Source organism: Pseudomonas sp. H3_D04 (assembly GCF_054669175.1).
Genome location: NZ_CP162801.1, coordinates 1,943,311 through 2,000,133, shown reverse-complemented (window position 1 = coordinate 2,000,133; position 56,823 = coordinate 1,943,311). Strand labels below are relative to the sequence as shown.

General features: G+C 60.4%; 53 protein-coding genes and 2 pseudogenes (2 of these 55 cut by a window edge). 35 read left to right on the top strand and 20 right to left on the bottom strand.

Going from position 1 to position 56,823, the window contains the following annotated elements:
- The 7 genes from AB4N91_RS09430 to AB4N91_RS09400 form a co-directional block, all read left to right on the top strand.
- Positions 1-608, top strand: the 3' portion of a protein-coding gene (locus AB4N91_RS09430; protein ID WP_102594373.1) for an NAD(P)-dependent oxidoreductase. 298 nt of this gene lie to the left of the window's left edge; 608 of the gene's 906 nt are visible here — the last part of the coding sequence; its start codon lies beyond the left edge, outside the window; its stop codon occupies positions 606-608.
- 252 nt (positions 609-860) lie between these two features.
- On the top strand, positions 861-1,220 hold the full coding sequence (locus tag AB4N91_RS09425) for a Zn-ribbon domain-containing OB-fold protein (RefSeq protein WP_010455240.1): 360 nt from the start codon (positions 861-863) through the stop codon (positions 1,218-1,220).
- Positions 1,217-2,362, top strand: coding sequence for a thiolase family protein (locus AB4N91_RS09420; RefSeq protein ID WP_154501144.1), 1,146 nt, complete (start codon positions 1,217-1,219; stop codon positions 2,360-2,362). The genes AB4N91_RS09425 and AB4N91_RS09420 overlap by 4 nt, the downstream gene beginning before the upstream one ends.
- Positions 2,363-2,366: 4 nt before the next feature.
- Positions 2,367-3,131 (top strand): SDR family NAD(P)-dependent oxidoreductase, encoded by a 765-nt coding sequence (locus tag AB4N91_RS09415; protein ID WP_010455243.1) that lies wholly within the window; start codon positions 2,367-2,369, stop codon positions 3,129-3,131.
- A gap of 10 nt (positions 3,132-3,141) precedes the next feature.
- Positions 3,142-3,948: an enoyl-CoA hydratase/isomerase family protein gene (locus AB4N91_RS09410; protein ID WP_145308373.1), complete on the top strand. Its 807-nt coding sequence runs from the start codon at positions 3,142-3,144 to the stop codon at positions 3,946-3,948.
- Positions 3,949-3,967: 19 nt separating this feature from the next.
- Positions 3,968-5,179, top strand: coding sequence for a CaiB/BaiF CoA transferase family protein (locus tag AB4N91_RS09405; protein WP_169858263.1), 1,212 nt, complete (start codon positions 3,968-3,970; stop codon positions 5,177-5,179).
- A gap of 441 nt (positions 5,180-5,620) precedes the next feature.
- Complete coding sequence (locus tag AB4N91_RS09400) at positions 5,621-5,980, top strand: DUF6124 family protein (RefSeq protein ID WP_460112353.1); 360 nt, start codon at positions 5,621-5,623, stop codon at positions 5,978-5,980.
- Between the two features lie 200 nt (positions 5,981-6,180).
- Here AB4N91_RS09400 and AB4N91_RS09395 read toward each other — a convergent pair whose 3' ends face one another.
- Complete coding sequence (locus tag AB4N91_RS09395; protein WP_460112352.1) at positions 6,181-9,684, bottom strand: hypothetical protein; 3,504 nt, start codon at positions 9,682-9,684, stop codon at positions 6,181-6,183.
- A 265-nt stretch (positions 9,685-9,949) separates the two neighbouring features.
- Between AB4N91_RS09395 and AB4N91_RS09390 the strand changes: the two genes are divergently transcribed.
- The gene (locus tag AB4N91_RS09390) at positions 9,950-10,870 is read left to right on the top strand and encodes a LysR substrate-binding domain-containing protein (RefSeq protein WP_010455251.1); all 921 of its coding nucleotides are present in this window, start codon (positions 9,950-9,952) and stop codon (positions 10,868-10,870) included.
- Here AB4N91_RS09390 and AB4N91_RS09385 read toward each other — a convergent pair.
- The 4 genes from AB4N91_RS09385 to AB4N91_RS09370 form a co-directional block, all read right to left on the bottom strand.
- Positions 10,791-11,384, bottom strand: coding sequence for a DinB family protein (locus AB4N91_RS09385; RefSeq protein WP_154501145.1), 594 nt, complete (start codon positions 11,382-11,384; stop codon positions 10,791-10,793). The genes AB4N91_RS09390 and AB4N91_RS09385 overlap by 80 nt on opposite strands.
- Positions 11,385-11,486: 102 nt before the next feature.
- On the bottom strand, positions 11,487-12,602 hold the full coding sequence (locus AB4N91_RS09380; protein ID WP_460112351.1) for an NAD(P)/FAD-dependent oxidoreductase: 1,116 nt from the start codon (positions 12,600-12,602) through the stop codon (positions 11,487-11,489).
- Positions 12,603-12,618: 16 nt separating this feature from the next.
- Positions 12,619-13,932, bottom strand: coding sequence for an MFS transporter (locus tag AB4N91_RS09375; RefSeq protein WP_460112349.1), 1,314 nt, complete (start codon positions 13,930-13,932; stop codon positions 12,619-12,621).
- A 270-nt stretch (positions 13,933-14,202) separates the two neighbouring features.
- Positions 14,203-14,991 (bottom strand): SDR family oxidoreductase, encoded by a 789-nt coding sequence (locus tag AB4N91_RS09370; protein WP_154913500.1) that lies wholly within the window; start codon positions 14,989-14,991, stop codon positions 14,203-14,205.
- Positions 14,992-15,145: 154 nt separating this feature from the next.
- Between AB4N91_RS09370 and AB4N91_RS09365 the strand changes: the two are divergent.
- The 4 genes and pseudogenes from AB4N91_RS09365 to AB4N91_RS09350 all read left to right on the top strand — a co-directional run.
- Positions 15,146-15,613: pseudogene (locus tag AB4N91_RS09365) on the top strand (iron-containing alcohol dehydrogenase); the annotation flags it as partial.
- A gap of 109 nt (positions 15,614-15,722) precedes the next feature.
- A complete protein-coding gene (locus tag AB4N91_RS09360) occupies positions 15,723-16,313 on the top strand; it encodes an iron-containing alcohol dehydrogenase (RefSeq protein WP_460112348.1) in 591 nt (196 codons plus the stop codon).
- A gap of 13 nt (positions 16,314-16,326) precedes the next feature.
- Positions 16,327-16,641 (top strand): NIPSNAP family protein, encoded by a 315-nt coding sequence (locus AB4N91_RS09355; protein WP_077749436.1) that lies wholly within the window; start codon positions 16,327-16,329, stop codon positions 16,639-16,641.
- A gap of 142 nt (positions 16,642-16,783) precedes the next feature.
- On the top strand, positions 16,784-17,767 hold the full coding sequence (locus tag AB4N91_RS09350) for a cyclase family protein (RefSeq protein WP_460112346.1): 984 nt from the start codon (positions 16,784-16,786) through the stop codon (positions 17,765-17,767).
- On the opposite strand, the gene AB4N91_RS09345 is transcribed toward AB4N91_RS09350, so the two are convergent.
- The 3 genes from AB4N91_RS09345 to AB4N91_RS09335 form a co-directional block, all read right to left on the bottom strand.
- Complete coding sequence (locus AB4N91_RS09345) at positions 17,760-18,689, bottom strand: LysR family transcriptional regulator (RefSeq protein ID WP_458368613.1); 930 nt, start codon at positions 18,687-18,689, stop codon at positions 17,760-17,762. The two genes, AB4N91_RS09350 and AB4N91_RS09345, sit on opposite strands and share 8 nt — an antisense overlap.
- A gap of 72 nt (positions 18,690-18,761) precedes the next feature.
- Positions 18,762-20,345: an aldehyde dehydrogenase (NADP(+)) gene (locus AB4N91_RS09340; protein ID WP_460112345.1), complete on the bottom strand. Its 1,584-nt coding sequence runs from the start codon at positions 20,343-20,345 to the stop codon at positions 18,762-18,764.
- 165 nt (positions 20,346-20,510) lie between these two features.
- On the bottom strand, positions 20,511-21,449 hold the full coding sequence (locus tag AB4N91_RS09335; protein ID WP_102595064.1) for a cyclase family protein: 939 nt from the start codon (positions 21,447-21,449) through the stop codon (positions 20,511-20,513).
- Positions 21,450-22,032: 583 nt separating this feature from the next.
- Between AB4N91_RS09335 and AB4N91_RS09330 the strand changes: the two genes are divergently transcribed.
- The 6 genes from AB4N91_RS09330 to AB4N91_RS09305 all read left to right on the top strand — a co-directional run bounded on the left by AB4N91_RS09330 (position 22,033) and on the right by AB4N91_RS09305 (position 28,727).
- On the top strand, positions 22,033-22,308 hold the full coding sequence (locus AB4N91_RS09330; RefSeq protein WP_460112344.1) for a hypothetical protein: 276 nt from the start codon (positions 22,033-22,035) through the stop codon (positions 22,306-22,308).
- 286 nt (positions 22,309-22,594) lie between these two features.
- On the top strand, positions 22,595-25,315 hold the full coding sequence (mgtA, locus tag AB4N91_RS09325; protein WP_460112343.1) for a magnesium-translocating P-type ATPase: 2,721 nt from the start codon (positions 22,595-22,597) through the stop codon (positions 25,313-25,315).
- A gap of 186 nt (positions 25,316-25,501) precedes the next feature.
- On the top strand, positions 25,502-27,157 hold the full coding sequence (locus tag AB4N91_RS09320; protein WP_311096000.1) for a Na/Pi cotransporter family protein: 1,656 nt from the start codon (positions 25,502-25,504) through the stop codon (positions 27,155-27,157).
- The gene (locus AB4N91_RS09315; protein WP_460112342.1) at positions 27,145-27,519 is read left to right on the top strand and encodes a DUF2493 domain-containing protein; all 375 of its coding nucleotides are present in this window, start codon (positions 27,145-27,147) and stop codon (positions 27,517-27,519) included. Before AB4N91_RS09320 ends, AB4N91_RS09315 begins: the two co-directional genes overlap by 13 nt.
- A 16-nt stretch (positions 27,520-27,535) precedes the next feature.
- Entirely contained in the window at positions 27,536-28,303 is a 768-nt protein-coding gene (locus tag AB4N91_RS09310; protein ID WP_154913512.1) for a hypothetical protein, read from the top strand.
- 106 nt (positions 28,304-28,409) lie between these two features.
- Positions 28,410-28,727 (top strand): DUF2388 domain-containing protein, encoded by a 318-nt coding sequence (locus AB4N91_RS09305; RefSeq protein WP_010455283.1) that lies wholly within the window; start codon positions 28,410-28,412, stop codon positions 28,725-28,727.
- Between the two features lie 63 nt (positions 28,728-28,790).
- On the opposite strand, the gene AB4N91_RS09300 is transcribed toward AB4N91_RS09305, so the two are convergent.
- Together AB4N91_RS09300 and AB4N91_RS09295 are read right to left on the bottom strand one after the other, a co-directional pair.
- A complete protein-coding gene (locus tag AB4N91_RS09300) occupies positions 28,791-29,711 on the bottom strand; it encodes a pyridoxal-phosphate dependent enzyme (RefSeq protein ID WP_172791198.1) in 921 nt (306 codons plus the stop codon).
- A gap of 100 nt (positions 29,712-29,811) precedes the next feature.
- Positions 29,812-30,603 carry an SDR family NAD(P)-dependent oxidoreductase gene (locus AB4N91_RS09295; protein ID WP_154913516.1) on the bottom strand — a complete coding sequence of 264 codons (792 nt, stop codon included), beginning with the start codon at positions 30,601-30,603 and terminating at the stop codon, positions 29,812-29,814.
- A 124-nt stretch (positions 30,604-30,727) separates the two neighbouring features.
- On the opposite strand from AB4N91_RS09295, the gene AB4N91_RS09290 reads away from it, so the two are divergent.
- Complete coding sequence (locus AB4N91_RS09290; protein WP_010455289.1) at positions 30,728-31,675, top strand: GlxA family transcriptional regulator; 948 nt, start codon at positions 30,728-30,730, stop codon at positions 31,673-31,675.
- Between the two features lie 57 nt (positions 31,676-31,732).
- Here AB4N91_RS09290 and AB4N91_RS09285 read toward each other — a convergent pair whose 3' ends face one another.
- Positions 31,733-32,761, bottom strand: a complete 1,029-nt coding sequence (locus tag AB4N91_RS09285; RefSeq protein WP_460112341.1) for an MBL fold metallo-hydrolase — start codon at positions 32,759-32,761, stop codon at positions 31,733-31,735.
- A 76-nt stretch (positions 32,762-32,837) separates the two neighbouring features.
- Here AB4N91_RS09285 and AB4N91_RS09280 point away from each other — a divergent pair, with 76 nt between their 5' ends.
- A complete protein-coding gene (locus AB4N91_RS09280) occupies positions 32,838-33,497 on the top strand; it encodes a methyltransferase family protein (protein ID WP_460112655.1) in 660 nt (219 codons plus the stop codon).
- Positions 33,498-33,602: 105 nt separating this feature from the next.
- On the opposite strand, the gene AB4N91_RS09275 is transcribed toward AB4N91_RS09280, so the two are convergent.
- Together AB4N91_RS09275 and AB4N91_RS09270 are read right to left on the bottom strand one after the other, a co-directional pair.
- Positions 33,603-34,271: an HAD-IA family hydrolase gene (locus tag AB4N91_RS09275; protein WP_282410415.1), complete on the bottom strand. Its 669-nt coding sequence runs from the start codon at positions 34,269-34,271 to the stop codon at positions 33,603-33,605.
- Positions 34,272-34,324: 53 nt separating this feature from the next.
- Positions 34,325-34,726: a response regulator gene (locus tag AB4N91_RS09270; RefSeq protein ID WP_010455297.1), complete on the bottom strand. Its 402-nt coding sequence runs from the start codon at positions 34,724-34,726 to the stop codon at positions 34,325-34,327.
- 201 nt (positions 34,727-34,927) lie between these two features.
- Here AB4N91_RS09270 and AB4N91_RS09265 point away from each other — a divergent pair, with 201 nt between their 5' ends.
- A complete protein-coding gene (locus tag AB4N91_RS09265; protein WP_282410413.1) occupies positions 34,928-35,869 on the top strand; it encodes a class I SAM-dependent methyltransferase in 942 nt (313 codons plus the stop codon).
- A 136-nt stretch (positions 35,870-36,005) separates the two neighbouring features.
- On the opposite strand, the gene AB4N91_RS09260 is transcribed toward AB4N91_RS09265, so the two are convergent.
- Positions 36,006-36,779: a helix-turn-helix transcriptional regulator gene (locus AB4N91_RS09260; protein ID WP_460112340.1), complete on the bottom strand. Its 774-nt coding sequence runs from the start codon at positions 36,777-36,779 to the stop codon at positions 36,006-36,008.
- A 111-nt stretch (positions 36,780-36,890) separates the two neighbouring features.
- Here AB4N91_RS09260 and AB4N91_RS09255 point away from each other — a divergent pair, with 111 nt between their 5' ends.
- Positions 36,891-37,994, top strand: a complete 1,104-nt coding sequence (locus tag AB4N91_RS09255; RefSeq protein ID WP_460112338.1) for an extracellular solute-binding protein — start codon at positions 36,891-36,893, stop codon at positions 37,992-37,994.
- A 65-nt stretch (positions 37,995-38,059) separates the two neighbouring features.
- Entirely contained in the window at positions 38,060-39,187 is a 1,128-nt protein-coding gene (locus AB4N91_RS09250; RefSeq protein WP_460112336.1) for a DmpA family aminopeptidase, read from the top strand.
- Between the two features lie 48 nt (positions 39,188-39,235).
- On the opposite strand, the pseudogene AB4N91_RS09245 reads toward AB4N91_RS09250, so the two are convergent.
- A pseudogene (locus AB4N91_RS09245) lies at positions 39,236-39,689 on the bottom strand (cupin domain-containing protein).
- Positions 39,690-39,834: 145 nt separating this feature from the next.
- The gene (locus AB4N91_RS09240; protein WP_460112335.1) at positions 39,835-40,284 is read right to left on the bottom strand and encodes a winged helix-turn-helix transcriptional regulator; all 450 of its coding nucleotides are present in this window, start codon (positions 40,282-40,284) and stop codon (positions 39,835-39,837) included.
- Between the two features lie 207 nt (positions 40,285-40,491).
- Between AB4N91_RS09240 and AB4N91_RS09235 the strand changes: the two genes are divergently transcribed.
- From AB4N91_RS09235 to msrA, 5 genes are all read left to right on the top strand, one after another.
- Positions 40,492-41,274 (top strand): SDR family NAD(P)-dependent oxidoreductase, encoded by a 783-nt coding sequence (locus AB4N91_RS09235; protein ID WP_083376470.1) that lies wholly within the window; start codon positions 40,492-40,494, stop codon positions 41,272-41,274.
- A gap of 171 nt (positions 41,275-41,445) precedes the next feature.
- Positions 41,446-41,865 carry an organic hydroperoxide resistance protein gene (locus tag AB4N91_RS09230; RefSeq protein ID WP_010455335.1) on the top strand — a complete coding sequence of 140 codons (420 nt, stop codon included), beginning with the start codon at positions 41,446-41,448 and terminating at the stop codon, positions 41,863-41,865.
- A 548-nt stretch (positions 41,866-42,413) separates the two neighbouring features.
- Positions 42,414-42,866: an Ohr family peroxiredoxin gene (locus tag AB4N91_RS09225; protein ID WP_010455337.1), complete on the top strand. Its 453-nt coding sequence runs from the start codon at positions 42,414-42,416 to the stop codon at positions 42,864-42,866.
- A gap of 109 nt (positions 42,867-42,975) precedes the next feature.
- Complete coding sequence (locus tag AB4N91_RS09220; RefSeq protein ID WP_010455338.1) at positions 42,976-43,428, top strand: Ohr family peroxiredoxin; 453 nt, start codon at positions 42,976-42,978, stop codon at positions 43,426-43,428.
- A 170-nt stretch (positions 43,429-43,598) separates the two neighbouring features.
- Entirely contained in the window at positions 43,599-44,105 is a 507-nt protein-coding gene (gene msrA, locus AB4N91_RS09215) for a peptide-methionine (S)-S-oxide reductase MsrA (RefSeq protein WP_010455339.1), read from the top strand.
- Positions 44,106-44,257: 152 nt separating this feature from the next.
- Here the strand turns inward: msrA and ptrR are convergent, their stop codons facing one another.
- The gene (gene ptrR / locus AB4N91_RS09210; RefSeq protein ID WP_460112334.1) at positions 44,258-45,136 is read right to left on the bottom strand and encodes a putrescine utilization regulator PtrR; all 879 of its coding nucleotides are present in this window, start codon (positions 45,134-45,136) and stop codon (positions 44,258-44,260) included.
- Positions 45,137-45,237: 101 nt separating this feature from the next.
- Between ptrR and AB4N91_RS09205 the strand changes: the two genes are divergently transcribed.
- Positions 45,238-46,629, top strand: a complete 1,392-nt coding sequence (locus AB4N91_RS09205; protein ID WP_460112333.1) for an aldehyde dehydrogenase family protein — start codon at positions 45,238-45,240, stop codon at positions 46,627-46,629.
- 75 nt (positions 46,630-46,704) lie between these two features.
- On the opposite strand, the gene AB4N91_RS09200 is transcribed toward AB4N91_RS09205, so the two are convergent.
- Positions 46,705-47,649 carry an aldo/keto reductase gene (locus AB4N91_RS09200; protein ID WP_083376467.1) on the bottom strand — a complete coding sequence of 315 codons (945 nt, stop codon included), beginning with the start codon at positions 47,647-47,649 and terminating at the stop codon, positions 46,705-46,707.
- Positions 47,636-48,922 carry an NTP/NDP exchange transporter gene (locus tag AB4N91_RS09195; protein WP_077749458.1) on the bottom strand — a complete coding sequence of 429 codons (1,287 nt, stop codon included), beginning with the start codon at positions 48,920-48,922 and terminating at the stop codon, positions 47,636-47,638. The genes AB4N91_RS09200 and AB4N91_RS09195 overlap by 14 nt, the downstream gene beginning before the upstream one ends.
- 124 nt (positions 48,923-49,046) lie before the next feature.
- Between AB4N91_RS09195 and AB4N91_RS09190 the strand changes: the two genes are divergently transcribed.
- Positions 49,047-49,811: an alpha/beta hydrolase gene (locus AB4N91_RS09190; RefSeq protein ID WP_224795553.1), complete on the top strand. Its 765-nt coding sequence runs from the start codon at positions 49,047-49,049 to the stop codon at positions 49,809-49,811.
- 82 nt (positions 49,812-49,893) lie between these two features.
- Here AB4N91_RS09190 and AB4N91_RS09185 read toward each other — a convergent pair whose 3' ends face one another.
- Positions 49,894-50,871, bottom strand: a complete 978-nt coding sequence (locus AB4N91_RS09185) for an NAD-dependent epimerase (protein ID WP_460112332.1) — start codon at positions 50,869-50,871, stop codon at positions 49,894-49,896.
- Between the two features lie 610 nt (positions 50,872-51,481).
- On the opposite strand from AB4N91_RS09185, the gene rfaH reads away from it, so the two are divergent.
- From rfaH to AB4N91_RS09160, 5 genes are all read left to right on the top strand, one after another.
- Entirely contained in the window at positions 51,482-52,018 is a 537-nt protein-coding gene (gene rfaH, locus AB4N91_RS09180) for a transcription/translation regulatory transformer protein RfaH (protein WP_077749461.1), read from the top strand.
- A gap of 27 nt (positions 52,019-52,045) precedes the next feature.
- Positions 52,046-53,206 (top strand): outer membrane beta-barrel protein, encoded by a 1,161-nt coding sequence (locus tag AB4N91_RS09175; protein ID WP_077749462.1) that lies wholly within the window; start codon positions 52,046-52,048, stop codon positions 53,204-53,206.
- Positions 53,207-53,218: 12 nt separating this feature from the next.
- Complete coding sequence (locus AB4N91_RS09170; protein WP_077749463.1) at positions 53,219-53,752, top strand: polysaccharide biosynthesis/export family protein; 534 nt, start codon at positions 53,219-53,221, stop codon at positions 53,750-53,752.
- Positions 53,753-53,754: 2 nt separating this feature from the next.
- A complete protein-coding gene (locus tag AB4N91_RS09165) occupies positions 53,755-56,070 on the top strand; it encodes a GumC family protein (protein ID WP_077749464.1) in 2,316 nt (771 codons plus the stop codon).
- 168 nt (positions 56,071-56,238) lie between these two features.
- Positions 56,239-56,823 carry the start of an undecaprenyl-phosphate glucose phosphotransferase gene (locus AB4N91_RS09160; RefSeq protein ID WP_077749465.1) on the top strand. It continues 807 nt past the right edge of the window, so 585 of the gene's 1,392 nt are visible here — the first part of the coding sequence; it begins with the start codon at positions 56,239-56,241; its stop codon lies off the right edge, out of view.

Genomic DNA, 56,823 nt, shown 5'->3' with positions numbered 1-56,823 from the left:
CCACCGGTCCGAGCCTGGCCCGACGCCTGCAAGCGGCGTTGTCTGAACGCAACATCGCCGCCCTCGATGCACCGCTGGCCGGGGGTGTCGCGGGGGCGCAGAACGGCACGCTGTCGGTGATGGTTGGAGGTGATCGTGCCGCTTATGAGCGTTGCTCATCGGTATTCGCCGCCTTCGGCAAGAAGGTCGAACACATCGGCACCGAGCCAGGGCTAGGCCAAACCTTGAAGCTGGTCAACAACATGATCGTCGCCGCCACTCTGGTGGCCACCAGCGAAGCCATGTTATTCGGGGTCAAGGCCGGGCTCGACCCACGGCAGATGGTGGAGATGCTCAACGCCAGCACCGCGCGCAGTTTTACCAGCGAACAGATCCTGGCGGGCACCGTGATGCGCCGGGAATTCGACTTCGGCTTCCGCCTGGATTTGATGCGCAAGGACGTGCGGCTGTTTCTGGCCGAGGCGGAAAACACCGGAGTGCCGGCCTTCACCTCTTCGGTGGTCAAGCAGTTCTTCGATCAGGCCTTGAGCGAAGGTGACCCGGCGCGGGATATGACCCATGTGGTGCAGGTGCTGGAGCAGATGGCGGGCGTCGAACTCCAAGGCTGAGTTTAATTTCCACCGCAGATCCCCTGTAGGAGTGAGCCTGCTCGCGAAAGCGGTGTGTCAGTCGACATTGTTATCGCCTGACACACCGCTTTCGCGAGCAGGCTCACTCCTACAGTGTTGTATTCCAGGCTGACCGATGGCTTGATTTTTTCTCAACCAAACCGGGTTTTTATATCGTTTGTCGGGCCTTCTGCCCTGCCCGACCATGACCTCCAGAGCTTGTTCGCAAGCCCATAACAACAGGAGGTCATCATGAGTTTTTCCACGTCCATCTGGACGCCGTCCACGCCACCCGGCCTGCATGCCTCGCGCCATCACCACAACGGCGAAATATTCTTTCCGTCCGTGCCGGACGATTCGCCGCTGAGCAACCAGTTCGACGACACCGTGCTAGACGTCGAGGGCCAGGTCTACAGCTTCACCATCATGCACCCGAGCCCGAAAAGCGGCCTCGCCCCGTTCGTGCTCGCCTACGTCGACCTGCCCGGCCCGGTGCGTTTGTTCGGGCGCCTGATCGGTACCCCCGGCGTGCCGGCCATTGGCGAAAAATGCCGAGTGATTGCCGACGACACCTACGGCTACGTTTTCCAGTCCCAGGAGGCCCGTCCATGAGCCAGATGCATGTAATGGGCGGCGCCATGACCGTCTTCGGCCGTCACCCCGGTGTCATGGCCCCGGAACTGGCCCAGCGCGCAATTCTTGACGCTGTGGCCGATGCCGGCTTGCAGCTGGCCGACATTCAGGCCGTGTACTGCGCCAATGTGCTGGGCGGGATGATTCTCGGGCAGGTGATCGTGCGCGATCTGGGCCTGAAAGGGATTCCGGTCTACAACATCGAAAACGCCTGTGCCAGCGGCGCGACGGCGGTGCACCTGGCGCGCCACGCCTTGCTCGCCGGTCAATATGAACGCGTGCTGGTGTTTGGCATCGAGCAGTTGACCGCATTGGGTGGCGGCATGATCCCAATGCAGCGCAACGACCGCATGACCGACCTCTACGCCACGGCAGGCATGGTGTTGCCGGCGGTCTACGCGATGCGCGCCACCCGTTTCATCCACGAGCGTGACGCCAAGCCCGCCGATCTGGCCGCTGTAGCGGTGAAGAATCGTCATCACGGTTCGCTCAACGAATACGCCCAGCAACGCAACGAAGTCAGCCTCGAAGAGGTGCTCGCCTCGCGCATGATCGCCGACCCGCTGACCCTGTTGCAGTGCTGCCCGTCGCAAGTGGACGGTGCCGCTGCACTGGTGCTCGGCAACAAACCGGGACCCCACGCCAAAGACGTCAAGGTGCTGGGTTCGATCATTGTCTCGGGCCTTCGCGAGAGCGGTGACGAAGACATTCTCGATGCCGAAATCACCGCACGCGCCGCACGCCTGGCCTATGAACAGGCCGGTGTCGCCCCGGCCGATATCGGTGTGGTCGAGTTGCACGACGCCTTCACCATCGCCGAGCTGCTGTATTACGAAGCCCTCGGGCTGGCCGCACCGGGCGAAGCGGTCTCGCTGTTGCACTCGGGCGCCACCGCCCTCGGTGGTCGGGTGCCGGTCAATCCAAGTGGCGGCCTGTTGGCCAAGGGTCATCCACTGGGCGCCACCGGTGTCGCGCAAATGGTCGAGTTGCTCTGGCAGTTGCAAGGCCGCGCCGGCAGCCGCCAAGCCGGCACTCCGCGCCTGGGCCTGGCGCAATGCACCGGTGGCGGTATCGCCGGGGTCGACCACGCGGCGTCAGCCGTGCACATCCTGGGAGTCTGAAGCCATGAACAACCAACACTTTGCGGCCGGCCAGGTCGCCGTCGTCACCGGCGCTGCTCGCGGGATCGGCCTGACCATTGCCCAACGACTGGCGCATCAAGGGGTGTTTGTCTACCTGCTGGATCGCGACGAACAGGCACTGAACAACAGTGTCAGCGCGTTGCACGCCGAAGACTTGAAGGTCGCCGGAATTGCGCTGGACCTGACCGAAGGCGAGTCGGTCAACGCCGCCTTCACGCAGATCCACGAAGCCCACGGTCGCCTGGATTTTCTGGTGAACAACGCCGGCGTGGTCCGCGACAAACGCTTCCTGAACATGACCGAACAGGACTGGGACCTGGTGGTGGACACCAATCTGCGGGCGCAATTTCTCTGCTGCAAAGCGGCCCTGCCACTGATGCTGGAGAAAGGCTTCGGACGCATCGTCAACATGTCGTCCCGGGCCTGGCTGGGCGGTTTCGGTCAGGCCAATTACTCGGCGGCCAAGGGCGGCGTGGTCAGCCTGACCCGCAGCCTGGCCATTGAGTTCGCGGCCAAAGGCATCACCGTCAACGCCATCGCCCCGGGCATCGTCGATACGCCGCTGTTCCAGAGTTTCACGCCTGAGGTGCAGGCAAAACTCAAGGACACGGTGCCGGTAAAACGCATCGGCACCCCGGACGACATTGCCAATGCCGTGGAGTTTTTCCTCGCCCCGGCCAGCAGCTACGTCACCGGGCAAACCCTGTATGTGTGCGGCGGACGCAGTCTGTCCTCGGCCAGCGTGTGAGGTGAACGCCATGTCAGTCACTTTGGAAGTCCACGGCCCTGTGGCCCTGATCACGATCGACCGCCCGCAAGCCCTGAATGCGCTGGACCTGGATTCCCTCCAGGCCTTGCGCGGCCATCTACGTGAAGTACGCGACCGCCGGGAACTGCGTGTGGCCGTGATCACCGGCAGCGGTGAACGGGCGTTTTGCGTCGGCGCCGACCTGAAAAGTACGCGGGCCTCCTCGGCCTCCTATGCCGAGGCGCTGTTCCTGGCCAACGAACCCGCCGCAGACGCCGGGCTTTACATCCGCCAGATGGACCTTGCCGACCTCGACCTGCACAAGCCGCTGATTGCCGCCATCAATGGCCATTGCCTGGGTGGCGGCCTGGAGCTGGCGTTGCAATGCGACCTGCGCATTGCCAGTGCCAGTGCGACGTTCGGTCTGCCGGAAGCCGCCGTCGGATCGATTCCGGCGGTCAGCGGCCTGCATCGTTTGATGCGCGCGGTGCCGCCCGCCCATGCGATGCAGATGGCGTTAACCGGGTCGCGCATCGATGCGTGGCAGGCCTGCGCTATCGGCTTGATCTCCGAGCGTCTGGACAGCCGCGAGGCCCTGTTGCAACGGGCGATGATCCTGGCCGAGCAGATTGCCCGCCAGGCACCGCTGGCGATCCAGGCCTTGCAAACCCTGGCCCGCAGTACCGCGCACTTGAGCGACAGCGACGCCCAGCGTTTGACCGAATTGTATTGGGGCGTGTTGCGCGACACCGAGGATCGTCTCGAAGGCCGGCAGGCGTTTGCCGAAAAACGCGCACCGCATTACACGGGCCGCTGAAGCGCCCGAGGAGGCGAACATGTTACGCACCGCTCTGGACGGTCTGACCGTCCTCGATTTCACCCAGATCGCCGCCGGCCCCACGGCAACCATGCTGATGGCCGACATGGGCGCGCGGGTGATCAAGATCGAATCCCACGAAGGCGAACTGGGTCGTACCCTCGGCCCGGCGTGGGTTGGCGAGGATAGCGCGCTGTATCACGCGTTCAATCGCGGCAAGCTGGGTATGAGCCTGGACCTGAAACACCCGGACAGCGCCGCAGTGATCAAACGACTGGTGCTGCAAGCCGACGTACTGGTCGAAAGCATGCGCCCTGGCGTCATGGCTCGACTGGGACTGGGTTATGAGGACCTGGCTGCACTGAAACCGGACCTGATCTACTGCTCGATTTCCGCCTACGGGCAGGAAGGACCGTATGCCGACCGGGCGGGCGTCGACGGCATTCTGCAAGCCGATTCCGGCCTGATGAGCCTGATCGGCACGCCGAACTCGGCGCCCTCCAAGGTGCAAGCGCCGGTGGTGGATGTGGTCACCGGTTATATGGCATGCATGGCCGTGTTGGCCAAGCTGCATGCCCGAGAAAAGGACGGCCTGGGCGGCCACCTCGACGTCAGCCTGATGAACTCGGCCCTGGCACTGCAACAAGCGTCGCTGGCGAGCTTCCTCTGCGACGGCAAGCTGCCGACCCGCATCGGCAGCGCCGCGCCCTACTCTGCTCCGAACGAAGCCTTTGAGGCGGCGGATGGCTGGTTGATGGTCGCGGCGTACAACGGCAATCGCTGGCCGACCCTGAGCAGGGTGCTCGGGCACCCGGAGTGGATCGACGACCCGCGTTTCGCCAGCTCGGCGCAACGCGTGGTTAACCGTGAAGCCATGTGCGCGGCACTGACCGACGTGTTCCACACCCGGCCGGTGGCCCATTGGCTAGCGGTGCTGCGCGAGGCCGACATCCTTTGCTCCAGGGTCAGCGATTACAACGACGTGCTGGCCCATCCGCAGATCGCCAGCAATGGCATGCTCGTGGAACTGCACCACCCGCAGCATGGCGTGGTTCGGGTACCGGGGTTTCCGGTCAACAGCCTCGAAGCCGCGCAAACGCCGTATGCGCCGGCGCCGGACAATGGCCAGCACTCGCGGTCGGTGTTGCGTGAGTTCGACTTTTCTGAGGATGAGATTGCCGATTTGCTGGCGTCCAATGCGATGCATTGTCCAGAGGTGGAGTTGGCCTGACCGAGTCCCTGTGGCGAGGGAGCTTGCTCCCTCGCCACAGAGTGTTGTGTATGAACACATCCGGCCACTTATCGCGCTCGTCTGTTTAAGCGTGAAACGGTGTTTGTTTAAACACTCTCGAAGATACGTCCTGAAAGCTACAAATCCTTGCGCCGTTGCCTACGGCTGCGCCAGAATCCGCCGGCTTGTGCGCCTTGGGGCCGCTCGGTAACTTGATTCCCGTCACTGCTCATCAGTGATCGGGTTTAGTCGCCCGCGTTAACTCAGTTGTGCGTGCATCTGTCATGCAGGTCTTTCATTCCTGTATCTGATGGTGGCTGTACGCAGGGCGCTTTCGGGCGCGCCGGATTGCTGAGTTTCCCGGTCGACTAACCTGCGTGCAGCTGCCTCCCCTTACGTTTAGTCGCAAGAGGGGTGGCACCCAATTTGGAAACTCAGCATATGTTCAAAGTAACGCCCAACCCACCGGACACCGATCCGGTCTCCCCCTACGAACCCGATTCAAAAAAGCTCAACGAAGCCGCCGAGCGCGCCCTCGACTTCCACTTCCCATCGAACGCCGACATCAAAGCCACCCCACGCACACGCAGCACTCTGTTCTCCGTAGACCCCGAGGCCACGGCCGAAACCCTGGCGGTTTATCTGGTCGAAATATTCGCCTCGGTCGACGTGATGGTCCATCAGTTGGTGGATCACCTGGAGGGAGAGACGCGCTACGCCCTGCTGGGGATTTCCAACAGCATCATGATGGCGGAGATCACGGCGAACCGGGTGTTGGATAAGATCGATCTGCCCATATAAGTGCCGCTCTGTGGTGAGTGAATAACTGACGTTGAATTGTGCAGCGGTCCCATTTTCCTGGGGCCGCTTCGCGGCACAGCGGACAGATAAATAGATCTGTCCCCTTTTTAATGAATAAATACGTTTCCTTTTCTTCAGTTCGAGTTAATGTTTTGTTGTACTAACGCTCTGACTCACAACACGTTACTTGAGGCAATTTCCTAAGGCTGAGCTGGGCGGATCAAAAACGCGATTCCATATAAATAGTCATCGAAGACGGGGCCTGAAGAGTGCCACTGACCAGGCCTGCGATATGATAGAACGGCTGCTTCTTCTTCCCTCCCGAGATAGTTGCCTGCGATGAATGAATCTTCGATATTGCTCTCAAAACTATAGCTATATTTAATGTTGAGTATTGATCTGTGAATGACGTCACTTCTGATGTCGACTACTGGGAGTGCCCCCTGTGAAATTCGCCATGACTCATAGGCGGGTAAGTTTACGAGCGCCGGCGAGATGATGTAGCTCGCAACATTGGAACAGGTGACGAGTATTTCACTTGTTTGGCCTACGGCGTCCGACACGACGATGGTCGCCTTCCCATTCCCCTCACTTCGTATCATTCCGCTGTTGTCAACCGAGGCTATGAGGTGCTGGGTCGAAGTGTAGGTATAAGGAGGCACACCGCCGGTCGCGGAACGTCTCTCGCAAGTACCTATCGGGTCGGCCCCTGTGAGCGTCCATGGGATTGAAGTGCCGGTGATCGATACATTCGGAGCACTCAATCCGACAGGGTCAGTATTCACTATCAATGCTGGGTGTGTGGTAACCGTCAACGTCCTGGCCTCCGAAACCTGACCCGAACCGTACAGCGCCTTGGCGGTAAAACTGTGAGCTGCCACACTCAACCCGGTTACCAACAACGTCCAGATCCCCGTCACCGGATCCGCCGTCGGCTGACCTTTGGAGACCGTACCGTCGAGCACGTCGACTCTCTGTCCTTTTTTGGATCTGCCGGTCAGCGTGATGCTGGTATCAACCGTTCTCCCGCCTTCTGCGATCTCATCCCCATTGGAATCGGTCACACGGGTGATCGCAGGTTTCACATCCTCCACAGCCTTGACCGTGTAGGTACGCACCTGAAACAGCAGCGCATTGTTTTCATCCTGACTGCCACTCAACCCTGCCTTGAACTCAACTTTCAGTTCGCTCCCGTCCTTCAGGTTTTTCAATTCATTGAATGGAATCGGATGCGTGTAAAAGCCCTGGGTAATCCAAGTTTCGTTGGTTTGCGAGAGAGGCGGCTGCCAAAATGTCTGGGCGTAGGGACTGTCGTCATTGTTGGTGCCTTGCACCCGCAACCAGACGAACTGTTTCAGCGCAATGAACGGCCAGGCGTTAACCTGGATCACCGCGTTGGCGGTCAGCTGGCTGACGTCGAATTCGGCCCCTTCACCGTTGTCCGCGGCCTGGAGGATCAATGGTTTGTCGAGCACGTTTTCCGGCAGTGGCAGTACCGATAACGTCAGGGTGTCCGAGGGCATGGGGCTGCTGCTGCCGCGAGTTACCTTGTAGTTCACCGTTATCGCTTTGCCGAGGCTGAAGGCGACCACCTTAGGCTCCAACGGTATCTCCTGCGGCCCGAGCGTGGTCACAGGCCACGGTGCGGTGGTGTGCGAACCCTCGGGCAGCGTGCCGTCGGCACCGGTCCACTTTACAGAGATCTGGTCGCCGACCAGCATGCCGTCGTAGTTGACGACGGCGGTCAGATGGGTCTGGGCATTCAACGGATCAAGGCGGGTGCCGCCGTCCGCTTCTTTCACGGCCGGGGGTAACAGTTGGCCAATCGCCTGGCCAACCCCAAATTCCAGCACATTCGAATAACTCGTCTCGCTCGTCGCCGCCCGCCAGATCCGGTAACTCACCGTCACCTTCTTGCCGCGATTCGGCTCGATGTGTTCGGCGACAAACGTGGCGTTGAGGGTGAAATTCACATCCTTGTCTTTGGACAGCCCGTTGAGGGTGACGGAGTCTTCCGTGGTACCCGTGACTTCACCCGTCCAGGTGTAGGTCACGATGTCGCCGGATTGGGTCGGTTTGACGGTGGGTCTTGGCGCGGTCAGTTTGCCGATGCCGCCGGGCAGGTCCCCGGGCTCCAGCGCTCCGTCCTGTTCACCGAGGACGATGGGTTTGACCAGTTCGAGTTGCGGCTCGCCCACCTGCAGCAGCGCCGCATGCAAGGATTCGCGGCGGACTTGGTCGCCGTTCTGGTCTTCGCTGAGCAGGTGGTACCACAGCTCCAGCGTGCCGCCTTCCAGGGTTTTCAGGTGCTGGCTCTCCACCGTGATGAAAAAATCGTTCTCGGCCTCGATCTCGTCCCTACTTGGAAAATACCAATCCAGCTCCGGGGTATAACTGCCGGTATCCGGGCGGGTGCCGAACCAGATCAGCTCGATGGCCATGCCCTGCTGCATGATCGGATCGAACGGAATCCGCACGCGAGGGTGAGGCAGGTCCGGATCAATCGCGCCGTTTTGTTCATCTTCGGCCTTGGGCGCGGCCAGGTGTTTCGGTTCGCCGATGAAGGTGACAAATTGCCCCTTTGACGGCAGGGGGTCGGTCACGCCCGGGCGCTCTACGCGATAGGAAAAAGTCACCTGGGTTTTGGCCAGTTGACGCACGTCGGCGTTGGACAGTTCGAATTCATAGGTATGCGGCAGGTTGTTGACCGTCTGGGCCGGCGTGTTGACTTCCACGGCCTCGTTGTCCACGGTGGTGCCGCGCATCTTCAGGATGATGCGGTCGTCCTGCTCGAACGCCGGCCCTTTGGCCCAGACCTGAGCCGTGATGTTTTTGTCCTCCAGCGCATCAAGGTCAAGGATGTTGTTCTTCGCCTCCTTGACGATCGGCGCATCGAGCAGATCGGTGCCGGTCATGACCACCAGCCGCGTGGCCTTGCACCAGTCTTCCGAAAAATTGTGCACCACATCGCGCACGCGGAAGGTGACCGCCAGCCCGGAGATGTCGGTGTCGCCCGCGGCCAGGATGGTGGCTTCGTCGACGTGGATCACGATCGGGTGAGTGGCCGGGTCGCTGATCTGCTCGGCAGTCAGCGGCGCGGATTCCACGAGCACACCGCCCCAGCTCAGCACCATGACATCGCCCACCGCCGCATCCGGATAAGGCACGCCGGTCCCGGACTCGGCCCGAATGATGATGTCCACCCCGGCCGCGGCGATCTCCTTGTCGACGATGTTCTCGACGATGGCCGGATCGATGAACAGGTACAGGTTCGAGTGGCTGCCTTCTTCCGGGTTAAGGTCCTGGCCCGCAGGGATCTCCAGCTTGGCGTAGAGCTTGAGCGCCGGCGTAAACGTCTCGGCGCCCTGATTGAAACGGGTCACCCGGTACGCCAGCGTGTGCGTCCCGGTCAGCCAATGCCTGGGTTCGACCCACAAGGTCACCCGCTGACCGACTTCGGCGTCGTCGGTGATGATGTGCTGATTGACCACCTGGTCGTCGAACTGCAGCTCGACCTTGTCGCCTTTGCCCATGCTTGACCAGGCCGGGACGTAGACCTTGAGCCCGTTGATGGGGAAATTGTCCAGGGCGGCGGCACGGTTGATTGCCCAGACGTCAGTGGAAGAGTCCAGTAAACGGGCACCGGGGATTTCTGGTTCACGCAGCAGCATGGAAACGGGGTGACGGACGGGTTGCACGAGCATGGGGAGACTCCTGTCGAGGGGGGCTGGGCGACGGAGTCATTTAAAGTGTTAGAAAGGGCGGTTGGCTACTGTCAGAAATAACAGGTTGGGTATGTTTCCAGATGAATGGCAGTCATCCCCTTGGGCAGTATCTATCCGGATTACGCGGCGCCAAACAGACAAATGACTATACCCCCCGCTCCTTACTGTCATCGACGGTCACCGTCGCATCGCTCGGGTTTGATGCTTTACTGAAAAGACCCTGAACCCCAGCGAGAACGCCGCAATGAACCGCAACGACCTGCGCCGCGTGGACATGAACCTGCTGGTGATTTTCGAAACGTTGATGTTCGAGAAGAACCTGACCCGGGCCGGGGAGAAACTGTTTCTCGGTCAGCCCGCTGTCAGTGCTTCGCTGGCCAAGTTGCGCGATCTGTTCGACGACCCGCTGCTGGTGCGCAACGGTCGGGTGTTGGAGCCGACCCAACGGGCGTTGGCGATTCTCAAGGAGTTGCAGCCGGCGATGGACACCATTTCCGGTGCGGTCAGCCGGGCCAAGGATTTCGACCCGTCCACCAGCCGCGATGTGTTCCGCATCGGCTTGTCCGACGACGCCGAGTTCGGTCTGTTTCCGCCGCTGCTCAAGCAAATACGCGAAGAGGCGCAGAACGTCGTGGTGGTGGTGCGAAGGGTGAATTACTTGCTGATGTCACCGATGCTCGCCTCCGGGGAGATTTCCGTCGGGATCAGTTACACCACGGAGCTGCCGGCCAATGCCAAGCGCAAGAAATTGCGGGACCTGAGCGTGAAGATTCTGCGTGGCGATAACCGTCCCGGCCCCCTGACCCTGGATGAGTATTGCGAACGCCCTCATGCACTGGTGTCTTTTTCCGGAGACTTGACCGGTGCTATCGACAACGATCTGGCGCGCATCGGCCGCTCGCGGCGGGTGGTGCTGGCGGTGCCGCAATTCGCCGGGTTGCGTGCCCTGCTGGCCGGCACCGACCTGCTGGCCACGGTGCCGGATTACGCGGCGTGTGCGCTGATCGAAGGCAGCAACCAGCTGCGGGCCGACGACCCGCCGTTTGACATCGTGCTGTCCGAACTGTCCATGGTCTGGAACGGGGTCAACGATAACGACCCGGCAGAACGTTGGTTGCGTTCGCGAATTGCGCAACACATGTCGGCTGAGTTGCCGGTGCTTTGAGCGCGTTGAAAGCCGGATCGGTCTCGCGCAGGAAGATCGGCATGTCGGTCATCGGTGGCATCGCCGGGATGTCGAAATACATCTGGATCACCCAGCCGCGGTGGTAACTGGCGTGATTGACCACGTGCAGCAGCATCGCGCCGGCGCTCATGGTGCCGCTCTCGCCGGAGACGAACGTAAACTCGACCGGTTTATCCAGCGACCTCTCGGTCTGCCTTGCGCTCCAGTTGCAATACCAGTGATCGATGTCCTTTTGCGCCATGCGCAAATCAGCCAGGTCGGGATGGAGCAGATCGTGTGAGGTTTTGAAGCCGTGCCCTCGGCCTTCGAGGTGAGCCTGCCAGATGCAGTCCACGACATAGATGTGATTCAGGGTGCCGATCATGTTCTTGAACACCGACACCCGCTCTTTGTTGACCTCCCCCGGCGGCAGCGCGGCCAGGCTGTCAAAGAGGCGCTGGTCGGCCCATTGCTTGTAATCGGCAAGCATGCGGGCAGTGCGTATGTTGATCATCAGAGTTCTCCCATTACGATGGGCACACTGGCAAGCATAGACCGCTCGGCGGCTGGCAGCGCAGACGCTGATAACCGGCACCTCACCGCAACGCGACAGCTGCTACAGGGAATGCGGTGTCAGGCGTTGTACCACCCGATCAGCCAGCGCCAGGCAGCTGGTGAGGCCCGGTGATTCGATGCCGAACAGATTCACCAATCCCGGCACACCATGCTCGGCCGGGCCGCTGATGAGGAAGTCGGCGGCCGGATCGGTCGGGCCGGAAATCTTCGGGCGGATGCCGCTGTAGGCGGGTTGCAGGCTGTTATCGGGTAACGTCGGCCAGTAGCGGCGGATGGCCTGATAGAACCCGTCGACCCGGCGCGGATCGACGCGGTAATCGACATGGTCGACCCATTCGACGTCCGGCCCGAAACGCGCCTGCCCACCAAGGTCGAGGGTCATGTGCACGCCCAGGCCGGCGCTCTCCGGTGCCGGATACACCAGATGCCGGAACGGCGCCCGGCCACTGAAACTGAAATAACTGCCCTTGCACAGGCGTGCCTCGGGAACGTATTGCGTCGGCAAGCCTTCGATCCGGCTCGCCACCTCCGGCGCGGACAAACCGGCGCAATTGATCAACTCGCGACAGGTCAAGGTCATCGGCTGTGCGCCGCCCATGTGCAATTCGAAACCTTGTTCGGTGCAACGGGCGGACACCAACGGCGTGTGCAAGGCAATCGAGGTGCCCGAGGCTTCGGCGTCTGCCTGAAGCGCCAGCATCAGCGCATGGGAATCGACGATCCCGGTGGACGGCGACCAGAGCGCGGCGACGCAGGACAGCGCCGGTTCAAGCGACCGCGCCTGCCCGGCGTCCAGCCATTGCAAGTCATCGACGCCATTGCGCCGGCCCTGCTCCAGCAACCTCTGCAAGGCCGCGCACTGGCTGTCATCGGTGGCCACGATCAACTTGCCCAGGCGCTGGTAATCGACACCGCGCTCCTCGCAAAAGGCGTACAGGCGATGCTTGCCCTCCACGCACAATTGCGCCTTCAGGCTGCCGCTCGGGTAATAGATGCCGGCGTGGATCACTTCTGAATTGCGCGAACTGATGCCCACACCAATCCCCTCGCCGGCTTCGATCAGGATCACTTCCCGCCCGCTACGGGCCAGTGCCCTGGTCACCGCCAGGCCAACCACGCCGGCGCCGACCACCACGCATTCGATATCGACGCTCACCTGCCCTCCGCTCATGTCAAGCCAGCCCTCGTTCCCGATAATCGATCAGGCTGGAGAATATCGCCAGCAGCATGGCCATGACCACGAAGAAGATCAGCACCAGGAAATACGAGCCGGTGAACTGCACGATCAATCCGATCAGGATCGGCACGATAACCCCGGCCATGTTGCCGCAGAAGTTCATGGTGCCGGCCAGCACACCGGTTTTCGAGGTGCCGCCGAGGATCGACGGAATGCACCAGTACATGCCGCACCAGCGAATGAAAAACATCGCTACGCAGAGCAGACCGATGGCCTTGCCGGCTTCATTGGTATAGGCCACCGTCAGCATGCACAGGGCCGCGACCAGCGCCGAACCACTGAACATGCTGCGCATCACCAGGTTGGGCGAGGCGCCGCTGGTTTTCCATTTATCCCCCAGATAACCGCCGACCAGCTCGCCGACGAAACCGCACATGAAAATCAGGAAGGTCGCACCGCCCATGCTCGAAATGTTCAGGCCGTGGGTCTGGTGCAGGTAGCTCGGCATCCAGGTCAGCAAACCGTAGAACACGCTGAGAATGCAGCAGTAACCGGCGAACATCGCGAGCACCGAACGGTCCTTGAGCAGCTCTTTGAGGGGGATGCTGGTCACCGTGCCGGGTTGGCTGACTTTGCGATTGCCTTCGGTGATGTGCGCCAGTTCCGCCGCGTTGACACCGGGGTGTTCGCTGGGATGGTTGCGGATGTATTTCCACGCCAGTACACCGGCAAGCATGGTGCCGATACCGGCGATCACGAAGGCGATGCGCCAGGAATCGAACCAGCCGATCAGCCCGGCAATGATGATCGCGCCGAAAGCACTGCCCAGCGGTGCGCCGCCATCGACCAGCACCGCGCCACGTCCGCGTTCGTTGGGAGTCAGCCAGGCGCCGTTGAGTTTGGCCCCGGCCGGCATGATCGGCGACTCGGCGATGCCCAGCCCCATGCGCGTAATCAACAGCGTGATCCAGTTGTGCGCACCGGCAGCCAAGGCCTGGAAGGCGCCCCAGGCGACAGTCGCGATGACGATGACGCGGCGGGTCTGAAAACGGTCCAGCAGCATGCCGCCGGGAATCTGCATCAATGCGTACGACCAGAAAAACGCACTGAGCATCAAGCCTTCCAGCGCGGGAGGGATCTGGAACTCACTGGAAATCAGCGGCAAGGCCACCGACAGCGAAGCGCGGTCGATGTAGTTGATGGCGGTCAGCAGCAACATGATGAGGAAGATCCGCCAGCGCACGCTGGTCGGACGCTCGGTGGCAGACGCGGCGGCGAGCCGCAGGGTTTCGGCACTCGGATTGTTCATGAGGGGCGCTCTTGTTGTTGTGGGTGCAAGCGGCCCAATACCCGCCTATTAACGCAAAACCTGTAGGAGCGAGGCTTGCCCGCGAAGGCGGAGTGTCAGTGGACATCATTGTTAATGACACATCGCCTTCGCGGGCAAGCCTCGCTCCTACTGGGTTTACATCTTGGCTGACGGGTGTTGGGCAAGCACCCCAACTCTAATCACGCGTCCTCGGGCTGAATAATGAGGGGATCTGATTAGGGGATCACCAAATGTCATCCCCCGAAAAGATCAGAACGTCCCGGGGTAACTGCCGCCGTCCAGCAGCAGGTTTTGCCCGGTGAGGAAACCGGCATTGGCGCTGCAGATGAACGCGCAGTAGGCGCCGAACTCATCGGGTTGCCCGAAGCGCTGGGCCGGCACGTGCTTGCGCCGCTGTTCGCTGATGCTTTCGACGCTGGCGCCATTGGCTTCGGCGGCGGCGCTCAGGGTCTTGTGCAAACGCTCGGTCTCGAACGGTCCCGGCAGCAGATTGTTGATCGTCACGTTATGCCCGGCCAGCCGCGACTGGCGTGCAAGCCCGGCGATAAAACCGGTCAGGCCACTGCGTGCGCCGTTGGACAGTCCCAACACATCGATTGGCGCCTTCACCGCGCCGGAGGTGATGTTGACGATACGCCCGAAACCGCGCGTGGCCATGCCATCGACGCAGGCCTTGATCAGCTCGATGGGCGTGAGCATGTTGGCATCCAGCGCCTTCAGCCAGTCGTCGCGCTGCCAGTCACGGAAGTCTCCCGGAGGCGGTCCGCCGGCGTTGTTGATCAGGATGTCCACCTGCGGACACGCCGCCAACACCTGGTCGCGCACTGCGGGCGTGCTGATGTCCCCGGCTACCGTGCGCACGTCGATGCCCGGCGCCAGGCTGCGCAATTCTGTAGCGGCAGCTTGCAAGGTTTCGTCACCCCGGGCGTTGATCACCAGGTTGACGCCCTCCTTCGCCAAGGCCCGCGCACAGGCCAGACCCAGGCCCTTGCTGGCGGCGCAGACGATGGCCCAGCGACCTGAAATACCCAAATCCATGACGATGCTCCTGACGGTTGGAAAACCTCACGTTACCACCAGGACCCGCCTCGCCGGGGGATGACAAAGGGTGATCGGCGGATCAGACCTTTTCATTATCAGCCGCCTCCCACGCTTATTACTGTCTGCGGACCAATAAGAACCGGAGAACCCCATGAACCCGTTCCAGTTTTATTTCCCCACCACTTTGAAAAGCGGCAACGGTCTGGTGCGTCAGGCCGGTGCATTGCTCAAGCCCCATGTTCGGAAAAAACTGCTGGTGGTCACTGACACAGGGCTGATGGCGTCGGGCGTGATGGAAGGTTTTTTCGCCTCGCTGGCCGAGAGTGACATCGGCTATGAAGTGTTTTCCGGCGTCGAACCGAACCCCACCACCGACGTGCTGGAACGAGCCGTGGCCTTCCTGAAAAACCACGACTGTGACTCGGTGATCGGTGTCGGTGGCGGCAGCAGCATCGACACCGCCAAGGGCGTGGCGGCCATGGCCACCAACCCCGGCAACATCCTCGACTACGAGGGCTACGACAAACTGCTGCACCCACCCCTGCCGATCTTCGCGATCCCGACCACCTCCGGCACTGGCAGCGAATGCACCGCCTCCACCGTGTTCACCAACACCAAGACCCTGTTCAAAACCGTGATCATCAGCCCGGCGCTGTTTCCGAAACTGGCGATTCTCGACGCCGAGCTGACGCTCAAACTTCCCACCGTCGATCACCGCTGCGACGGGCATGGACGCCTTGACCCACGCCATCGAATCCTACGTGTCGAAGCAGGCCAACCCGGTCAGCCAGGCCCTGGCGCTGCAAGCTATCAAGATGATCTGCACGCACCTGCCCAAGGCATTTTTCAGCGGCTCCGACCTGCACGCCCGGGAACAGATGCTGCTTGGGTCGTTCCTGGCGGGCGTGGCCTTCGCCCAATCGAAACTGGGCAACGTGCATGCGATCTCCCATACCTTCGGCGGCGTCTTCAACATTCCCCACGGCATCGCCAACGCCACGCTGCTGCCTTACGTCATCGAATACAACCTGGCGGCCTGCCCGGAGCTGTTTCGCGAGATTGCCATCGCCATGGGCGAAGACATCGACGGCCTGAGCCTGGCCCGCGCCGGGCACAGAGTGGTGGACCACGTGGTGGCGCTGAACAAGGCCATCGGCATTCCCGACAACATCAAGGACCTGGGCGTGGACCTGGATTACATGCCGCAAATGGTCAGTGACTCGATGCGCAGCGGCAACGTGTTGGTCAACCCACGCCTGACCACCGCCGCCGACATTGAGCGAATCATCAGCAACGCCTGGCACGGCATTCATTCCTGAAGAGAACACGCCCATGTTTTACGAAATGCGCACCTACACGATTCAAATCGGAAAAATGCAGACCTACCTCAAGCACTTCGAGGAAGCCGGGCTACCCGTGATCTCCCGCTACACCACGCTGGTGGGCTGGTGGTACACCGAAATCGGCGAGCTGAATCAGGTGATCCACATCTGGGCCTACGAGAGCCTTGATGACCGGATCAAGAAACGGGCCGCGCTGTATCAGGACCCTGACTGGCTAGAGGGTTTCGTGCCGAAAGCGTTCCCGATGCTGGAAAAGATGGAATCGAAACTGCTGATCGCCGCCGATTTCTCCCCGATCAAATAAACCCCTGTGGGAGCGAACCTGCTCGCGATAGCGGTATGTCAGACGCATCAAGGTTAACTGGCACTCCCCATCGCGAGCAGGCTCACTCCCACACGGGGATTTGTACTGGCCTGCCGAATCGGCTCAAACCAAGGACAACCTCATGTGCGACCACAATCCCAACAATACCGCCGCCGACCGATCTCCCGACATCAAGGCCTTGCTCGAAGGCCTGCCCACTAACTGGGGCAAATGGGGGCCGGACGATGAAGTCGGGGCCCTGAATTACCTGCAAAGCGCCGAGATCCTCCGGGGCATCGCCTCGGTGCGCCAAGGCAAGACCTTCACCCTGCAAGTGCAGATCGGCCATCCCAAGGGCGAGCCGTTGTGGCCCGGCCGACGCCCGTCGATGCGTGTCAACGTGCTGGACAAGGGCCACTTCCTGGCGGGCAAGACCCACTTTGACGGTCACGTGGAATACGCCGACGATGTGATCTTCATGCACCTGCAAGGCTCGACCCAATACGATGCGCTCGGCCACGTCTGGCACGACAACAAACTGTGGAACGGCTACGACGCCATGAGCACCATCGGCAGCATGGACAAGGCCAGTATTCTGCCGATTGCCGAACGCGGAATTGTCGGCCGCGCGGTGCTGATCGACATGGCGCGCCATCGCGGCAAAGCGGTGCTGGACAAGGTCGAAACCTTCAATCACCTGGACCTGCTGGCCGCAGCAAAAGCCCAGGGCATCGAGATCGAGAAGCGCGACATCCTGATCATCCGCACGGGTTGGATCGGCTCGTTCTATGAGCGCGAACCGGAAGAGTTCTACAAGGACTTCGCCGAGCCGGGCCTGACCTTCAGCCGCGAACTGGTGGAGTGGTTTCACCAGATGGAAATTCCCAACCTGGTGACCGACACCATGGCCAACGAAGTGGCGGTCGACCCCACCTCGGGCGTGCTGATCCCGCTGCACAATGCCTTGATGCGCAACCTCGGCGTGACCTTCACCGAAGTGGCGCTGCTCGACGACTTGGCCAGTGATTGCGCCGAAGACGGCCAGTGGCAGTTCCTCTACACCGCCGCGCCGTTGAAGATTGTCGGCGGGACCGGTGCGCCAGTGAATCCGATTGTGATCAAGTAGTCAGGTCCTGCTTCAGCTCGTTGATCAGCAGGGTCGCTGCCGGAGACAGGTTGGCGCCGGCCCGGCTGATCACACCATAAGGCTCGATCAGCGCGCGCATGGACACCGGCAATTTCACCAGCAAATCGTGTTGCTCGCAGAATTGCGCGACTTCCACCGGGATCACCGCCAGCAAGGTCGGGTCCTGCTGCACCAACAGAATGGTGGCGAAGGTCGATGAGGTTTCCAGCGGATAACGCGGAATCTCCAGCCCCGCCTCATTTAACTCACGCTCCAGGGCCTGGCGCATCGGCATGTCCTTGGGGTAGACCACCCAGCGGTAATCGCTCAGTTGCGACAACTGCAACGACTCGGCACGGGCCAACGGATGGTCTTTGCTGGCGACCACCGCCAAGGGCTCTTCGCTGAGTTCGATGCAGTCATAAGCGTCCGAGCGCTGGCCAACGCTGGTGCGACAGATCGCCAGGTCCAGCCGCCCTTGATCCAGCAAACCGAGCAAGGTGGCGCTGGTGTTTTCCACCAGTTCCACGGACAACTCCGGCTGCTTGAGCCTTAATTCGCTCAGGGCCCGGGTCAGCAACGGCACCGCGCCCATGATCACGCCTACCGACAACCGCCCGCCCTGGCCCTGCATGATGCTGAGCATTTCCTCGCGCAAATGTTCGACGTCGCTGTAGATCAGCCGTGCATACCGAATCATGCAACGGCCCATTTCATTAGCAACCAGGCCCTTGGGCTGACGTTCGAACAGCGGCATCCCAAGCAACGACTCGACTTCGTGCAAGGCCTTGGTGGCGCCGGACTGGGAAATCGAAATGTGCTCGGCGGCCTTGTGCAACGAGCCACGATCGTCCAGCGCGATCAGCAACCGCAGTTGTTTGAGTCGAAGCCGCGAAGCGATGCTGCCAAGTGAAGGAACCATGTCGGTGTGTGCTCGATTCAATGGACAAATCCGTCAGGCCCACGCCGCCATTTGCCGGCGTGGGCAAAGTGGTTAGCTTAGGGGCGCCCTGCTCCACTGGCCATCGACCAGTCGATTGAGGCTCAGCGGGTTAGCGTTTTGCAGCGCCTGGGGCAGGTACTCATCAGGATAGTTCTGGTAGCAGACCGGCCGCAGGAAGCGATCAATGGCCAAGGTGCCGACTGAGGTGCCGCGGGCATCCGAAGTGGCTGGATAAGGTCCGCCATGCACCATCGCATCGCTGACCTCGACGCCGGTCGGGTAGCCGTTGAGCAGCAAGCGTCCGACCTTGTCTTCGAGTAGCGGCAACAGCTCGCCGAAGCGATCCAGGTCCGCCGGATCGGCAATCAGCGTGGCGGTCAGTTGACCGTGCAAACTGCCGAGCACGGCACGCAGTTGGTGCCGGTCTGCGACCTCCACCACCACCGTGGCCGGGCCGAAGATCTCTTCCTGCAACAACGGATCGCCGTCGAGCAACAACTGTACGTCGGCCTTGAACAGCTGCGGTTGCGCCTTGGATTTGCCCTGCGGCTGACCGGCGAGGTGATCGACCCGTTCGTGGGCCACGATGTGTTGAAGACCTGCGCGATAGCTGTTCAGGGCGCCAGCGTTGAGCATGGTCTGGGCCGGTTGGCTGCCCATGTTTTGCGCGAATACGTCCAGGAACTCGCTGAACTGCGGCGAGTGCAGGCCGATGATCAGTCCGGGGCTGGTGCAGAACTGGCCGCAGCCGAGGTTGATCGACGCCGTCAGTTCCTCGGCGACTTGGCTGCCACGGGTGTTCAGCGCCTCAGGCAGCAGGATCACCGGGTTGATACTCGACATCTCGGCGAACACCGGGATCGGTTGCGGGCGCGCGGCGGCCAGGTCGGACAAGGCTCGACCGCCCTTCAATGAACCGGTGAAACCGACGGCCTTGATGCCATCGGCCTTGACCAACCCCTGGCCGACACCCGCGCCGTAAATCATGTTGAACACGCCCGAAGGCATGCCGGTGCGCTGTGCCGCGCGCACGATGGCGCTGGCCACGCGGTCCGCGGTCGCCATGTGCCCGCTGTGGGCCTTGAACACCACCGGGCAACCGGCGGCCAGCGCAGAAGCGGTATCGCCACCGGCAGTGGAAAACGCCAGTGGGAAATTGCTCGCTCCAAACACGGCGACCGGGCCGACGCCGATGCGGTACTGACGGATGTCCTGGCGCGGCAACGGTGTGCGTTCGGGCTGAGCCTGATCGATCCGCGCACCGAGAAAATCACCCCGGAGCAACACCTGCGCAAACAAGCGTAACTGGCCCGTGGTGCGATTGCGCTCACCGCGAATCCGCCCTTCGGGCAAGGCGGTTTCCTGGCACACCAAGGCGATAAAATCGTCACCCAGCGCATCGATTTCATCAGCTATTGCGCCAAGAAACTCCGCACGTCGTAACGGCAACAGCTGACGAAACGGTGCAAAAGCTCGCGTGGCGGCCGTCACTGCCATCTCGACTTCCTGATCATTGGCCTGATGAAAAACATAGGGCAGTGCTTGCCCGGTGCTGGCGTCGAAACTCTGCAACGTTTCGCCGCCCAGAGCGCTGCGCTGCCCGTCGATAAACTGCTGGCCCAAAATAGCGGACATCAATAACTCCCTCGCCGGCGTTCGGCAGGCGATCATTCGAATTGAAGGGGTACGCCGAAGGCGCACGCTTCACTCTATTGGCCGGGTTGATGGGCAACAAATGACAACAACGGGCCAGGGGATGAGTATTCGTCATCCCCCGCCCGTCATCGGTGGCACCAGGTGTCAGTGAATCGCGACCGGGTTGATGTTGACCTGGGTCGAGCCCTTGTACAGCGGCTGTCCGAGGACGAACATGAACTCCCAGGCCTTGTCCTTCACCAGCGCGCGGCTGTCGATCAATTCAAGGTTGTAGATGCCGTTCTTGGCCAGCATGAACTGGTTGACCGGGAACTCCTGGCCGTCTTTCGCCGGGTAGATCTCCGAGGCCCAGGTGTCGCCGCCGAACGCGACGATCTGCTTGTCCGCCAACCATTTGGCCGCCGCCATGCCGATGCCCGGCTCCACGGCGAGGAATTTCTCGTTGTCCTTGCCCAGCAGTTCCAGCCAACCGGTGTTGAACAGCACCACGTCGCCCTTCTGGATGCTGATGCCTTGCAGGTCCAGTGCCTTCTGGATGTCGGCAACGCTGAACTCGGTTTTCTCCGGCACGATGGCGCTGCCGTACACGGCGGTCATGTCCAGCACCACGCCACGGGTGACGATGGGCGGGACTTTTTCGATGCCGAGTTTTTTCACGCCTTCGACGGTGACGAAGTCCGCCGCACGGTTGCCGTTGTAGTAGACATTGTCGATGCCGATATGGCCGATGCCGTTGAGTTGGGTGCCGACACCGGTCCAGCCGACCACCAGTTCATCGTTGAAGGTGAACTTGTTAGGCCCCATGGTGGTGCCACCCGCCTCGCCCGGCTGGATGTTGGTCAGGTGAAAACTGCGGTGACGGAAGGCTGGCAGAGTCTTGTCGATGGGCACGGCCAGCGGATAGGTTTTGCCGCTCTTGATCAATTTGGAGGCGTTGATCACCGACTCCGCGTTTAGCAGATTCAGCGCGCCGATTTCATCGTTGGCGCCGTATTTCGAGGGGTACCATTTTTCGGCATCCGCCGCGTGAGCTGCATGGAGGGTGAACAACAGGGCAAACGGCAGTACCAATCGGGTCAGCATGAGCGGGTCCTTGTGAGGTTGCAGTGGACCCAAGGTACGCAGCCCGTCTGTGGGGAAACAGACAGGGATGGGCAATACAATTGTTCTGGATTATCACGAGTGACATCAGTGGGGGTGAGCCTGCTCGCGACAGCGGTGGGTCAGCCAGCATCGACGTCGGCTGACAGACCGCTGTCGCGAGCAGGTTCACTCCTACAGGGAATGTTGTAAGCCGGAGGGCCATTAGGGGGCTGGCAGCCATTTCGTATGCAACTAACTGTCAATTAGCTGAACCAGTTCTAACTTCAATATCAAGTTTCGATGTTTTCCCCATTCATCTTGGTATTTGGCGGGTATTGGCGGTTGACTTCACCCACCTCCCTGAGTAAATTGCCCGGGCCTTCGACGAAGGCCTTTTTTCAACTCACAAAAGAATCCAATGGACACAGTATCTAGTCGCTGTCGGGTCACTGCGAATTCGCGGAATCTGGCACACAACCCAGTAAATGACGGGACTCGACTTTTCGGTCGGGTGAGCTGCGCTAGAGCTTGATGCTCCACCGTAACTTGCCTCACCGGCGTCCGTCCGGTCCAGAGGCATGTTATGAACTTCAAAACCACCGTAATGCCGGGCGTGCGCGCCTTTGCATCGACCATGCGGGTCAAGCTGTGCCGTGAGCGTCTGTTGACGACTCGGGTCAGCGCCCCGTTTTCCACCCCTTCTGCCCCTGCCAAGGCACACCCTCGTGCCAACTGGCGCGTCTGCCCGATGACGGGTCGGCTTCAGCAACGCTGGAGCTTCGACGACAGCCAGGAACCACCGAGTCGGCGCATCGCGCGGATGCTCGGTCTTACCTTCGAGACCCGCGCATTCAGTTGACCTGAAGGCACTTTAACGTTCTTCCCCCAGCGTTTTCCTTGATAGGGAATTCGGCAACTTCTTATTGCCTGTTAAAACACAAAGTTATCGGAGTTAGTTATGGACGAAGCCAGTAGACGGTTCGCTGCGCATCAACTTTTCATTGATACGCAGCGAACGTTAAAACACAAGAAAACAACACTTCCGAAATTGATCGCCTGTTTGCGACTCGACCTACATTCGCTCGCCTATGAATAGTTGAGCGAGCCGTGTGTCGTGCCGCAAGACGGCGGCAGGAGCACACACAATGACGACTGTAAAAACGCCGAATACTCGCGCCAAAGGCGCCAGCAGCGATAACGCCAAACTGTCGATGCGCGCCGCCCGGGAAGCGCAAAACGGCCTGGCCGTGACCCTCGCCAATCTCAACGCCACCCCTGACGGTTTGACTGAACTCGAGGCCGAAGGCCGGCTGGCCCGCGCAGGCTATAACGAGGTCGCCCACGACAAGCCGCCTCACGCCATCGTCCAACTGCTCAAGGCCCTGAACAATCCCTTCATCTATGTCCTGCTGACCCTGGCAGGCATCAGTTTCTTCACCGATTACTGGCTACCGATCAGCCAGGGCGAAGGCGACGAAGCGGACCTGACCAAAGTCATCATTATCATGACCATGGTTACCCTGAGCAGCCTGCTGCGGTTCTGGCAGGAATACCGCTCGGCCAAATCCGCCGAAGCCCTCAAAGCCATGGTGCGCAACACCGCAACCGTGCTGCGACGCGGACAAAACGGCAACACCCCGGTGCTGCGCGAAATGCCGATGCGCGAACTGGTGGCCGGCGACATCGTTCAGCTCAGCGCCGGGGACATGATCCCGGCGGACATCCGCCTGATCGAATCCCGCGACCTGTTCATCAGCCAGGCGGTGCTGACCGGTGAAGCCTTGCCTGTCGAGAAGTACGACACCCTGGGCGACGTCGCACAGAAGTCGGCGACCCGCAGCGCTGCCGATCAATCCAACCTGCTGGACCTGCCGAACATCTGCTTCATGGGCACCAACGTGGTCAGCGGCACGGCCAAAGCGGTGGTGGTCGCAACCGGCCCGCGTACCTACTTCGGCTCGCTGGCCAAAGCGATTGTCGGTTCGCGGGTGCAAACAGCCTTCGACCGCGGGGTGAACAGCGTCAGTTGGTTGTTGATCCGCTTCATGCTGGTCATGGTGCCGATCGTGTTCCTGCTCAACGGCTTCTCCAAGGGCGACTGGAGTGACGCGTTCCTGTTTGCGCTGGCAGTCGCGGTCGGCCTGACCCCGGAAATGCTGCCGATGATTGTCAGCGCCAACCTGGCCAAAGGCGCGATGGCCATGGCCAAGCGCAAAGTGGTGGTCAAGCGCCTCAATGCGATCCAGAACTTCGGCTCGATGGACGTGCTGTGCACCGACAAGACCGGCACCCTGACCCAGGACAAGATCATCCTTGAGCACCACGTCGACAGCAACGGCCGGCGCGACGACACGCTCCTCGAACTGGCGTGGCTCAACAGCCATCACCAGAGCGGTCTGAAAAACCTGATGGACCAGGCGGTGGTGCAGTTCGCCAACGCCAATCCAAAATTCAGGGTGCCGTTTGCCTACAGCAAGGTCGATGAGTTGCCGTTCGACTTCATCCGTCGGCGCCTGTCGATCATCGTCAAGGACAGCCGCGACGATCACCTGATGGTGTGCAAAGGCGCGGTCGAGGAAATGCTGAGCATCACCAGCCACATTCACGAAAACGGCACGGTCGTGGCACTCGATGCACAGCGCCGCAAAGACCTGCTGGCCCTGGCCAACGAGTACAACGAGGACGGTTTCCGGGTGCTGCTGGTCGCCACCCGCGAGATCCCGAAAGCGCAAAGCAAAAACCAGTACAACACCGCGGATGAGCGCGAGCTGGTGGTTCGCGGCTTCCTGACCTTTCTCGATCCACCGAAGGAAACCGCGGGCCCGGCGATTGCCGCGCTGCGCGACATGGGCGTGACCGTCAAGGTGCTGACCGGCGACAACGCGGTGGTGACTTGCAAGATCTGCCGCGAAGTCGGGCTGGAACCCGGTACGCCGCTGCTCGGGCCAGACATCGAGAGCATGGACGACACCACCCTCAAGCTGCTGGTCGAAGAACGCACGGTGTTCGCCAAGTTGACGCCGCTGCAAAAGTCCCGGGTGCTCAAGGCGTTGCAGGCCAATGGTCACACCGTGGGTTTCCTCGGCGACGGCATCAACGACGCCCCTGCCCTGCGCGATGCCGATGTCGGTATTTCGGTCGACAGCGGCACCGACATCGCCAAGGAATCGGCCGACATCATTCTGCTGGAGAAGAGCCTGATGGTGCTGGAGGAAGGCGTGCTCAAGGGCCGCGAGACCTTCGGCAATATCATGAAGTACCTGAACATGACCGCCAGCTCCAACTTCGGCAACGTGTTCTCGGTGCTGGTGGCCAGTGCGTTCATTCCGTTCCTGCCGATGCTGTCGATCCATCTGCTGCTGCAAAACCTCATGTACGACATCTCTCAGTTGTCGCTGCCGTGGGACAAGATGGACAAGGAGTTCCTGCGCAAACCACGCAAGTGGGACGCGAAAAACATTGGCCGTTTCATGCTGTGGATCGGGCCGACCTCATCGGTCTTCGACATCACCACTTTCGCCCTGATGTGGTACGTGTTCGCCGCCAACAGCGTGGAAATGCAGGGCCTGTTCCAGTCCGGCTGGTTCATCGAGGGGCTGCTGTCGCAGACGCTGGTGGTGCATATGTTGCGCACGCAGAAGATTCCGTTCTTCCAGAGCACGGCGGCGTTGCCGGTGATCCTGATGACCGGGTTGGTGATGGCGCTGGGTATCTACATTCCGTTCTCGCCACTGGGTACTTTGGTCGGCCTGCAACCGCTGCCGTGGGCGTACTTCCCTTGGCTGGTGGGCACCCTGCTCAGCTACTGCGTGTTCGCGCAGATCATGAAGACGATCTACATCCGCCGCTTCAAGCAGTGGTTCTGATGGCCTGAGCCCCCGGAGTACGGGGGCAAACCCAAATCACCTGAACACCACACTCCCCTGTAGGAGCGAGCCTGCTTGCGAGGCAGTGGATCACTCAACATTGATGTTGGCTGACAGTCCGCTATCGCGAGCAGGCTCACTCCTACAGGGGAATGCGCTTAACCCTATCGAAAAGGGAGAGTCCTGATGTCGGGAACGACTCTACTGATCAACCTCGCAGGCTCCATCGCACTCTTGCTGTGGGGCACTCACATGATTTCTTCGGCGTTGTTGCGCGGCTTCGGCACGCCGCTGCGCCAGTGGCTGGGCCACAACTTGAACAACCGCTGGATGGCGCTGCTGTCGGGTATCGGCATCACCGGCATCCTGCAAAGCAGCACCGCCGTCAGCCTGATGGCGACGTCGTTTACGGCCGCCGGGACCCTGGGCCTGGCGCCGGCGCTGGCGGTAATGCTCGGCGCCAATATCGGTTCGACCCTGGTGGTACAACTGCTCAGCGTCGACGTTTCAATCCTCACACCCATCGTGTTGCTCGCGGGTTTGATGGTATTCCGGCTGCGCGATGACTCACGCTACGAAAGCGTCGGCTGTGCGCTGATCGGCCTGGGGCTGATGTTGTTGGCCCTGCGCATGCTCGGCTCAACCCTGGCGGACGTCGAAGGCACGCCGGTCTTCCAGCTGATCATGCAGAGCCTGGACGGCGATCTGCTGATTGCGTTGCTGGTGGCGCTGATCCTCACCTGGCTGTGCCATTCCAGCGTGGCGGTGGTGTTGCTGATCGTCTCGCTGGCCGCCACCGGCCTGCTGTCGGGAACCACCCTCGTCGCGCTGGTGCTCGGGGTGAACATCGGCGGTGCGCTGCCTTCGGTGATCAATGCCGGTTCGAGCGTCGGCCGGCGCTTGCCGCTGGGCAATCTGCTGGTGCGTGCGGTCGGTGCCCTGGCGGTGTTGCCGTTTGCCGGGCTGCTGGCCGAGCTGAAGCTGGAGCCGTCGGTGCTGGTGGTGTCGCTGCACAGCGGTTTCAATCTGCTGCTGGCGCTGGTGTTCATCGGCCTGACCGATGTGCTCGCCAAAGGGCTGACCCATCTGCTGCCGGCCCCCGAGCGGGATGTCGACCCGGGCATGCCGCACTACCTCGACGAAGCGGGTCTGGAAGTGGCCAACATCGGCCTGTCCAACGCCGCCCGGGAAGCGTTGCGCATGGCCGACATGCTCTCGGCAATGCTCGGCCGCCTGGTGCAGCTGTTCCACACCTCGGTGCCCGCCTGTGCCGATGAAGTGCGACGCGTCGATCAGTCTCTGGACCTGCTGGGCGCGGCCATTCGGGCTTACCTGGCGGACATCGGCAAGGAAGGCATCAGTGACAGCGATGCCGATCGTTCCCAGGAAATCCTGCTGTTCGTGATCAACCTCGAACATGCCGCGGACATTCTTTCCAGCAGCCTGACGCAGTTGGCCATGCGCCGCTTGCGCCGTGGCGAACAGTTCTCGGCGTTCGAGCTGGGCAACATCGCGCCGCTGCACGACGCACTGCTGGAAAGCCTGAGCCTGGCGATCACCGTGTTTCTGCGTGAAGACATTCCCACCGCGCACCACTTGATCCATCGCAAGGAGACGGTCAGAAGGCTCGAAGCGCACGCCAGCCGCGAGCACTTTCGCAAGTTGCAGGAAGACAAGAACACCTGGGCGGAGTCCGGCGACATCTTCCAGCGGGTCCTGCGCGATTACCGCCGCGTGCATCACCACATCGCCGCCCTGGGCTATCCGCTGCTGGAGCGTGCCGGCGAGCAACCGGTCGAGAGCACCGACCTGACCAAGGAGAATTCCTCATGCGCCTCTTGATCTGTGCGGGCCGCTATTACGCCGACAGCCGTCTGTGCCGACGGGTCCTCGACGCCTTCCAGCGCCTGCACCCCGTGCGTGTGCTGATCCATGGTGGCAATCAATACCTGGGCGGTGACATCGAAGAATGGGCCCGGGAACACGGTGCCGACATCGTGCGCTACCCGCCCAACTGGCAGCGCCACGGTAAGTTGGCTGAACGGCTGCGCAACCACTTCATGTTGCTCGACAGCCGACCTGACGTGGTGATCGCCCTGCCCGGCGGCGAAGACACCGAAGAGCTGGTCGCCCAGGCCCGGAAGGCCGGCTTGCAAACCCTATCGGTAGAGGATCGGGGGCTGACCGCCGCCGCCATCAAATAACTTCGAGATAAACTTCATGCAAAACCCCACTCGTCTATTCGCGTCCTTCGTGCGCAGCCTGCCAGCCGCTCAAGGCCGGCGCCTGCGCCGCAATCTGTTGTTCGTCAGCCTCACTCTGAGCCTGATTGCGGTGCTCAGCATCATCTCCAAAGCCAACGCTGCCGGCGGTGCATATACGGTGGATGACGCCGGAATCAATGCGCCCGGCGAATGCAACATCGACGCCTGGTATCAAAACGGTCGGCACGGCTCATCCAGCAGCGTGGTGTCACAGGACTGCACGCTCAAAGGCCTGCCCAACGTGCAACTCGGTGCCGCCGTGCAGCACGACCGCGACGACGGGGACTCGGAAACCCGGTTGAGCCCGCAATTCAAGGCGCAAATTTTCTCCCGGGAAGACCTTGGCCTTGAGTTGGCGCTGGCGGGGTCGACTCACTTTGCCTTCAATCGGGCCCACGCCTTCGATGGCGTCGACCTGAACCTGCCCTTCACCTACCAACCTTTCGAAACCCTGCGCCTGAACCTCAATGCCGGCTGGACCCATGCCTATGACGATGGCGAGCAAAACCATCGCTGGACCTGGGGCACCGGCGTCGAATACGACCTGGCCCGTTCCCTGACGCTGATTGCTGAACGCTACGGCCAGCAAGGCGGCGAACAGGCATGGCAGGCCGGGCCAAGGTTGCATGTCGGTGAGCGCATCGACGTCGATCTGGTGGTGGGCCGCAACCTGACGGGGGAACGGGATCAGTGGCTGACCACCGGGGCAACGCTGCGGTTTTGAACGATTAGGTGCGGATAACGCATCCACAGGGAACTCCTGACGTTCGCCAGGCATCCTAAATGATGAAGTACTCCTTTTTTTGCTTCACGCTTCAGAGGACATTGCTATGCGCCGTCTGATTATCATCTCCTCATTCATGTTGTGTTTGCCCTTCGGTTCGGCCTTCGCCAAAGTGGACGCCGGCGATGTCGCCACCTCTGCGGGGGTTTCCGCATCACTGTACTCGACGTTCAAGGACCACAAACTGGCGATTCCTGCCCGTGATGACGCCTCCAGCTTCGTTGCCAGTGGCGGTACGATTCGCGGTGTGTACCTGGAGTCGGTGTTGAATCAGATTCGCCAGGAAAATCCCGGACTCAAAGCCAGCGACGAAGAGCTGGCCAGAGCCATCCTCATCCACGAAGGCGTTGCTGCTGGCCAATGAAGGTTGAAAAGGTAACGGTGGGGCTCGCGACAGCCGGATAGTCTCCAGCCCTGCCCCTTTGCTTCACCCCGCGGACAAGCGCGCCCACCCGGCCACCAGCTGCGCGCTGATGCTGACGCCGCCACACACCACAATCACCACGTCATGGGCTTCGGCGATCGCCGGATGGTCAAGATAGGCCACCGCCAATGAAACGCCGCACGCCGGTTCGACCAACTGGCGCAGGTCGTTGGCGTAACGCACCACGCCCATGATTGCCTCGTCATCACTGAGCACCACGCATTCGTGAGGAAAGTCGAGGATGTGCTGCACCGGCCACGCGGCCACTTTCGCAGCGCCCAGCGATGTCGCGACGGTGTCGATACGCGGCAGCCTGACAGGATGTCCGGCCTCGATGGCGGCGGCAAAGGAGGCCGCGCCTCGGGTTTCGCAGGTGATGATCCGGCAGTCCATGCGATGGTGCCGGATCAAACCTGTCAGCAACCCCGCCAGTAATCCACCGCCCCCTACCGACGTCACCAGCGCATCGACTTGAGGGCAATCCTCGAGGACTTCATCAATCAGGGTGCTGTGCCCTTCCCACAGCACGGGATGATCGAAGGCGGGCACGTACTCGGTATCCGCATCCTGTGAAAGCGCTTTGGCCCGTTGGTTGGCCTCGTCCCAGACCTTGCCGTGAACGATGACCTCGGCGCCGGTTTTCCTGATCCTGGCACGGGTGGTTTCCGGGGTGGTGTGCGGCACAATAATGCAGGCTTTCAGCCCGAGGGCAGCGGCGGCCATGGCGGTGGCAAAACCGGCGTTGCCGCCGGAAGGACAGACGACTTTGCTTTTGCCTTGGTCCTTTGCCTGACTGCACAGAAGGCCCATGCCGCGTAATTTGAACGAGCCGCTGGGTTGCAGGTTTTCCAGCTTGAGCCAGATGCGCCGGGTCGGCGTTGACAAGCCAGGGTGCAGAATCAAAGGCGTTCTGATGTGAAGCATTGTGTGCTCCCTCGGCAGCACCGGCCTGTCGAGGTTTCGGCGAGCCGGTGATGAACGATCCTTCTCCAAGCTTAGTTCACCCTGCCCCAGGGCTATCGGTTTACCGGTAGCGCGGTGCCGCCGATGAGTGGCCGAACGAGCCTGACAGCACTTGGCGCCGGGCTTCGTAAGCGTCCCATTTATCAGCCTCGTGCAGGCCCGGGATGGTCACCACTTCACCCTTCGCCAGGCCGACCAGCGCCGCATCGACCATGTCCTCGGCGGACATCACGATCTCTTGTGGCAGGTTTTCCACCGGGTTGCCGGCCTCGCTCCAGAAATCCGTGGCAGTTGCGCCGGGCAACACCGCCTGAACGCGTATGCCTTTGTCGGCCAGTTCGTGGTGCATCGATTGGCTCAAGCCCAGCACGAAAGCCTTGGTCCCGCCGTAAACGCCGTTGAGGATTTCTGGAGCGATTGCGACGATGGAGGAAATGTTGATCACGGTGCCGGTGCCCCGTGCGACGAAGCCGGGCACCACGGCATAGGACAGACGCATCAGCGCGGTGACATTGAGGCTGATCATGGCGTCCATGTCGTCCACCGGGCTGCCGAGCAACGGCATCACGCCACCAACACCGGCATTGTTGACCAGCAAGGTGATGCTCGCGTCGTTGCGCAGAATGCTTTCAACCCGCAGCAGGCCGGCCTTGTCTTTGAGGTCGGCAGCTACCACTTCCACGGCGCGGCCGGTTTCGTTGCTCAGATGATTGGCCAAAGCGTTGAGTTTGCCCTGGCTGCGGGCGACCAGAATCAGGTCGTAACCCTGCCGGGCAAGACGGTCGGCGTAGACCGCGCCAATGCCCGAAGAAGCGCCAGTGATCAGTGCAGTGCCTTTGGATGAAAGAGCCATGTTCAATTTCCTTCACAGTGAGGCGATAAGGTCGCCGGGTGTGAACTGTTATAAATTGACTGACGCTCGTCTCAAATGACGTTTAAAGTACGTTTTTCGGACATTGGCTTTTGAGGGCACCATCATGACTTCCGTGGCGTTCGTGGTTTTCGAGGGGTTCCAGTCCATGGCGTTGGCGGCGATGCCGGTGTTCGAATACGCCAACTTCAGCGCTGGCGAAGCGCTTTACGAGGTCAGCGTGATCTCTGAGGAGGGTCGCTCCCTGCGGGCTTCCGGCGGTTTGAGTGTCGGCACCCAGGCGTTTGATGAGCGGGTGTTCGACACGGTCATCGTGGTCGGCGGCGATTCGATTCTCGAGCAGGCGCCCGAGGGTGTGTTGGCGTACCTGCGCGACAGCGTGAAAACCGCCCGGCGCACGGCGTCGATCTGCTCGGGGGCATTCGTGCTGGCCCAGGCCGGCCTACTCGACGGACGGCGGGCCACCACGCATTGGGCCTATGCTCGGGACCTGCAAGCGCGGTTTCCCTCGATCAAAGTGGAAGATGATCGTATTTACGTGGTCGACGGTTCCATCTGGACCTCCGCCGGCATGACCGCGGGCATCGACCTGGCGCTGGCGATGGTTGAAAAGGATCATGGCGCCGACCTGGCCCGTTCGGTGGCGCAGAAACTGGTGATGTATCAGCGCCGCGCGGGTGGTCAGTCGCAGCATTCGGCCTTGCTGGAACTGGAGCCCAAATCCGACCGCATTCAGACCGTCCTCGGCTACGCCCGGGAACACCTGACATCGGCGTTATCGGTGGAGCAACTGGCGGAAGTGGCACGCCTCAGCCCACGACAATTCAGCCGCACCTTCCGCGCCGAGACCGGGCAGTCCCCGGCCAAGGCCATCGAAAATCTGCGCCTGGAGGCGGCGCGGCAAATGCTCGAGCGCGGACGGCTGACCCTCGACCAGATCGCCGCCGAGGCCGGCTTCACCGACCGCCGCCGCATGCGCGAAGCCTTCCTCCGGGCGTTCGGCCAACCGCCGCAGGTCATTCGGCGTAATGCCAGGTTGCAGATGACGGCGTGAGCGTCAGCGCGGGGGAAGCGCTGCTCGCAGGTCGACCGTTTTATACAGCGGTATTAATCACAGGGCCACGCCATCGGCCTGGGCCATTGGCATTAATCGCTGCATGGCGACATTGAACGAATCCATCCAGGTGGGCATGGGGTGTAACCCATTTTCCAGCGGTTCGAAAAAATCATCCCAGTGAATCGGAATCACCAGGCGCGCGCCTGTGACTTGCACCACTTCGTGCCAATAATCCTGGGTAAACCGCAGGTCTTGCTTGCCGAGCAATCCAACGCCCAGAAACACGACATCGGCCTTGACGTGGTTGAACAAACCTTTTGTGACGTTGGCACTGGGGTGGATGAGAATCCTAAGGCCATCGTGTTGTTCGATCAAAAAAGAGTAATTGCCACCTTCCTTGTACGCACTGGCTCTGGCGGGTGGCGTCAGCGGTGCGTCGATGATCCCGGGGAATTTTGCGTCTGGAGAGTGTGGCGACCGGAAGGCCTGCACCGTGAAGTTACCGAACTTGAAACGGTGTTGTGTTTCGACAGTCTTGATTCGTTCGGGTGGAAGCCCCGCACCCCATCCGATGTTGGCGACCGATGCCGACCCGATCAGCACCGCCCCCGTGCGCGAGGCGACCACGGCAGAGTCAAGCGCATGGTCGTAATGAGTGTGCGCCACCATCACCGCAGCCAACGTTGGATAGCCGAGGGTGCGCAACGCCGTATCGATGCGCTCGCCGTCCGGGCCGATCCGCCCCAGCGCCACCCTGAGCAATCCCGGCCTGGAAAAGAAGCCGTCGGTCATGATCGATGTGTTGCCATCGCTGAGCATCAGGGTTGATACGCCCATGAATCGCGCAATCAAGCGGTCGGACGGTGGGATCGACGCAGGCAAAACGAGCGCTGAAAAGCGTTCGAGCGAAGGCGTCGAGCAAGCGACAACACCGCCGCCGATGACGGCCAGCAACATCACAATCGCCATCAACGGTTGGACGATGCGCCTCTCGAGCTGACGACAAACGCTGCCGGGGGTGCTCTCCAAGGGCTTATTCGTTGAATTCACCTGCCTCTCCTTTTGCCTGACTGAACCGATCATTGAGGCTAGCCCAGACCGGCAGATCAAGATGACCTTCTACACTGAAGACTGGTGTACTACGCAGGAAGGGGTATTGATGAAAATCTCGGCCAGGCTGGCGTTTTTCGCCATCGTCTCCACCCTCGCCTACCTCGGTCTCGCGGTGTGGGGAATGGGCGGGTTTGCGGCGTTTTTTGCCCATGGCTCGCTGGTGGTCGTGGCCATTGCAACCTTGGCGATGGCGGTTGCCTCGTTGTTCACCGAGGTCAATCTGAGCTCCGGCGAACGTGAAGATCGGGCCAATCGCTGGGTGTTGCCGGCATTCGGCGTCATCGGATTACTGAGCGGATTTCTGCCGGCCTATACCGATCGGATCGACGTCTGGACCTTCGGTGGCGAGGATGTGCGCTGGTTGGGGGCATTGCTGTTCATCGTCGGCGGCGCGCTGCGGATGTGGCCGGTGTTTGTCCTGGGCAAGCGTTTCAGCGGGTTAGTGGCGATTCAACCGGGGCACCGTCTGGTCACCGAAGGGATTTATCGCCGGTTGCGCAACCCCAGTTACCTGGGGATGTTGGTCATCGCCGTGGGCTGGGCGCTGGCGTTTCGCTCGGGGGTCGGGCTGTTGCTTGCGGCACTGACGGTAATTCCGCTGATTGCGCGGATTCATTCGGAAGAGGCGTTATTGAAGGCGCAGTTCGGGAATGAATATGAGGCTTATTGCGCCCGGAGTTGGCGGTTGATCCCCGGGATTTATTGACCCTGCACAGTCCCAATGTGGGAGCGAGCCTGCTCGCGATAGCGTCGGCACATCCAGCATCTGTTTGACTGAAAGACCGCTATCGCGAGCAGGCTCACTCCCACATTAGAGTGGGTGCAGGCGGATATGGTTATCGGGAGCCACTTGCGCCGCAACGGAGTCATAGCCGGCCAATGTCGCATGCACCGTCTGAATCGGATGGTCATGAGTCGAGGTAATGATCACAAGATCCGCCCCTGCCGCCTCCGCCGCCAGAATGCCCACGGCGGCATCTTCAAAGATCAGGCAGTCAGTCACCTCGACTTCCAGCCGTTGAGCCGCCAGTCGGTAGCCCGCAGGATCCGGTTTTCCGGCACTGACATCTTCGGCCGTGATCATGACATCAGGCTCAGGAATCCCGGCTGCCGCCATCCGCCGCAACGCCAGCGCCTTCGGTGCAGAGGTGACGATCGCCCATTGCCTGGCTGGCAAAGACCTGAGGAAGTTCGCCGCGCCGGACACCTCGACAATTCCTTCCACGTCTTCGATTTCCGCTTGGGTAATCCAGTTGGCTTCTGCCTCGGCATCCACCCCAGGCAACGCCAGACGGTTGATGGTGTCGATGGCGCGGGCGCCGTGAATGGTCGGCAGGAAGGACTCGACATCCACGCCGTGGCGCAGGGCCCAGGTGGTCCAGATCCGCTCGGCGGCGGCGATGGAGTTGAGGACAGTGCCGTCCATATCGAACAGGAACGCGCGATACGGCGTACTAAAAACGGATTCGTGTGCAGACAAGGATGAGCTTCCTTCGTGTGTCAGGCAGGTCCGTTAATGTACACGAGCGACACTTACTGTCGCGACTTGAAGGCCGCCTCGACACAATCCAGCAGTTGTCCCAACGCCCAGGGTTTCTTGATGAACGACACCTTATGCCGGACCCCGGAGGATTTGGGAGTTTCAAAACCGGACATGATCATGATCGGCTTGCCGGGCCAGCGATCGCCGAACTCATTGGCCAGATCCGCGCCGTTCCGCTTTCCGGGCATGGTGATGTCCGTCAACAACAGACCGACCTCGTTGGCGTGTTTTTTCAGGTATTCCGATGCGGCATCCGCGCTGACTTGCGGTTCAACCATGAAACCTTCTTCCTGAAGAATTTCGCAGAGAAACTCAAGAATAAGCGGGTCATCTTCAACCACCAGAATCAACCTGCCAGGAAGCTGCTCGCCCGCCGTCGGTGTTGGACACATGACTTTGCCACTCCCTGATTACCTAATGAATTCGCAGGCTCAAAACCGCTGCCTACAGGTATGAGCAGCGGACTCGGCAGAAATTCATTTTTGATACAGGCGTCTTGAATATTGTGCGTACATGCCGACCATTGCAGCCGTTCGCCCACCCACAATTGTGTTTAAAATGCTGCCTCCCATCAAACTGCTGGCCCCTGCCCGATGAACGCTGACGCTCTCTCCACCCTTCACGACCATTTGCTGACCGCCCTGGCCGATGCTCCCGCGGAAACCCGCCGGCTGTTCCATGGCCGGGGCCGGTGCTGGCCCGGGCTGGAGCAATTGACCGTCGACTGGCTGCAGGGGGTGGTGCTGGTGTCGCTGTTCAAGGAGCCTGAAGCGGCGCAGCTGGAAGATTTGAAGCAGATGCTGATGGCGATCACTGAATCGGCGCAGTGGCAACAATCAGGGGCGCACACCCTGTTGCTGCAACACCGCTACCTGCTGCAAAGCACCACCGAATGGCTGCTTGGGGAAGCGATCGAGGAATTGATCATCACCGAGGGTGGCCTGCGTTATCGGGTGGACCTGGGCCGCAAGCAGAACACCGGGTTGTTCCTCGACATGCGCTACGGCCGCGACTGGGTGCGGGCCAATGCCGCAGGCAAGCGCGTGTTGAATCTGTTCGCCTACACCTGCGGCTTTTCGGTCGCCGCCATCGAGGGAGGCGCCGAACACGTGGTCAACCTGGACATGTCGAGCCCGGCGCTGAACCGTGGTCGCGACAACCATCGGCTCAATGGCCATGACATGAGCAAGGTGAGTTTTCTCGGCCACGACTTGTTCAAGTCCTGGGGCAAGGTGATCGGCAAGGGCCCTTACGACCTGGTCATCATCGATCCACCGTCCTTTCAGAAAGGCAGTTTCCTGCTGACCAAGGATTACCAGCGCGTGCTGCGTCGGCTGCCGGAGTTACTCAGCCCCGAAGGGACGGTGCTGGCGTGCATGAACGATCCGGCGTTCGGCGCGGACTTCCTGATCGATGGCGTGATGCGTGAAGCGCCGGGTTTGCGGTTCGAGCGGCGGCTGGAGAATCCGCCGGAGTTTCCGGATGCTGATGTTGAATGCGGGTTGAAGGCGTTGGTGTTCACACTGAAGGACTGAGTGCTGCTGACTGTGGGAGCGACGGTGCGACCTGCTCGCGATGGCGGTGGGTCAGTCGATACCTGTGTTGAATAATAAATCGCTATCGCGAGCAGGCTCGCTCCCACAGGGGGCTGGTGTGAGGCTACTGCTTGGGTCAACGCGGCTGCAACACCAGCGCAAACAGCTCGCCGTGACCGTTCACGTTGAGCTTGTGATAGAGGTTGCGTCGATGCACTTTCACCGTCTCCGGCGAGATGCCCATTTGCTGGGCAATGGCTTTGCTGGAGAAGCCTTGGAGAATCAGTCGAGCCGTTTCGACTTCGCGTACTGACAATCGCGCATCGAAGCGATCCAGCAAGGTGGCCAGATCGCCGGCCACGGCCTCGGCAGTCGTACCTTGCGGCGGCATCAATTGCTGGTGCCGGCGCATGGCGGACAGCACCCAATCGCGCACGCACAGCAACTGCCCTTGCTCTTCAAGCGTGAACCGCGTCGAGCGACCCAGCGATAAGCCGAGCACGGCGCCGTCGATGTTGACCATGAACTGCAGCTCGTCACCGCCGACCACCGAGCGGAAGTAGCTCAGGTAATACTCGCTCTGCTGAAACTGGTCGGGAGCCACCGAGTCGAGGCTGTGCAGGCCATCGGCAATGCCCGCGCAAGCCGCTTGGTAAAACGGATCGAGCAGGTACATGCCGGCGCTGTAGTCCGCCAGTTCTTCGTGTTCGGTGGCACCACCTTTTGAGTCGAAGTCGATCAGCAAACGGGGCACTCGCCCCTCCCGCATCACCGCCACCAGTGCGTTGTCCAGCGGCACCAGCAGCCGCAGCGTGTCGACCAGCGCGCGCCAGAAACCGTCCTGACCCAACGCGTCAAATACCCGCGCCAGTCCTTGGTGCACCGGCAACTCTTTCAACAACGCGTCCACGCACTACCCCTTTCGAGTAACCCATGATGGGAATGGGTGTGTACCCCGCCTGCCGATACGCTGCAAGCACCTGTTCATCACCGGCCTGCAGCAGGCCAGGAGTGCCGCATCATGAGTCGTCGCCGTCAACAGATCAATCTTGGACTGAGCGCCTGTATGTGCGTTTCGCTGTCGGCGGTCGCTGCCGAGGGGCCCACGGTTCATGTCTACAACTGGTATGACTACATCGGCCCCACCACCCTGCACGACTTCAAGCGCGACACCGGAATCGAGCCGGTTTACGACACCTTCGACAGTGCCGAAGTGCTGGAAGGCAAACTGCTCACCAGCCGCAGCGGGTACGACGTGGTGGTGGCGAGTAACTTCAGCCTGCCGACCCTGATCAAGGCCGGCGCCCTGGCACCACTGCCTCGCGAACAGATGCCGGATTTCAAGAACATGGACACCGAGCTGCTGGCGAAACTGGCCAACAACGATCCGGGCAACCAGTACGCCGTGCCGTACCTGTGGGGCACCAACGGCATCGGCTACAACATCGACAAGGTTCGGGCCGCACTGGGTGACAAGGCGCCGGTGGATTCCTGGGACCTGGTGTTCAACGAAGAGAACCTGGCCAAACTCGGCCAGTGCGGGGTGGCGATGCTCGACTCGCCGTCGGAGATGTTGCCGGTCGCCCTGCACTACCTGGGCTTGCCGCCGAACAGCACTAGCCCCGAGGACTACAAAAAGGCCAAAGCACTGCTGCTCAAGCTGCGTCCGCACATCGCCTACTTCAACTCGTCGAAGTTCATCAGCGACCTGGCCAACGGCAACATTTGTGTGGCGGTGGGCTGGTCCGGCGCGATGCTCGAAGCCAAGACCAACGCCGAGCAGGCCAAGAATGGCGTGAAGATCGCTTATAGCCTGCCGAAGGAAGGTGCGCCGGTCTGGTTCGACACGCTGGTGTTGCTCAAGGACGCACCGCATCCAGAGCAAGGCCTGGCCTTCATCGACTACCTCATGCGCCCCGAAGTCATCGCCCCGGTCAGCGATCACCTGTCCTACCCCAACGGCAACCGCAGCGCGACACCGCTGGTGGCTGAATCGACCCGCAACAACCCCGCTGTTTATCCGTCGGCCGAAGCACTGGCGACATTGTTCACCCTTCAACCATTGCCGCCGGCCATCGAGCGGGTGCGCACACGGATCTGGAGCAAGGTGAAGAACGGGCAGTAATTCAGGCTGCTACAGGGATCGCATCAGCCACGCATTTTTTGAATAAATTGAAGATGAGAGAACCGATGAAACCACGTGCCCGCGACTTGAACATCCAGTTCGGCCAGCTGCAAACCGGCCCCCTCAACGCCATTACCGATGTGCCCGGCGTGCGCGTCGGCCACAGCGATGTCCGCGGACGGACCGCCAATGGCCGCGACATCTGCACCGGCGTGACCCTGATCGAACCGCGTGCCGGGTCCACCAATCAGCAACCGTGTTTTGCCGGCGTCCATGTGCTCAACGGCAACGGTGACGCCACGGGTCTTGAGTGGATTCGTGAAGCCGGCTTGCTGACCAGCCCGATCGCCTTCACCAACACCCACAGCCTGGGCGTGGTGCGTGATGCGCTGATTGCCCTGGATCGTCAGGCTCAGCCCGATGACGGACGACTTTACTGGAACATGCCGGTGGTGCTGGAGACCTTCGACGGCCTGCTCAGCGACATCAACGGTTTTCATGTGAAGCCTGAACATGTGGCCGAGGCCCAGCGCAATGCCGTCGGCGGACCGGTCACGGAAGGCGCGGTGGGCGGTGGCAGCGGGATGATCTGTCACGAATTCAAGGGGGGCATCGGCACGTCTTCGCGCCAATTGAGCAAGGCGCAGGGAGGCTGGACCGTCGGTGCGATCGTCCAGGCCAACCATGGCATTCGCAATGAACTGCGCGTCGACGGTTACCCGGTCGGTCGCTATATGGAACAGGTTGACTCACCGTTCCTCAGGGCATCGCTGCCTTATCCGGGCATGGGCTCGATCGTCGTTTGCCTGGCCACCGATGCGCCGCTGCTGCCGCATCAATGCACGCGCCTCGCACAGCGCGCCAGCCTCGGGCTTGCCCGCACTGGCGGCGGCAACGAAGACCACAGCGGCGACATTTTCATCGCCTTCGCCACCGGCAACCAACACGTACCACCGGCCGCTTATGAAGGCAAAGGTGCTCCCACCTGCAACAACCTGAGCATGGTCAACAACGACCACATCAGTGAGTTGTTTTTGGCCGCGACTGAAGCGGTGGAGGAAGCGATTATCAACGCCGTGCTGGCGGCTGAAACGACGGAAGGTAACGGCCACACCGTGCCGGGGCTGGACGCGAAAACACTGCTCAAGGCCTTGCGTCAGGCGGGTTGGCCGGGGGAAACAGTCGGGATCTGAATACGCTTTAACGAAGACGCCCGATGCAGTGCATCGGGCGGCTATCGCTTATTTTTCCAGGATCAACAGCGGCGTGTCTTTTTTCACCAGGTACGTCGCCAGCTCCGAAGCTTTGCCGTCACCGACGTTCTTCGCGACATGCGCAGTGCCTGCGGGGATGTACAAGGAGTCACCGGCTTTGAGCGTGACGGGCGCCCGCCCTTCGAGTTGATACTCAAACGTGCCCGAGATGACGTAGGCGACCTCCACCCCCAGGATGAGAATGCTTGGGGGAAGTGACGCCCGGGTCGAAATCGACACGCACCTGAATCACCTCACCCTTGGAAATATCGAGGTCCTGGCGCACCAGGTCCGTGCGGTGCAGGCCTGTCTGCCAGCTTTTTGCCGGAGTGGCTTGCGCCGGCGCTTTGGCTTCTTCAGCCGCGAAAGCGTTGAGTGATACGACGGCAGCCAGGGCGATGCCGAGCAGGCCTGCGGTGTGACGGGAGTTGATACGGGACATCGCAATTCTCCAATGAATGCCGCGGTTGCGGTGGCTTCATTACGAGGTCGCGGTGTATCGCGCAAGTGTCGAGAACAGCATGGTTTTGTATGCCCAGGTAACTACCGGCGCCGGGGATACGTTCGGATACAACCGCAGATGCGCATCAGTGCGCAACGCCGAATCTGGTCACGATGTCTTCTGGCTTGAGCTGTCGCCCGTCCATTGAAACCAACTGCAATTTCTGGATTGGCTGACGATCCTGTGCGTCGACCATGACGGATCCCGCTTCGCCGGGTTCGTACAAAAACTCGTTGCCCCACTGCGACAAGGCAATCAGGACGGTTTGCAAGGCCCTGCCCTTTTCAGTCAGCACGTACTCCTTGTAGATGCTTCCATCAGCCGCCGGCTCCATGCGCATCACACCTTCTGCCACCAGGCCTTTGAGGCGGGTGCTCAGAATGTTTTTCGCGACATTCAGGCGTTTCTGAAAATCGCTGAAGCGTTTTGTGCCTGAGAGCGCATCACGAATGATCAGCAAGGACCACCAATCGCCAATGAGGTCCAGGGATCGAGCGACCGGACACGGACTGCCCTGCAAGCTTTTGCGCTTCACGTAAACGAACCTCCACCAAAAGGGTGCCAACGCTGACGATAATTCGGTCAGATGGCAGGTGGTTGCATAATACAACCCATGCTGGTAAAAATCACTTCCATTGGTTTCATAATGAAACCGATAGCCCGATTTCGAGTGATTCCCTGTGCCAGATGCACAGTGATTTCGCCCTCAATGGTTGCATGATAAAACCGTAGGAGATTCCCAATGAAACTGGCTGGAAAAACTGCATTTATCACCGGCGGCAACAGCGGCCTGGGCCTGGCCACCGCCAAACTGTTCATCGCAGAAGGCGCAAAAGTGGCGATCACCGGTCGCAGTCAAAAAACCCTGGATGAAGCCCGGGAGGCGTTGGGGCCAAACCTGCTGGCGATCCAGGCGGACCTGACCGACGTGAAAGAGATCGAGCGCGCCGTATCAGAAGCCGTCGCAGCATTCGGCAAGCTGGACATCGTGTTCGCCAATGCCGGTATCGCCGGACAGACCCCGGTTGGCGGCACTTCGCTAGAAACCTTCCAGACCATTATCCAGACCAACCTCACCGGCACGTTTTTCACCGTGCAGGCAGCCGAACCGCACCTCAATCCGGGTGCTTCGATCATTTTGAACGGGTCGGTGCACGCTGTGATGGGATGGCCGGGTTACAGCGCCTACGCAGCAAGCAAGGGCGCCGTTCGTTCCATGACACGGGTGATGGCCGCAGAATTTGCGCCGCGCGGCATTCGCGTCAACCAGATTACCCCCGGAGCTGCACGCACACCGGTCTGGAACCCCCACACGGTGAAAGTGGGAATGGATGCGCTGGAGGAAAAACTGAACACCACGATCCCGCTCGGTCGCATTGGCGAAGCGGAAGAAGTGGCCACCGTCGCCTTGTTCCTCGCCTCCAGCGACTCTTCGAATGTCGTCGGTGCGGAGATTGTTGTCGACGGCGGTGCAACCAGTTCGCCATTGGGCGCACCGGCTCACCGAAAAAACTGGCAGGCGTAACGGGTTTGTATCGGCGTGTATGTTCGCTGACGATCTTACACAGCGATACACAACCAGCGGATCAGGACACATAGGCACTACATAAAGGTGGAAAAGTGGGGGCTTCTCCCGTTCGTCCGTAACGCGGCGACATAAACGGTGAGGCCCCCAACCCTTTAGCAGGAACCCGTCATGATCAATGAAATCGACACCGTGCTGTATACCGGAAAGACCCACACCACTGGCGGCCGCGACGGCGAATCGAAGAGTTCGGATGGACGTCTGGACATCAAGCTTTCCCCGCCAGGCTCTTCAGGGGCTGGGACCAATCCCGAACAGCTATTGGCTGCAGGCTGGTCGGCCTGTTTCATCGGCGCGATCGGTAAAGCGGCTGCCGCGCTGAAGGTGACCTTGCCGAGCGGCGTCGCCGTTGATGCCGAAGTGGATCTGGGCAAGACCGACAACGCCTTTTTCCTCCAGGCACGCCTCAATGTCAGCCTTCCTGGTCTCGATCCTGTTGTCGCACGGGCGTTAGTCGATGCCGCCCATCAAACCTGCCCGTACTCCAAAGCGACCCGTGGCAACATCGACGTCACGCTTAATCTGGTTTAAACCGGGCCCATAATGCGGCCTGCCATCCCGGCAGGCTGTACCGAGTTTTTCCCCATAGCATTTATCCATCCTGCCGCCGTTGATCAAGGACGAAATCGGTCTAAAAAGTCCGGTTTGCGTTTCGCAGCCTTTGCTATTCTAAAACCTGTAGGTGAAGACGCAGACTGATGCGCAAGAGGATAGCGAGGAAGCGTGGGGCGCGCTCCTAAGGGTACACGGTTAGAAAGATTCTCCGAGTTGAGATCCAGCCCTTATGCCGTGTGAAGCAGGACAGCACAAAACTGTTCTGTCAGAAGCCTGATAAACCTTGTAAGCCAGAGACCAGCGCTGGCCACCTACTCTATTTCGAAGCCCGCCTTGTGCGGGCTTTTTCGTTGTGTGCAGGACCGGCAGCCAATGCCACCCCCCTCAATCCAACCGTTCGTCGCCAAGCAGGCCTTTCCCCTATTGACTTCAATTGGCGACTGCGGGAATATTATTTCAGTCGTATGCGATACAAACGTATACGCCATACAAACAAACCTAGTACACCTTTGAGGATTCATCCCATGAGCAAGATCGAAAAAGTCCTGGCCTCCGGCAAAACCCACACCACCATGAGCAGCACCGGTACCACTTCGCGCGGCCATAACGGCAGCCTCGACATCGTGCTTTCGTCACCTGGCAGCGACAAACCCGTTCATGAATTCAAAGGCACCCAGCCACACCCGAAAGCCGAGCAACTGTTTGCCGGTGCCTGGTCGGCCTGCTACATCGCCGCCATCGGTCTGGCTGCCAAACAGCGCAACGTCGAGCTTCCCTCCGATGTGTCCGTCGATATCGAAGTCGACCTTGGCCAGACCGGCGACGCTTACTTCCTCCAGGCACGCCTGACGCTGCGCGCTCCAGGTCTGGATCAGGCCGTCGCGACAGAAATCGCCCACGCCGCAGACCAGATCTGCCCGTACTCCAAAGCAACACGCGGCAACATTGACGTGGCCCTGAACGTAGTCACGGCCTGATAAACAGCGACGCTTTGACATCATTTGGCTTTCAAGAAACATCATACATATCGCATGCGATCAAAGCGCACACGAAAACAAACTCATTAAAACATTCAGGTAATCATCCATGAGCAAGATCGAAAAAGTACTGGCCACCGGCAAAACCCACACCACCGCCAGCAGCACCGGTAACACCTCGCGCGGTCATAACGGCAGCCTCGACATCGCCCTCTCGTCGCCCGGCAGCACCCAGCCTGCGCACGTGTTCGCCGCCACCCAGCCGCACCCGGCCGCCGAGCAATTGTTCGCCGGCGCATGGTCGGCCTGCTACACCGCCGCTGTCGGGCTGGTGGCCAATGACCTGAACGTTGTGCTGCCGGCGGACATGTCTGTCGACATCGAAGTCGACGTCGGCCAGACCGGTGCGGATTACTTCCTTCAAGCTCGATTGACCCTGCGCGTGCCCGGCCTGGCGGACGACGTTGCAAAGACCCTGGCACACACCGCCGACCAGATCTGTCCGTACTCGAAGGCGACCCGTGGCAACATCGACGTGGACTTGAAAGTCCTCACGGCGTGATGCACCGCACGGCGGGTTCGACGTTACCCTGCACGTCGACCCGCCGGAAGGCAGCAACGAAGTTCTCGGACGCGACCTGTCTGATGCAGAATGAGTTCACGCCACTGCAGGCCTCGATCGAGCGCCTGCGCAACAACCTGATCACATCAATGAACACTGAGGAGTAAGCGATGACCACGCACACTGAAACCGCAATCCTGGCCGGCGGCTGCTTCTGGGGCATGCAGGATCTGATAAGGAAACAGAAAGGCGTGCTGTCGACTCGAGTCGGCTACTCCGGCGGCGACGTGCCCAATGCAACGTATCGCAACCACGGCACCCATGCCGAAGCAATCGAGATCGAGTTTGACCCGGCCATTACCAGCTACCGCCAGATCCTTGAGTTTTTCTTCCAGATTCACGATCCGTCGACCGCCAATCGTCAGGGTAACGACATCGGTCTCAGCTACCGTTCGGCGATTTTTTATCTGAATGAAGAACAGAAGGCAGTGGCCGAGGACACCGTGGCCGATGTGAATGCATCTGGTCTCTGGCCCGGCAAGGCGGTCACCGAAATCGCCCCCGCCGGCCCGTTCTGGGAGGCAGAGCCGGAGCATCAGGACTACCTCGAACGGCTGCCGACCGGTTACACCTGCCATTTCATTCGGCCGAACTGGAAACTGCCCAAGCGCGCATGACGCGGTACACCCTGGGTTCCGGCAGCGGCGTCCAGGCACCGTGGCATCAGGTATTGGCCTCGCAGGGCAGGCTAAACAGCACGCCGACCGACGTCAGTCTCAATACCCTTGTGGGAGCGAGCTTGCTCCCGCAGGGTTTGCGTTTAAAGGATTCAGGCGTCTTTCTGCACCACGCCGCGTTCTTCCAGCAAGCGCACAAACATGGTCAGGCTTTGCGACACCGTCCCTCTGCGCCACACCAGCCAGGTGCGCAAAAACCGGAAGGCTGGCGACAACGGCCAGACACTCACCGTGGTGCAGCCCGGCATGCTTTCGAGCATGCTGCGCGGCATCAGCGCCAGGCCGGCTCCGGCGCTGACGCAGGCCAGCATGCCGTGATAGGACTCCATTTCGAAGATTTTCCCGGGCACTGCCGAGTCCTTGGCGAACCAGCTTTCGAAGTGGTGGCGGTAGGAGCAATTGGAGCGAAACGCATAGATGTTTTCGCCGTTGACCTCCCGCGCGCGGTGGATCGGGGCATGGTTGAGCGGCGCGATCAGCACCATTTCTTCCTCGAATGCCGGCACGCCTTCCAGTGCCGGGTGCAGCACCGGGCCGTCGACAAAAGCAGCGGCCAGTCGGCCCGACAGCACACCGTCGATCATGGTCCCGGACGGTCCGGTGGACAGATCCAGCTCGACCTTGGCGTGCTTCTGGTTATACGCGGCCAACAGCTCGGGGATGCGCACCGCCGCCGTGCTTTCCAGCGACCCTAGCGCAAAGGTGCCTTGGGGTTCTTCACCGGCCACCGTCGCCCGGGCCTCCTGCACCAAGTCGAGAATGCGCCGGGCGTAATCGAGAAAACTCCAGCCGGCGGGCGACAGGCGCAGACGGCTTTTCTCGCGGATAAACAGGTCCACGCCCAAGTCCTGCTCCAGTTGCTTGATCCGTGTCGTCAGGTTCGACGGCACTCGATGGATGTGTTGGGCAGCCACGCTGATGCTGCCGTGCTCGGCCACTGCTTTGAAAATTTCCAGCTGAACCAGATCCACAGTCATTCTCCAAACGTGAACGATATGCTCAGCATTATTCAGTTTCCAGAAAACTAACGCCACCGTAACCTGAGCGCATTCCCACCTAGCAGGACGGTGCCATGACCAACGTTTCCAGTCTCACCCACGCCATTTCGATCAACCCCGCCACCGGCGAGCAGATCGGCCACTACCCATTTGAATCCGCTTCGGCGCTGCAAGCCGCACTGTCCCGAGCCGCTGCCGGATTCCGTGTCTGGCGCAGCACAGCGGTGGCGCAACGCTCACAACTTTTGATCGCCCTGGCGCAAGCGTTACGCGGTAACGCCGCAGCGATGGCGAACATGATTACTCTGGAGATGGGCAAGCCGATTACCCAGGCCCGCGGTGAAATCGAAAAATGTGCCCAGCTCTGCGAGTGGTACGCCGAACACGGCCCGGCCATGCTGACCGCCGAGCCGACCCTGGTTGAAGGCGGCAAAGCACGCATCGAATATCGCCCGCTCGGCCCGATTCTCGCGGTGATGCCGTGGAATTTCCCGATCTGGCAGGTCCTGCGTGGCGCCGTACCCGCGCTGATCGCCGGCAACACCTACGTGCTCAAACATGCGCCAAACGTGATGGGCAGCGCTTACCTGCTGCAGGAAGCCTTCAAGCAAGCCGACTTCCCTGAAGGTGTGTTCGAGGTCATCAACGTCACGCCAGAGGGCGTCTCCACGGCGATCGCTGATCCTCGCATCGCAGCGGTGACCCTCACCGGCAGCGTGCGCGCCGGCATGGCCATCGGTGCGCAGGCCGGTGCAGCGTTGAAGAAATGCGTACTGGAACTGGGCGGTTCTGATCCTTTCATCGTGCTCGACGACGCCGACCTCGACGAAGCCGTCAAAGCCGCGGTGATTGGCCGTTATCAGAACACCGGGCAAGTCTGCGCGGCAGCCAAACGCTTGATCGTCGAACAAGGCATCGTCGAGGAATTCACGCGCAAGTTCGTCGAGGCCACGGGCAAACTGGTGGTCGGCGATCCACTGGCCGCCGACACTTACATCGGCCCGATGGCTCGCTTCGATCTGCGTGATGAACTGGATCAACAGGTGCGCGACACCCTGGAAGAAGGCGCGACATTGTTGCTGGGCGGCAAAAAGGCTGAAGGCCCGGGCAACTTCTACGAGCCTACGGTCTTCAAGGATGTCACCGACCAAATGACTTCGTTCAAGCAGGAACTGTTCGGCCCGGTCGCCTCGATCATCACCGCACGCGATGCCACCCATGCGCTGGAACTGGCCAATGACAGCGAATTCGGACTCGCCGCGACGATCTACACCGGCAACGTCGAACGTGCCCAGCAGATGGCCGGCGAACTGGAAACCGGTGGCGTGTTCATCAATGGCTACTGCGCAAGCGACCCGCGCGTCACCTTCGGCGGCGTGAAGAAAAGCGGTTTTGGCCGCGAGCTGTCGCACTTCGGCGTGCGCGAGTTTTGCAATGCGCAGACGGTTTGGCTGGATCGCCGCTGATCGTCTCCAGTGGCCCGGGAGTCTTTTCACGCCCGGGCCTCTGCGCTTTATTCGTTCAGAAAATAGACCTTGTCGTTAACCGACGATATCGATCAACTGCTCGCGCTGCGCACCGGTCAGCATCGGCCCGAAACCGGCCCCGGCGTTGTCCGCCATGTAGCGCGGGTTGCCGGTGCCGGGAATCACGCAGGTCACCGCCGGATGCGACAGCAAGAACTTCAGCGCCATCTGCGGCCAACTGTTGACCCTCACGTCCGCCGCCCAGCGCGGCAAGGGTTTGTCCTTCAAGCGGCTGAGCAGGTTGCCGCCGCCGAACGGCCGATTGCAGATCACCGCCACGCCACGTTCGCGGCACAACGGCAGGATGCGCTTCTCGACGCCGCGGTCATCCAGCGCATAGTTGATCTGCAAGAAATCCAACGGCTCGGCCTTGAGTACCGCTTCCACCTCGTCATACGCCGACGCCGTGTAATGGGTGATGCCGATGTAGCGGATGCGCCCTTCTTCCTTCCATTTGCGCAAGGTCGGCAAATGGGTTTGCCAGTCCAGCAGGTTGTGGATCTGCATCAGATCGATGCGATCGGTTTGCAGCAGTTTGAAGGACTGCTCCATCTGCGCGATGCCTTCTTCGCGGCCACGGGTCCAGACCTTGGTGGCCAGGAAAGCGGGTGAACGTGGCTCATGAATCGACAGCAACTCACCGGTCGTCTCTTCCGCCCGGCCGTACATCGGCGAGCTGTCGATTACCTTTCCGCCCTTCTCGAACAATGCGCGCAGAACGGCGGGCAACTGCTTGTAGGCGGGGCTCGAAGGCCCGACATCAAACCCGCGATAGGTGCCCAACCCGACAAGGGGCAATGGCTCGGAGCTGGAAGGAATGGCGCGGGTCAGCATGTTCTTGCCTCCTGTGTCCTTCGACGGCGTGGTTGCAGCGAAGGCCGGGCCGAAGGTGAAAACCGCCGAAGCACCGGCAGCCAGCGTGAGTATTTGGCGACGTGTGTATTCATCAGTGTGGCTCATGGAATGACCCTTCCACCTTTTTGCTTTCAACCTGTTTTTCCTGATGCCTGGCCAGCCACAGGCATAACCAGCCCCACAGCCCGGCAAACGGCACGATCACCAGCGCCACCAGACCAAAACCGGCGCCCAATGCCGTCAGACCGACCGACAACCAGCCACTGGCGGCGTCTCCGCCGCGATACACCAGGGTTTCGATCACATTCTTGGCCTTGTACTTTTCCTCGCGGCTGACCACTGTCCACAACACTTCACGCGCCGGCCGCACGATGGCGAACTCGACCGCACGACGCAGCCCCTGCGCCAGGGCGACGGTAGCGGGCACGGGCGCCAGCGCCATGGCGCTAAACGCCACGATGGTCGCCAGCGGCAATGCCACCAGCGCCCCGCCGACACCGACCAGCCGAATCAACGGCGCCGTCAGCAGCAGTTGAAAGATCAAGGTCAGCGCCGACACGATCAAATCGACCACGGCGAAGAATTGCGTCCGGCTGGCCACATCAGCATAGCTACCCGCCACAATCCGTCCCTGCTCGAAATACAACAAGGTCGCGGCGCTGGTGTGCAGCAACATGAACAACACCAGTCCCAGCAGATAAGGCGAACGCGTAATCAACGTGATCCCGGCCAGCATGCTGCCGCCCATGCGCCGATCCTCCATCAAGCGGCTGCCGGACTGCGATTGAGTCCGGGAGAGCAGCGCCCGATAGCAGCGCACCGCGACTTCCAGCAGCAGCGCCGCCGCGACGGTCAATGCCACCGGGCCCAAGCGCGTGGCCATGGTCGCGGCCAGCAACGGCCCGATGAACGTGCCCAGGGTGCCACCCGCGGCGATGAACCCGAACAGCCGCCGCCCTTGTTCACTGGAAAACCGGTCGACCAGCACGCTCCAGAAAATGCTGACGATGAACAGGTTGTAGATGCTGATCCAGACGAAAAACACCCGCCCGACGGCCACCGGCGCAATGCGATTGGCGATCAACACACCAAACACCAGCATCGACGCGGCGATCACGCGATAGATCAACGGCACGAACCGCGTGGCCGGCAGCCGCGACGCCAGCGCTCCGAACACCGGCACCATCAGCACCATCACCACGAACGTCGCCGTGAACAGCCACTGCAATTTGTCAGCACCGCCCTCAAGGCCCAGGGCATCGCGCAACGGTCGCACCAGGTAATAACTGGCCAGCACGCAGAAATGGAACGCGAACCCCAGCATCAGGGCGGTTCTTTCGCCGGGCTGCACGTCGAGCCATTTTGCCGCGATGGGCATGGGCGCCCTCCTCTGTAGCCGGGCTCGGTGCCCCTCGCTACCGATGAACTAAACTCTGGCTCCGATTCAGTGGATTGGGTTTCTCAGCCCAGAGCCGTCAATGTCGCCCACTAAAGTTAGCCGAATGCCACGAACCCTGGTGTTAATCGTCGTCATCCTTGCCGCCTTGTACCTGGCGCTCTGTGCAGCGCTGTTCGTGTTTCAGCGCGCGCTCATCTACTTCCCGCAGCCCAGCGCCATCGAGACGCCCGAAACGCTGCTCAAGCTGACGGTGGACGATGCGGACGTGGCGGTGTCGATCAGGCCCCACGACGGGCCGAAGGCGTTGATCTATTTCGGCGGCAATGCCGAGGATGTTTCTCGCAACCTGCCAGGGTTCGCCCAGGCTTTCCCGGAGCATGCGATCTATTTGCTGCACTATCGAGGTTTCGGGGGAAGCTCCGGCTCGCCTTCGGAGGAGTCAATTCAGCGCGATGCCATGACCTTGTTTGACAAGGTCTACGATACTCATCCGCACATCGCCGTGGTCGGACGCAGCCTCGGTTCGGGGGTCGCCGTGCGCCTCGCCAGCCAGCGGCCGGCCTCGAGCCTGATCCTGATTACGCCCTACAACAGCCTGGAAGACCTCGCCGTGCGCCAGTTCCCGTGGTTTCCGGTGAAGTGGTTGCTGCAGGAGCGCTTTGAATCTTGGAAGTACGCGGCGCACATCACGATACCGACGTTGCTGATCGCGGCGGAGCACGATGAAGTCATACCGCGTTCAAGCACCGAGCTGCTCTACACGCATTTCGCCAAAGGCGTGGCCACGCTGCGAGTCGTACCGGGGGTGGGCCACAATTCCATTTCCGAAAGTCCCGAATACCTGAAATTACTTGGCGATGCGCTGTGAACAACGCCTGTCTACGACCTGTAGCAGCTGCCCTGCTGGCTTCTCGAACCGGTGGATTTCGTATCGGATTGAAGCGCCAGACTCAGACCTTGTAGTAGTCGCGATACCACTGCGCAAATTGCCTCACGCCTTCTTCAACCTCCACCTGGGGCGAGAAACCGACCCAGTCTGCCAGCGCCGACACATCGGCCCATGTCTTGACGACATCGCCCGGCTGCATCGGCAAATAATTGCGCTGCGCTGTTATGCCCAGCGCCGCTTCCAGGCATTCGACAAAATCGAGCAACGCGACCGGTTTTCCACGCCCGATGTTGAAAATCCGGTTGACGCCATTTGCCTCCTTGTCCGGGACCGGCGGCTTCGCAAGCAACCGGGCGATGCTTTCGACAATATCGTCGACATAGGTGAAATCACGCGCCATCTGGCCATGGTTGTAGATATCAATCGGCCGGCCCTTGAGCATCGCTTCGGTGAACGTGAACAGCGCCATGTCTGGACGTCCCCAAGGACCGTACACGGTAAAAAAACGCAGGCCGCTGGCACGAATCCCATAGAGATGGCAGTAGCTGTGGGCAAGCAATTCATTGGCGCGCTTGCTAGCAGCGTACAGCGACACCGGTTGATCGACCGGATCGTCGACGCTGAACGGGAGTTTGCTGTTGGCGCCATACACCGAACTGCTCGACGCATAGATCAAGTGCACAGGCCGGTAGTGCCGGCAGGCTTCGAGCACGTTCAGGAATCCCACCAGATTCGATTGCGCATACACATCCGGGTTATCCAGCGAATAACGAACCCCCGCTTGCGCCGCCAGATGCACGACCTCGGTGAACTTATTGTCTTCGAATAACGCCATCAAGGACGGCTTATCGACAATGTCCATCCTCTGAAAACGGAAACCTTGCAATTCGCTCAGTTGCTTGAGCCGGGCATGTTTCAATTCCACGCTGTAATACGCGTTGAGGTTGTCGATACCAACAACATCACGCCCTTCCAGGCACAATCGTTTGACCGTGTGATACCCGATGAAACCTGCCGCGCCAGTCACGAGAATAGTCATAATACCGCCCCGCTTGCCTAATCACAGGCAGTTAGTTATAGCGTTGCAATGACCGTGATTCCAAGTTTTATAACTGGCCCCATCAGGGTGGCATCCTTCCGGTTTGCCCGCCCCCCACGACGACTATTTATAGCTAAAAAAGTTTAATCCGTTCGACGGAAACTAAATCAGCTTTAAAAACAATCACTTGAACATTGCCGAATGCACTTTTGGATGAAAGGCATGTTTTTTGACAAGGAACGTTTGACAGCTTGTCGTGAGTGGTCAATAACTACACGGGTCTGATGAAACAGAATCCGAGTGCAGTTTGTTCGTTTATCGCTGCTTCTCAGACAACTTCTGAAGTCTTTGTTTTTTGCGGCCCCTTCGTATGGACCGTGCGGTAGCTTTGTCTCCGAATAATGACTCAAGCTATATATCCAACAGGCTGTCAGATATAGCGGACATTCATTATCACGCTGTTACGCCTATGTAACACCACCTGATTCATTATTGACACACGTCTTCGCCCCTCACATAAAAAAAACAACCCTGCCTGGCTTAATTACTTCTCGGGCCTCTATAGAGCCACTGCCTGCCTAAACTTTCGATATATACGGAGTTTACCAGCATGCCAGCAATCCGTTCCGAACGCTCTAACTGGTACCTTCTGCAGTGCAAGCCTCACCAGGATGAACGAGCCCACCTAAACCTGCTTCAACAAAACTATGTCGTATTTCACCCCCAACTGTTGAGTGAACGCCTGATTCGCGGCAAATATCAGAGGGTGCGCGAGTCCCTTTTTCCCGGGTATCTGTTTATCCATCTTGGCGGTAATGACAACTGGGCGCCCATACGTTCCACTCGGGGCGTCAGTCGTTTCGTCGAATTCAATCATGGTCCTGCGACGGTGGCTGAGAACGTCATCGAGCACCTGCGTGCACGCTGTTTCGAATCATCGGTATCCCCAGATACCCCGCCCCTTACGCCCGGCGACCACCTGCAAATTATCCGTGGACCACTGTCGACACTCGAGGGGATTTTTATCACTTCACATGGGGCTGAGCGCGTCATGATCCTGATGCAGTTTCTGAATCGGGACCAGGCGATCTGCATGCCCTTGAGTGACCTCGAACTTCAGCACCCCTCGTTTCAATCCAATATCTGACTGATCGCTTATTCCAGGAGCCAGGACATGGCCTTGAATTCACGCTGCCCTTTTGCACTGATCATGGCCTCCCTCTACCCTGGAATGGCCTGGAGTATTGATCCGGCACCTATCGATGTTTACGGGTTCGATTTCACACCTACCTTTCTGTTTTCAGAAAGCTATGACGATAACTTTCGAGAACTGGAGAACAACAAACAGTCCTCGATGGTCACGAAGCTGGCGCCCTCTTTCGAACTCAAGGCCGAAGATCGCAACAGCGCTACCCGACTGACCTGGCAGCCCATCCGCTACATTTATCACGACGAGTCGGATGCCTCGAACACCGCACAACGGGTGCGGGCGGACAGCATCATGGAGTTCACTGACCGGCACCGTCTGAAGCTCGACGCCGAATACCGCAAGTGGGAGCGCACCGAGGACACGGCGGTCGACGGCATCAACGACAAGCTCAATAACAAAAGAGTCGGTGGCCTCTATACCTATGGCGCCAGGAGCGCTGACAACCAGATCGATTTTGGCGCCAGTTACGCGGAACTTCGCTACGACAACGCCGACGGCATCAATGACGACAAAGAGCGCAATACCGCCGCCCTGACCAGTACCTGGTATCACCGCATCGGTAGCAATACCCGTGGCCTGCTTGAGTACGACCACACCAATTTTGACTACCAGGAACCCAACAGCCCGCGCAGCAGCAAATCCAACGCGGTACTCGCCGGTGCCGTCTGGGACATTACCGCAAAGACCACCGGTAAAGTCCGTGTCGGTTATGAGAAAAAGGACTTCGACAGCAGCGAATCCAAAGACCTCGACAACCCCACCTGGCAAGTGGACCTGCAATGGAAACCACGCACTTATTCGACATTCACCCTTGTGGCCCGCCAGGCTCTCGCCGAGGGCGACGACGGTGCCGATGCCGTCAAGTCCACCTTCACCCAGGTCGGTTGGCGCCATGGCTGGACCGAACGGATCACCACGATTGCACAGGCCGGGTACGGTCGTTATGTCTACGAAGGCGAAAGCCGAACCGACAATTATCAGGACTACAACCTGGCCGTGGTGTACGCGATGCGCCGCTGGCTGGACATCGAGCTCGGCTATCGATTCCGCGACAACGACTCTGATGCCGACGACCAAAGCTACACCCGCAACGTTGTTCAGATCAGCTTCAACGTCAGCCTTTAAGAGGGTTTCGACATGAACTCACGCACCCTGGGCTTATTGCTCGCACTGCTTGTGCTACCCGATACCTACGCCGCAGACCCTGATACCCAGTACAAACTGGCCGCTGGCGATGTCTTGCGCATCATCGTGTTCGGCGAGCCGGAGCTGAGCATTAAAAAAATCCGCCTCAGCGATGCCGGCACATTTTCCTATCCGTTCCTGGGTGAGATTTCCGCCAAGGGACTCACACCCGGCCAGGTCGAAAAGATCATCGTCGACGGACTCAAACAAGGCTATCTGAACGACCCGAAAGTCAGCTTGAGCCAGATCGAATACCGCTCGTTCTACATCAACGGCGAAGTGAAAAAACCCGGCAGCTATCCCTTCATACCCGGACTGACCCTGGAAAAAGCCATCGCTCTGGGCGGTGGACTGACCGAGCGAGCTTCCATCAAACGCGTGACCATCTTGCGCGGTGATGGCGGCCCGACCCTCACCGATGAGGTCACGCGAAACACCACGATTGCCCCCGGCGACACCATTTCCATTGCACAAGGCTTTTTCTAATCATGGACAACAGCCCTAGCACCTACGTCGAACGTCCTCTGCAAACGCATCTGCATCAGCAGTACAGCGACGACAAGGACACCATTGATCTTCTCAAACTGTGGAGGGTGATCTGGCGCGCCAAATGGAGCATCGGATGGTTTGTCCTGCTGTGCGGTTTGCTGGCGGTCGTTGTGGTCTCGAACATCACCCCGCAATACGTCGGCAGCACCACCTTGCTGTTCAACGATAAAACCCCGCCGCTGATGTCCTTCCAGCAAGTCAAGGACTCAGGCAGCAACGCCACTGATTACTTGCAGACACAACAGGCGCTCCTGCAATCACGGGACCTTGCCGAACGAGCCGTGAAAAAACTCGAGCTGACGACCAACCCGGTCACCGATCCACGCCAGCAATCGAAGCCATGGTTCACGCCACGCCAATGGCTGGCCGACCTGAACCTTGATCAATGGATCCCGGGGCTGGGCGGCCTGTTGAAGCCGATGAAAGCTGAGCCAAGTGAAGATGATGTCTTCAATCAGGTCACGCAGAACCTCATGCTGCACACCAGCGTCAAGTTCGTCGGCAAGAGCCAACTGCTCGAAATCGAGGTCGAGCTGCCAGACCCTGTCCTGGCGGCAGCGGCGGCCAACGCGTTGGCCCATGGCTTTACCGACAGTCAGCTCGACACCAGCGAAAAGTCCTCGCAGACCACCACCGCGTGGATGAACACACGATTGGTCAAACTGCGCGACAACCTGCGTGTTGCCGAGAAAAAGCTTCAGGGCTACCGGGAGGAACAAGGCCTGGTCGATGTCGGCGGGGTTGCCACCATCAGCGCCAACGAACTGGAAATGACCGGCAATCGCATGGTCGACGCCCGCCGCAACCGCGCGGAAGCCGAGAGTGAATACCGCCAGGCGAAAGCCCTGAGCAACGGCGACCTGAGCCGACTCTCCAGCGTGCCGGCAGTCTTGAGTAACCCGCTGGTCCAGCAATTCCAGGCGGACCGAGCCAAGGCGCAAGCCAAGGTCGATGAGCTGTCAGGACGCTATGGCCCGAAACACCCGAGCCTGATTTCCGCGCAATCGGAATTGCGCGCCGCCACCACCAGCCTGCAATTGCAGGTGCAGCAAGTGGTCGCCGGGATCGAACGGCAATACCAGCTGGCCTCAGCCAGTGAAGCTTCGCTGCGCCAATCCTTCAACAGCAACAAGGCGCAGATCCAGGACATCGCCCGCAAGGAATTTCAGTTGCGCGAATTCCAGCGGGAAGTCGACAGCACCCGTGCACTGTATGAAACCTTCGTCACCCGCTTGAAAGAAACCGCGGCCACTGCCGACATGGACTCCACCAAAGTGCGCATCGTCGACCCGGCGATTGTGCCAGTGGAAGCGAGCAAGCCACGTAAAACATTGATTGTCGGGATCGTCGGGTTGGTGGCTGCAGTGATCGGCGTCGCGTTGGCGCTGCTCTTCGACAGCCTGAGTAACACCTTTAAAACCGACGAGACGATTGAAAGCACGCTTAACATTCCGCTGCTCAGCGTGGTGCCGCTGGTGATGAAGAAAAGTCGCCGCCAATTGGCGCGCTTGTTCGAAGACAACGACAACCCGCGCTTTTCCGAGACCATCCGCAATCTGCGCACCTGGCTGATGTTGCAAAGCAGTGAAATGCCGTCGCAGGTGGTACTCGTGACGTCGACCGTTGCCGGTGAGGGTAAAAGTACCATTGCCACCAACCTGGCCAGTTCCCTCACTTCGCTGGAGCGAGTGTTGCTGATCGATGCCGACATGCGCCAACCGACCCTTTCACTGAACTTCGATTTTCCGCCTGACAGCCCGGGACTGGCCAATGTCATTGCGGGCACCGCCAGGCTTGAAGACTGCATCGTTTCGGTGGGCAATCTGGACATGCTGCCGGCTGGCATGGTCATGCCGCCTTCGCGGGATCTGTTCACCGCGCCGCGCCTGCCTTCCCCTGCCGAATCGCTTAACCCGTCACGCCAGCCTCCACCGCAGGATCTGCTCAGTTCGCCGCGCATGGCGCGCATGCTTGAGGCGCTGAAGTCGCGTTACCGCCACATCATTATCGACTCACCGCCTGCGGAAATGATCAGCGATGCACTGTTGCTGGCCAAGCATTCGGATGCGGTGATCTATGTGGTCAAGGCCGACAGCACGCCGATCAGTCAGGTGCAGAAGGGCATTGCCATGTTGCAGCAAAGCCATGTGCCGGTATTTGGCACCGTGCTCAACCAGGTAGACCTGCGCAAGGCGCGCAAGTACGGCTACCACCATTCCAAGACGTTTTATAACTACGACTTCGCCCCCCGCTGACACCATAAAATCTGCGGCGAGGCCGAACGGGGCAAGCCCCCTCACCACAGTCTTTCTGCCATCACCACACATTGCTTCACCTCTGCCGAGCTACGGAAAAGCCTGCGGGAGCCACGCCGTGCGCGCCCATCAGCGCTGATGCATTAATTCTGCCTTGAGGTTAAGCCCATGACTCCTCTCTATACCGCTCACATGACACACCGCCGAGGCCTGACGTTCTGGGGGCAGTGGTTGTGTGCACTGACGCTGGCGACTTCGCTGCTGATGCTGCTCGTGTATTGGCGCGTTGGCAGCCTCACCAGCGAATACCGCATCCTGATAGTTCTGACGGTGCTCGGCTCGGTGCCGATCTACAGCGTGATGCAGGTTTACCACAAGCGTCACGGCCTGGTGGTCGGGCTCGGCCGGTTGCTGGCCGGCTGGCTGATCCTGCTGGCCGTGCTGGCGGCCATTGCCTTCATCACCCAGACCAGCGCGATTTACTCGCGCCAGGTCATCATGGTCTGGGCGGTGCTGGGCTTTGTCGCCCAGGCTGCGATGTTTCTGCCCCTGCATTACTTCGCCCGGTTGCACTCGCGGATGGTCTGCAACGAGCGTCGTGCGGTGATCATCGGCACCTGCCCGACCGCCCATGAACTGGCGAAAAAACTCTCCAGACCGAACCGTGCGCTGGTCATGGGTTTCATCGCCGCAGCCGACAACAGCGGCCCGGCCCCCAGCATCCTGCCGCTGCTCGGCCACGTCGATTCGATC

What these genes read in the sequence shown, in the direction of transcription:
- AB4N91_RS09385 (WP_154501145.1), bottom strand. Translation starts at nt 11,384, where the DNA reads ATGATCAACATACGCACTGCCCGCATGCTTGCCGATTACAAGCAATGG.
- AB4N91_RS09425 (WP_010455240.1), top strand. Translation starts at nt 861, where the DNA reads ATGAGTTTTTCCACGTCCATCTGGACGCCGTCCACGCCACCCGGCCTG.
- AB4N91_RS09250 (WP_460112336.1), top strand. Translation starts at nt 38,060, where the DNA reads ATGAAACCACGTGCCCGCGACTTGAACATCCAGTTCGGCCAGCTGCAA.
- AB4N91_RS09235 (WP_083376470.1), top strand. Translation starts at nt 40,492, where the DNA reads ATGAAACTGGCTGGAAAAACTGCATTTATCACCGGCGGCAACAGCGGC.
- AB4N91_RS09200 (WP_083376467.1), bottom strand. Translation starts at nt 47,649, where the DNA reads ATGAGCCACACTGATGAATACACACGTCGCCAAATACTCACGCTGGCT.
- AB4N91_RS09230 (WP_010455335.1), top strand. Translation starts at nt 41,446, where the DNA reads ATGATCAATGAAATCGACACCGTGCTGTATACCGGAAAGACCCACACC.
- AB4N91_RS09310 (WP_154913512.1), top strand. Translation starts at nt 27,536, where the DNA reads ATGCAAAACCCCACTCGTCTATTCGCGTCCTTCGTGCGCAGCCTGCCA.
- rfaH (WP_077749461.1), top strand. Translation starts at nt 51,482, where the DNA reads ATGCCAGCAATCCGTTCCGAACGCTCTAACTGGTACCTTCTGCAGTGC.
- AB4N91_RS09190 (WP_224795553.1), top strand. Translation starts at nt 49,047, where the DNA reads ATGCCACGAACCCTGGTGTTAATCGTCGTCATCCTTGCCGCCTTGTAC.
- AB4N91_RS09265 (WP_282410413.1), top strand. Translation starts at nt 34,928, where the DNA reads ATGAACGCTGACGCTCTCTCCACCCTTCACGACCATTTGCTGACCGCC.
- AB4N91_RS09360 (WP_460112348.1), top strand. Translation starts at nt 15,723, where the DNA reads ATGGACGCCTTGACCCACGCCATCGAATCCTACGTGTCGAAGCAGGCC.
- AB4N91_RS09315 (WP_460112342.1), top strand. Translation starts at nt 27,145, where the DNA reads ATGCGCCTCTTGATCTGTGCGGGCCGCTATTACGCCGACAGCCGTCTG.
- AB4N91_RS09195 (WP_077749458.1), bottom strand. Translation starts at nt 48,922, where the DNA reads ATGCCCATCGCGGCAAAATGGCTCGACGTGCAGCCCGGCGAAAGAACC.
- mgtA (WP_460112343.1), top strand. Translation starts at nt 22,595, where the DNA reads ATGACGACTGTAAAAACGCCGAATACTCGCGCCAAAGGCGCCAGCAGC.
- AB4N91_RS09270 (WP_010455297.1), bottom strand. Translation starts at nt 34,726, where the DNA reads ATGTGTCCAACACCGACGGCGGGCGAGCAGCTTCCTGGCAGGTTGATT.
- AB4N91_RS09335 (WP_102595064.1), bottom strand. Translation starts at nt 21,449, where the DNA reads ATGCTGACCCGATTGGTACTGCCGTTTGCCCTGTTGTTCACCCTCCAT.
- AB4N91_RS09345 (WP_458368613.1), bottom strand. Translation starts at nt 18,689, where the DNA reads ATGGTTCCTTCACTTGGCAGCATCGCTTCGCGGCTTCGACTCAAACAA.
- AB4N91_RS09350 (WP_460112346.1), top strand. Translation starts at nt 16,784, where the DNA reads ATGTGCGACCACAATCCCAACAATACCGCCGCCGACCGATCTCCCGAC.
- AB4N91_RS09390 (WP_010455251.1), top strand. Translation starts at nt 9,950, where the DNA reads ATGAACCGCAACGACCTGCGCCGCGTGGACATGAACCTGCTGGTGATT.
- AB4N91_RS09395 (WP_460112352.1), bottom strand. Translation starts at nt 9,684, where the DNA reads ATGCTCGTGCAACCCGTCCGTCACCCCGTTTCCATGCTGCTGCGTGAA.
- AB4N91_RS09295 (WP_154913516.1), bottom strand. Translation starts at nt 30,603, where the DNA reads ATGGCTCTTTCATCCAAAGGCACTGCACTGATCACTGGCGCTTCTTCG.
- AB4N91_RS09175 (WP_077749462.1), top strand. Translation starts at nt 52,046, where the DNA reads ATGGCCTTGAATTCACGCTGCCCTTTTGCACTGATCATGGCCTCCCTC.
- AB4N91_RS09375 (WP_460112349.1), bottom strand. Translation starts at nt 13,932, where the DNA reads ATGAACAATCCGAGTGCCGAAACCCTGCGGCTCGCCGCCGCGTCTGCC.
- AB4N91_RS09330 (WP_460112344.1), top strand. Translation starts at nt 22,033, where the DNA reads ATGAACTTCAAAACCACCGTAATGCCGGGCGTGCGCGCCTTTGCATCG.
- AB4N91_RS09205 (WP_460112333.1), top strand. Translation starts at nt 45,238, where the DNA reads ATGACCAACGTTTCCAGTCTCACCCACGCCATTTCGATCAACCCCGCC.
- AB4N91_RS09410 (WP_145308373.1), top strand. Translation starts at nt 3,142, where the DNA reads ATGTCAGTCACTTTGGAAGTCCACGGCCCTGTGGCCCTGATCACGATC.
- AB4N91_RS09405 (WP_169858263.1), top strand. Translation starts at nt 3,968, where the DNA reads ATGTTACGCACCGCTCTGGACGGTCTGACCGTCCTCGATTTCACCCAG.
- AB4N91_RS09290 (WP_010455289.1), top strand. Translation starts at nt 30,728, where the DNA reads ATGACTTCCGTGGCGTTCGTGGTTTTCGAGGGGTTCCAGTCCATGGCG.
- AB4N91_RS09285 (WP_460112341.1), bottom strand. Translation starts at nt 32,761, where the DNA reads ATGATCGGTTCAGTCAGGCAAAAGGAGAGGCAGGTGAATTCAACGAAT.
- AB4N91_RS09165 (WP_077749464.1), top strand. Translation starts at nt 53,755, where the DNA reads ATGGACAACAGCCCTAGCACCTACGTCGAACGTCCTCTGCAAACGCAT.
- AB4N91_RS09185 (WP_460112332.1), bottom strand. Translation starts at nt 50,871, where the DNA reads ATGACTATTCTCGTGACTGGCGCGGCAGGTTTCATCGGGTATCACACG.
- AB4N91_RS09355 (WP_077749436.1), top strand. Translation starts at nt 16,327, where the DNA reads ATGTTTTACGAAATGCGCACCTACACGATTCAAATCGGAAAAATGCAG.
- AB4N91_RS09170 (WP_077749463.1), top strand. Translation starts at nt 53,219, where the DNA reads ATGAACTCACGCACCCTGGGCTTATTGCTCGCACTGCTTGTGCTACCC.
- AB4N91_RS09420 (WP_154501144.1), top strand. Translation starts at nt 1,217, where the DNA reads ATGAGCCAGATGCATGTAATGGGCGGCGCCATGACCGTCTTCGGCCGT.
- msrA (WP_010455339.1), top strand. Translation starts at nt 43,599, where the DNA reads ATGACCACGCACACTGAAACCGCAATCCTGGCCGGCGGCTGCTTCTGG.
- AB4N91_RS09370 (WP_154913500.1), bottom strand. Translation starts at nt 14,991, where the DNA reads ATGGATTTGGGTATTTCAGGTCGCTGGGCCATCGTCTGCGCCGCCAGC.
- AB4N91_RS09255 (WP_460112338.1), top strand. Translation starts at nt 36,891, where the DNA reads ATGAGTCGTCGCCGTCAACAGATCAATCTTGGACTGAGCGCCTGTATG.
- AB4N91_RS09415 (WP_010455243.1), top strand. Translation starts at nt 2,367, where the DNA reads ATGAACAACCAACACTTTGCGGCCGGCCAGGTCGCCGTCGTCACCGGC.
- AB4N91_RS09400 (WP_460112353.1), top strand. Translation starts at nt 5,621, where the DNA reads ATGTTCAAAGTAACGCCCAACCCACCGGACACCGATCCGGTCTCCCCC.
- AB4N91_RS09220 (WP_010455338.1), top strand. Translation starts at nt 42,976, where the DNA reads ATGAGCAAGATCGAAAAAGTACTGGCCACCGGCAAAACCCACACCACC.
- AB4N91_RS09320 (WP_311096000.1), top strand. Translation starts at nt 25,502, where the DNA reads ATGTCGGGAACGACTCTACTGATCAACCTCGCAGGCTCCATCGCACTC.
- AB4N91_RS09225 (WP_010455337.1), top strand. Translation starts at nt 42,414, where the DNA reads ATGAGCAAGATCGAAAAAGTCCTGGCCTCCGGCAAAACCCACACCACC.
- AB4N91_RS09340 (WP_460112345.1), bottom strand. Translation starts at nt 20,345, where the DNA reads ATGTCCGCTATTTTGGGCCAGCAGTTTATCGACGGGCAGCGCAGCGCT.
- AB4N91_RS09300 (WP_172791198.1), bottom strand. Translation starts at nt 29,711, where the DNA reads ATGCTTCACATCAGAACGCCTTTGATTCTGCACCCTGGCTTGTCAACG.
- AB4N91_RS09280 (WP_460112655.1), top strand. Translation starts at nt 32,838, where the DNA reads ATGAAAATCTCGGCCAGGCTGGCGTTTTTCGCCATCGTCTCCACCCTC.
- AB4N91_RS09305 (WP_010455283.1), top strand. Translation starts at nt 28,410, where the DNA reads ATGCGCCGTCTGATTATCATCTCCTCATTCATGTTGTGTTTGCCCTTC.